Origin of the sequence: Pseudomonas sp. L13, from assembly GCF_009935965.1 — a bacterium.
GTDB classification, from domain to species: Bacteria; Pseudomonadota; Gammaproteobacteria; order Pseudomonadales; family Pseudomonadaceae; genus Aquipseudomonas; species Aquipseudomonas lactis.
Window position 1 is genome coordinate 1 of sequence record NZ_QODJ01000037.1, and the last position, 47,877, is coordinate 47,877.

The window sequence follows — 47,877 nt, forward strand, 5'->3', positions numbered from 1 at the left end:
AGTGGTGGGGCAAGAGCGTTTTGCTTACTTTTGACTGGGCCGGCATTCCGGCTTTTCAAAAGTGAGCCGCTGTCAGAACGGAACCCTAAGTGGCCGTTACCGCAGCAATGGATATGTACACAATCCAACTGTATTGACTGTCAGACCGCCATCGCAGGCAAGCCAGCTCCCACAGTTTGATCGCAGGGAATCAGGTAGATAGGTGTCGGCTGGCAGGCCGCCTTCGCGAGCAAGCCCGCTCCCACAGATTGAACGCGGGGCATCAGCCCGATAGGTGTCGGCTGGCAGGCCGTCATCGCAGGCAAGCCAGCTCCCACATTTGGATCCTAGGGCATCAGGTAGATAAGCGTCGGCCGTCCGGCCGTAGCGGGAGCAAGCTCCCTTGCCACAGGTTCAGCGTCGCTGCGCAGCCAGCCCCCTCATTTACTCCTTCAACACTCGTTGAGCCCTTCACGAAAGCGCAGCGCCATCTTTTTCAGCTCCTGGCGCCAGCCTTCCAACTCTTCGCGGCTCAAAGGCTTGGGCTCATCCTGTTCCAAGGCCACAGCGACAATCAGCGGCTGGGTGACATCCCCCTTGGGCACATGGGGAATACGCGGCGGCTGGAACATATCCGCATGGGCCTTGAGCAGCCGCGCCACCCAACTGTCAGGGCTTTGGGCCATTTCCACCAACTCGGCCAACTCGGGGATGGCCATGGAATCCAGCACTTCACGATTCATGATCATTTCCGCCCGCGGTGCGCCCGCCTGGGGCAAGCGGTAGAACCCGGCGATTTCATGGCACAGCCCCAGCAAGGCACCGTACAGGTGGAACAACGCCGCTTCGCGCCCCGCCTGTACCAGCGCGATGGCATTCATCTCTTTCCCTTCCTCGGCACGGCCAAGGGCCTCCAGGGATAAACCCGCGAAGTAAATTTTCTGATTGGTACGGGTATAGAGTTCGTTGGCCATGACGGCAATCTCCACAACGAATAGGCGTGATGCTGGCTGTGTAGGAGCGAGCTTGCTCGCGAAAAACTTCCAGGCACCGCAGGGTGCCAGGTTTCCCGCGTTTTCGTTAACGATCTTCGCGAGCAAGCTCGCTCCTACAGTAAGCAAAAGCCGTCTATACAGACGGCTTTTGGCGTTAACAGACTAGCGGATCAAGCGCCTTGGCGCTTGTCTTCGACCTTCCACTTGCCACCGTCGTAGAACGCTTTCCAGCCAGTCGGCTTGCCGTCCACTTCGGTCTGCACGTACTGCTCCTTGGTCTTGCGGCTGTAGCGGATCACGGCTGGGCGACCATCCGGGTCCTTCTTCGGCGCTTCACACAGGAAGTGGTACTTCGGATCGATCTCGTCCTTGTGCGGCACGATCTCCATCACCAACGGCGCACGGGTCTCGCGGTTCTTCGGGAACTGGCTCGCAGCCAGGAACAGCCCCGAAGCGCCGTCGCGCAGGATGTAGGTGTCGTTGACCTTCTCGCACTTGAGCTCAGGCATCTTCACCGGGTCCATTTTCGGCGGCGCCGCGTCACCGCTTTTCAGCAGTTTGCGGGTGTTCTTGCAGGTCGGGTTGGTGCACCCGAAGAACTTGCCGAAACGACCGGTCTTGAGCTGCATCTCGCTGCCGCACTTGTCGCATTCCAGGCTCGGGCCTTCATAGCCCTTGATGCGGTAGGTGCCCTCTTCGATCTCGTAGCCGTTGCAATCGGGGTTGTTACCGCAGATGTGCAGCTTGTGCTTCTCGTCCAGCAGGTAGGCGTCCATCGCCGTGCTGCAGATCGGGCAGCGGTGCTTGCCGCGCAACACCAGCGACTCGGACTCACCCTCATCATCAGCCGCAATTTCGTCGCCCGGCACCAGGTTGACGGTCGCCTTGCAGCGCTCTTTAGGCGGCAGGCTGTAGCCCGAGCAACCGAGGAACACGCCGGTGGAGGCGGTACGAATCTGCATCGGCCGACCGCAGGTGGTGCACGGGATATCCGTCATCACCGGCTGGTTGGCGCGCATCCCGTTCTCGGGGTTCTCGGCCACTTCGAGCTTTTTCTTGAAGTCGCCATAGAACTCGTCGAGCACGTTTTTCCAGTCGCGCTCGCCCTGGGCCACGTCATCGAGGTTCTCTTCCATGCCCGCGGTGAAGCCGTAGTCCATCAGGTTGGAGAAGCTCTCCGACAAACGCTCGGTCACGATGTCGCCCATCTTTTCCGAATAGAAACGACGGTTGTGCAGCGCAACGTAGCCACGGTCCTGGATGGTGGAGATGATCGCCGCGTAGGTCGAAGGACGACCGATACCGCGCTTCTCCATCTCTTTTACCAGGCTGGCTTCGGAATAACGCGCCGGTGGCTTGGTGAAGTGCTGGGACGGGTCGAGCTTGATCAGCTTCAACGTGTCGCCCTGGGCCATGTCCGGCAGCACGTCATCATCGCCAGGCTTGGCGATCTGCGGCATCACACGGGTATAGCCGTCGAACTTGAGAATACGGCCCTTGGCACGCAGCTCGAAATCGCCCGCGCCCACGCTGACGGTAGTAGACAGGTATTGCGCCGGCAGCATCTGGCAAGCCAGGAACTGGCGCCAGATCAGCTCGTAGAGGCGCTCAGCGTCGCGCTCCATGCCGCTCAGCTTGGCAGGCGTGGTGTTGGCGTCAGAAGGACGAATCGCTTCGTGAGCCTCTTGTGCGCCTTCCTTGCTGCTGTAGACGTTCGGCTTCTCCGGCAGGTAGGTCTTGCCGAATTCGCTTGCAATATAGGTACGCGCCATCGCCACCGCGTCTTGCGACAGGTTGGTGGAGTCCGTACGCATATACGTGATGTAGCCAGCCTCATACAGACGCTGGGCCATCATCATGGTCTTCTTCACCCCGAAGCCCAGGCGGTTGCTCGCGGCCTGTTGCAGGGTGGAGGTGATGAACGGCGCCGACGGCTTGCTGCTGGTCGGTTTGTCTTCACGCTTGACGATGCTGTAGCTGGAGGCCTTGAGCTTCTCCAGCGCGGCCATGGCCTGGGCTTCGTTCAGCGGCTTGAAGGCCTCGCCTTTCTCACGGGCCACTTCAAAGCGCACATTGGCGCCCTTTGCAGTGCCGAGGTCGGCGTGGACTTCCCAGTATTCTTCAGGGATGAACGCACGGATCTCGCGCTCACGCTCCACCACCAGCTTGACTGCCACCGATTGCACACGGCCGGCGGACAGGCCACGGGCAATCTTCGCCCACAGCAATGGCGAGACCATGTAGCCCACGACGCGGTCGAGGAAGCGACGGGCCTGCTGAGCGTTGACACGGTCGATGTCCAGCTCGCCCGGCTTGGAGAACGCTTCCTGAATGGCTTTCTTGGTGATTTCGTTGAACACCACGCGCTTGTAGCGGCTGTCATCACCGCCGATGGCTTCGCGCAGGTGCCAGGCAATGGCTTCCCCTTCGCGGTCCAAGTCCGTCGCGAGATAGATGGTGTCAGCATCTTTGGCGAGCCGGCGCAGCTCTTCGATGACCTTTTCCTTGCCCGGAAGGATTTCGTACTTGGCCTTCCAGCCATGGTCCGGGTCCACACCCATGCGCGAAACCAGTTGCTTGCGCGCTTTTTCTTTAGGCGTGAGTACCGGACCTTCGCCCGCGGCGGCCTTGCCGCGCTTGGCGGCAGGCTCCTTGCTGGCGCTAGCCGAACCGCTGGTGGGCAGGTCTCGGATATGGCCGATACTCGACTTCACCACGTACTCGTTGCCCAAGTACTTGTTGATGGTCTTGGCCTTAGCCGGGGATTCCACAATGACCAGCGATTTGCCCATGGATCGGAAAATTCCTGAATTCGAGAAGTGAAAGGCAGTTGGCGCCTGACGCGGCAACGCTATATATAGTGGCAACCGGATGAGGTCAAGCGCAGCATTCTGCGCGACCTGCCGTTATTGCCCTGTAAAAAGACTGGCTTCGGCCTGGACCAAAGCAAAGCGCGGGACCTGCTCGCCGTCAACTTCGACGGTCTCCAGGAACATGCTCAAAGGGCGCACCCAAAAGCCGTATTCGCCATACAGCGCTTGGTAAAACACCACTTCTTCTTCGGTTTCAGAGTGGCGCGCCACGCTGAAAACACGGTACTGCGGCCCCTTGTAATGCTGGTAGAGCCCGGGTTCGACTTTCATGCTCTGGCCCTCATGCAAAATTTGTTGAAAAAAAATATTTAAAAGTTCCAAAAAACAAAAACCGGGGCACTGGGCCCCGGCTTCCGTCAACCGAACGTTTAGACGCGTTCGAAGACGGTAGAGATGCCTTGGCCGAGACCAATGCACATGGTAGCAACCCCAAGGTTGCCGCCATTTTGCTTCATCACGTTAAGCAAAGTGCCGGAGATACGCGCACCGGAGCAACCGAATGGGTGGCCCAGGGCAATCGCACCGCCGTGCAGGTTAACCTTCTCGTTCATCTTGTCGAGTACTTTCAAATCTTTCAGCACGGGCAGGGCCTGTGCGGCGAAAGCTTCGTTGAGCTCGAAGAAGTCGATATCGGAGATGGAAAGGCCTGCGCGCTTCAAGGCTTTTTGTGTGGCCGGTACTGGACCATAGCCCATGATCGCCGGATCCACACCCGCCACCGCCATCGAACGAATCACCGCCAGCGGCTGGATACCCAGGTCCTGGGCACGCTGCGCCGACATCACGATCATGCACGAAGCACCGTCGGTGATTTGCGAGGAAGTACCGGCTGTCACGGTGCCGCCCTTTGGATTGAAGGCTGGCTTGAGGGCCGCCAGGCTTTCCAGGGTGGTGTCCGGACGAATGGTTTCGTCGTAGTCGAACAGTTTCAGGAAACCGTTTTCGTCGTAGCCGTTCATCGGGATGATTTCATCCTTGAACTTGCCTTCCACGGTCGCCTTGTGAGCAAGCTGGTGGGAGCGCAGGCCGAAGGCGTCCTGGGCTTCACGGGTGATGCCGTGCATTTTGCCGAGCATTTCCGCGGTCAGGCCCATCATGCCCGAGGCTTTCGCCGCGTAGAGGGACATATGCGGGTTAGGATCGACGCCGTGCATCATGCTGACGTGGCCCATGTGCTCCACGCCACCGACCACGAACACATCACCGTTGCCGGTCATGATCGCTTGCGCAGCGGTGTGCAGCGCGCTCATCGAGGAGCCACACAGGCGGCTGACGGTCTGGCCGGCCGCGGTGTGCGGGATCTGGGTCATCAACGACGCCATGCGCGCGATGTTCCAGCCCTGCTCCAGGGTCTGGTTGACGCAGCCCCAGATCACGTCCTCGACTTCGTTCGGGTCGACCTTGGTGTTGCGCTCCAGCACTTTGCTGATCAGGTGCGCCGACATGTCTTCGGCGCGGGTGTTGCGGTGCATGCCGCCCTTGGAGCGGCCCATCGGCGTACGACCGAAGTCGACGATCACGACGTCTCTTGGATTCAAGCTCATAAATATTCTCGCTCTAGTCGTCTGGGCACTTAACCGAAGAAGCTCTGGCCATTCTTGGCCATTTCACGCAGCTTCGCGGTCGGGTGGTACAGCGGGCCCAGATCAGCGTACTGATCAGCCAGGGCAACGAACTGGGCCACACCGATGGAGTCGATGTAACGCAGCGCACCACCACGGAATGGAGGGAAACCAATACCGTACACCAGGCCCATATCGGCTTCGGCGGCGGTTTCAACGATGCCGTCTTCCAGGCAACGCACGGTTTCCAGGCACAGGGCGATCATCATCCAGTTGATGATGTCCTCGTCAGACACCTCACGCTGTTCGTAGATGACCGGAGCGAGTACTTCGTGCACCGATGGGTCGGCCACTTTCTTCTGCTTGCCCTTCTTGTCGGTCTCGTAGGCGTAGAAACCCTTGCCGTTCTTCTGGCCCAGGCGCTTGGCTTCGTAGAGTGCGTCGACAGCCGAACGACGGTCGTCTTTCATGCGGTCCGGGAAGCCTTCAGCCATGACGTCGCGACCGTGGTGGCCGGTATCGATACCGACCACGTCCATCAGGTACGCCGGGCCCATTGGCCAGCCGAATTTTTCCATGACTTTGTCGATGCGCACAAAATCCACGCCGGCGCTGACCAACTTGGCGAAACCGCCGAAGTACGGGAACAGCACGCGGTTGACCAAGAAGCCCGGGCAGTCATTGACCACGATCGGGTTCTTGCCCATTTTCTTGGCGTAGGCAACGGTGGTGGCCACGGCCAGCTCGCTAGACTTCTCGCCACGGATCACTTCTACCAGCGGCATCATGTGCACCGGGTTGAAGAAGTGCATGCCGACGAAGTTTTCCGGACGCTTGAGGGCCTTGGCCAGCAGCGAGATGGAAATGGTTGAGGTGTTGGAGGCCAGGATGGTGTCATCTTTGACCTGGGCTTCCACTTCGGCCAGCACGGCTTGCTTGACCTTCGGGTTTTCGACAACCGCTTCGACCACCAGGTCGACGTGGCCGAAATCGCCGTAGGACAGCGTAGGACGAATGCCGTTAAGCACTTCAGCCATTTTTGCAGCGGTCATGCGACCTTTATCAACGCGGCCCACCAGCAGCTTGGCGGCTTCGGCCAGGCCCTGCTCGATCCCGTGTTCGTTGATGTCTTTCATCAGGATCGGCGTGCCTTTGGACGCCGACTGATAGGCGATACCGCCACCCATGATACCGGCGCCGAGTACGGCAGCCTGTTTCACGTCCTTGGCAATTTCGTCGTAGGCCTTGGCCTTTTTCTTCAGTTCCTGATCGTTCAGGAACAGGCCGATCAGGCTCTGGGCAGCCGAGGTTTTCGCCAGTTTGACGAAGCCTGCCGCTTCCACTTCCAGGGCTTTGTCGCGACCGAAGTTCGCGGCCTTCTGGATGGTCTTGATCGCTTCAACCGGCGCCGGGTAGTTCGGGCCGGCCTGGCCTGCCACGAAACCTTTGGCGGTTTCGAACGACATCATCTGTTCGATGGCGTTGAGCTTGAGTTTTTCCAGCTTCGGTTGACGCTTGGCCTTGTAGTCAAATTCGCCGCTGATGGCGCCCTTGATCAGGTTCAGCGCGGCTTCGGCCAGTTTGTCCGGAGCTACTACAGCGTCGACGGCACCGACTTTCAGTGCGTCTTCAGCCTTGTTTTCCTTACCGGCGGCGATCCATTCGATCGCGTTGTCAGCACCGATCAGGCGCGGCAGGCGCACGGTACCGCCAAAGCCTGGGTAGATGCCCAGCTTGACTTCCGGCAGGCCGATCTTGGCCGTCGCGGACATGACACGGAAATCTGCCGCCAGGCACATTTCCAGGCCGCCGCCCAACGCGATGCCATTGATGGCAGCAACGGTCGGCACGTTGAGGTCTTCGAAATCGCTGAAGATCTTGTTGGCTTCGAGGTTGCCAGCCACCAGCTCGGCATCGGGCAGCTTGAAGTTGTCGACGAATTCGGTGATGTCAGCGCCGACGATAAACACGTCCTTGCCGCTGGAGACGATCACGCCCTTGACCGAAGCATCTGCTTTGATGGTGTCTACTGCCTGACGCAGTTCGTTCAGGGTTAGACGGTTGAACTTGTTGACGGACTCACCCTTGAGGTCGAATTTGAGTTCGACGATGCCACTTTCAAGAGCCTTAACCGTGATGGCTTTACCTTCGTAAATCATCAACTGATCTCCACGATATGGAAGCTGAACAGTACACACTGGACGCTGGTCTCTGGTTTGACATTGACAGTTGAATCAATGCTCACGCCAATCCGCCAGGCACACCCGCCAGTGCGATAGTCGGGTTTTGTATGAGTCGTCTGACAGGCAAACGCTCAATTCATACGCCCGTTTGATTTGGGTACGCCACCTTCATCCAATTCCGAGCAATTGTCAATCGCTCCAAAGGCTAGTAAAAACGCGACTTTCCAGTCATTTCAGAACCCGGCCCACAGGCGCGCCACCCGTCAATATTCAAATATTCACAGGATCAATAATAGAAAAGATGTGGGAAAAGGCTGTACAGAAAGGAATACACGGCTAGGCTAGCGGCAACCTATAGATTTACCGGCCTGCCTGGCCACCTCCAGCCCGATGATGATGTCGGGCTTTTTATTGCCCGGCTTTCCTGGCTTTTTATTTGCTCGGCTTTTCTGTAGGAGCGAGCTTGCTCGCGAAAACCTGGAGAGCGCCGCGTATAGCCTGGTTTGCGCGTTATCGTTGGCGATTTTCGCGAGCAAGCTCGCTCCTGCAAGGGCGGGGTCAGGCCAGGGCCTTGAGCAGCGCGTCGATATCTTTCAGCACGCTCGCGTCGCCCTTCTCGCCCCAATACAAAGCAATCATCTGTTTGTCGGCCTCGACCTTGTAGACGTTCGCCGGCAGCGTTGCAAAATGCGGCAACAACTTCTCATCCACACAAGGCTCACGCCACTGATTGACCCACAGCCCCGGCTCCAGTTGCCAGTAACTCCAGGTCGCGGGCATGCTGCCACGCCGTGGTCGGCAGTACTGTGCGCAAGGGCTCGGCGGCTCCTGTTTGAGCCAGTGCGGCCACTCCTGAGGCGCCAACTGCATGGCCAACCCGATGCGGCGTGCCTCCATGCGCAGGGCCATGCGCCCGCTCTGTTGGCGCGAAGGACGCAGCCATACCAGGGGGCTCAAAACCACCGCAAGGATTGACACCACTATCCAGACCGTCATATGTGTACTCCCGAATTTCTAGATGAGCGGATTTGATCTGCGGCAACCCCATCCGCTTGAAAGCAGCCATACTGAATTTATTGCAGTCCCCTGGAGGAACGCCTCATGCCCTACGAACATATTCTGGTCGCTGTCGACCTGACCGAAGAGTGCGATCCGGTGATCAAGCGCGCACAGGAATCCGCGATTGCCAATGGCGCCAAACTGTCGTTGGTACACATCGTCGAGCCCATGGCCATGGCCTTTGGTGGCGACGTGCCGATGGACCTTTCCCAGCTGCAGCAGCAACAATTCGACCAGGCCAAGGAGCGCCTGGACCGCTTGATTCTCAAATACCCGCACCTGAAAAAGGAAGACTGCCACCTGACATACGGCCAACCGCGCCAGGAAATCCACCACTTGGCCAAGGAAAAGGGTTGTGACCTGATCGTAGTGGGTAGCCATGGGCGACACGGTTTGGCGTTGCTGCTGGGCTCGACCGCCAATGATGTATTGCACGGCGCGCCATGTGATGTACTGGCCGTCAAACTGGTAAAGAGTTCGTAAGACCAATGAAGGTCTAATGTGGGAGCTGGCTTGCCTGCGATAGCGGTGTATCAGCCACCCGATGCATCAACTGACAGACTGCTATCGCAGGCAAGCCAGCTCCCACAGTTGAATCGTATTTCATATTAAAAAGCCCGGCGCTCATAGAAGAGTGCCGGGCTTTTTTATTGCGGTGCGATCACTCAGGCATCCAACTCGGCCCAACGCTCAACCAACGCTTCCAGCTCCTGGTTCAGCGTCTCCAGGGAGGCGATGACCGTGGCGGTTTCTGCCGCAGGGCGCAGGTAGAAACCGGCGTCAGCCATTTGCGCTTCCACCGCAGCAATCTGCTGTTCCTTGGCGTCGATCTCACCCGGCAAAGCTTCCAGCTCGCGCTGCAACTTATAGCTCAGCTTTTTCTTGGCAGGCGCAGCGTCAGCAGCCGGTGCAGGCGCCTCGGCAGCAACGGGAGCAACTACCGCCGTGTTCAGGTCGGCCTTGCCCGACTTGCTTTCGGTTACGCCCAGCAGGCGCGGCGAGCCGCCTTGGCGCAGCCAGTCCTGATAACCGCCCACGTATTCACGCACCTTGCCTTCACCTTCGAAGACCAGGGTGCTGGTGACCACGTTGTCGAGGAATTCCCGATCGTGGCTGACCATCAGCACGGTGCCGTTGAAGGTCAGCAGGACCTCTTCCAGCAGTTCCAGGGTTTCCACGTCGAGGTCGTTGGTCGGTTCGTCGAGCACCAGCAGGTTGGCCGGCTTGCTGAACAGCTTGGCCAGCAGCAAACGCGCACGCTCACCACCAGAAAGGGCCTTGACCGGCGTGCGCGCACGTTGCGGGCTGAACAGGAAGTCGCCCAGGTAGCTGAGTACGTGGCGGCTCTGGCCGTCGATATCGATAAAGTCGCGACCTTCGGCGACGTTGTCGATCACGGTCTTTTCCAGGTCCAACTGGTGACGCAACTGGTCAAAGTAGGCCACGTCGATGCGGGTGCCCTCTTCGACCTTGCCGCTGGTCGGTTGCAGGCCGCTGAGCATCAGCTTGAGCAAGGTGGTCTTGCCGGTACCGTTGGCGCCCAGCAGGCCGATACGGTCGCCGCGCTGCAGGACCATGGAGAAGTCCTTGATCAGGAACGGGCCGTCCGGGTGATGGAAGCTGACGTTTTCCAGCACCATCACTTGCTTGCCCGACTTGTCGGCAGTATCGAGCTGGATATTGGCCTTGCCGGTACGCTCACGACGTTCGCTGCGCTCGACGCGCAAGGCTTTCAAGGCACGCACGCGGCCTTCGTTACGGGTGCGACGAGCCTTGATGCCCTGGCGGATCCAGACTTCTTCCTGGGCCAGTTTCTTGTCAAACAGCGCGTTGGCAGTTTCTTCGGCGGCCAGGGCGGCTTCCTTGTGTACCAGGAAGCTGGCGTAGTCGCCGTTCCAGTCGATCAGGCCGCCACGGTCCAGTTCGAGGATGCGCGTGGCCAGGCTCTGCAGGAAAGCACGGTCGTGCGTGATAAACAGCACGGCGCCCTGGAAGTCCTTGATGGCTTCTTCAAGCCAGGCAATGGCGCCGATGTCCAGGTGGTTGGTCGGTTCGTCGAGCAGCAGCAGGTCCGGCTCGGACACCAGGGCCTGGGCCAGCAACACACGACGACGCCAGCCGCCGGACAATTCGGCGAGGGTCTTGTCGGCCGGCAGTTGCAGGCGGCTCAGGGTGCTGTCCACCAGTTGCTGCAAGCGCCAGCCGTCACGGGCTTCGAGGTCTTGCTGGACGTGCATCAGCTTGTCGAGGTCTTCCTCGGTAACGCAGTTCTGCGCCAGGTGATGGTATTGCGCGAGCAACTCGCCAACGCCGTCCAGGCCTTCGGCAACCACGTCGAACACTGTCCGTCCGTCGGCCACCGGCAATTCTTGCGGCAATTCGCCGATCTTGAGGCCCGGGGCACGCCAGACAGAGCCGTCATCGGGCTTCTGGTCGCCTTTTACCAGCTTCATCATGCTGGACTTGCCGGTGCCGTTGCGGCCGATGATGCACACCCGCTCACCACGGGCGATCTGCCAGGACACCTTGTCCAACAACGGCATGGCGCCGAAAGCAAGGGACACATCGCTGAATTTGAGCAGGGTCATACGCTTCTCCAAAAACTGGGCGCGCATTCTACCTGATGTGAGGGTGGGATGCGGTCGGCATTTTCTCTATTGACACGTTCTGTAGGACATTTCCGGCGAACTTGAACGAACCAGCCGGCAAAGCTTTCGCGGGCCGCTGGCAAAAGGCTAAGCTAGGGGCAATCAGTGTCGGCAGTGCCGGTGCTAGTCGTGATTTCTCTGCACGGACGTCTCATGCGCAGTCGCCTTTTCAACTTTTTATCTTGTCTGCTTCTTTCCGCCACTGCCGTTCAATCCGCCCAGGCGGTGGACCTCACCACTCAACGCCAGTATTACGATCAAGCCAAACGTGCCCTGGCCAAGGGCGACAGCGGCCCCTACATGCAATACAGCCAAGCCCTGGCCGATTACCCGCTCACGCCCTACCTGGCCTACGACGAGCTGACCGCGCGCCTGAAAACCGCGAGCAACGAGGAAATCGAACAATTCCTCGCCAAACACGGCGACCTGCCTCAGGCCAACTGGATGAAACTGCGTTGGCTGCGCTGGCTGGCCGAACGTGGCGATTGGCAGACCTTTGAAAAGTACTACGACACCAAGCTCAATTTCGTCGAACTGGACTGCCTGCATGGCCAATACCAGCTCAGCCACAACCTGAAGGCCGAAGGCTACAAGACCGCCGAAAAGCTGTGGATGACCGGCAAATCCCAGCCAGCCGCCTGTGACGCCACGTTTGGCCAGTGGGCCGCTGCCGGCCAACTCACCGAGCAGAAGATCTGGGAGCGCACCAAGCTCGCCGCCGAAGCGCGTAACTACGCGCTGGCCAATAGCCTGGTGAAAACCCTGCCCACCCTCGGCGTCCAAGGCCGCTTGATGGTGGACGTAGCGCAAAAGCCCGACATGCTCAGCGACCCGTCACGCTTCCAGCCGGCCACCGAGGCCATGGCTGACGCGGTGGGCCTGGGCCTGCGTCGCCTGGCGCGCCAGGATCCGGACAAAGCCATGTCGCTGCTCGACGGTTACGCCAGCAGCATGCACTTCTCCCGTGACGAAAAAGTGTCGATTGCCCGCGAGATCGGCTTGACCCTGGCCAAGCGCTTCGACCCGCGCGCGCTGGAGGTCATGACCAAGTACGACCCCGAGCTGCGCGACAATACGGTCTCCGAGTGGCGCCTGCGCCTGCTGTTGCGCCTGGCACGCTGGGAAGACGCCTACCAGTTGACCCGCAAGCTCCCACAAGACCTGGCCACCACCAACCGCTGGCGCTACTGGCAGGCGCGCAGCCTGGAGTTGGCCGAGCCGAAAAACCCGCAGGCTTTGGTGCTGTACAAAAACGTGGCCAAGGAGCGCGATTTCTACGGTTTCCTCGCTGCTGACCGCTCCAAATCCCCTTACCAGTTGAACAACAAGCCGCTGGTGATGAGCCAGGCCCTGGTCAACAAGGTCCGCAACACCCCAGGCGTGCGCCGGGCCCTGGAGTTCTACGCCCGCGGCCAGATCGTCGACGGTCGCCGTGAGTGGTACCACGTCAGCCGTCATTTCAACCGTGACGAGATGGTCGCCCAGGCCAAATTGGCCTACGACATGAAGTGGTACTTCCCGGCGATCCGCACCATCAGCCAGGCCCAGTACTGGGACGACCTGGACATCCGCTTCCCGATGGCTCACCGCGACACCCTGGTGCGCGAAGCCAAGGTACGCGGCCTGCACTCCAGCTGGATCTTTGCCATCACGCGCCAGGAAAGCGCGTTTATGGATGACGCCCGCTCCGGCGTTGGCGCCAGCGGCCTGATGCAACTGATGCCCGGCACCGCCAAGGAAACCGCGCGCAAGTTCAGCATCCCGCTGGCCTCCCCGGCCCAGGTGCTGGACCCGGATAAAAACATCCAGCTCGGCGCTGCGTACCTGAGCCAGGTGCACAGCCAGTTCAACGGCAACCGCGTGCTCGCCTCCGCCGCCTACAACGCCGGCCCCGGCCGCGTGCGCCAATGGCTGCGCGGCGCAGACCACCTGAGTTTCGACGTGTGGGTGGAAAGCATCCCCTTCGACGAAACCCGCCAGTATGTGCAGAACGTGCTGTCTTATTCGGTGATCTACGGGCAGAAGCTCAACTCACCGCAGCCGTTGGTGGATTGGCATGAGCGCTACTTCGACGACCAGTAGGAGCGAGCTTGCTCGCGAAGACCGTCAACGCTAACGCGTGCTTCCTGGATAAACGCGGCGCCTGTGAGTTTTTCGCGAGCAAGCTCGCTCCTACAGAGGGTCCATTGCCCGCATCGAGAGATGCGGGCATTTTTTATTTCACCTGTTCAGCTCCATCACTGAACTGCAACGCCGCCAACCGCGCATACAGCGGGTTGCTCGCAATCAACTGCTGATGCGTGCCCACCGCCACCAGCTTGCCCTGGTCCATCACCGCAATGCGGTCGGCATTCTTCACCGTGGCCAAACGATGCGCGATCACCAGCGTGGTGCGCCCCTGCATGAGCTGCGGCAGGGCTTGTTGGATCAGGTGTTCGCTCTGAGCGTCGAGGGCGCTGGTGGCTTCGTCCAGCAGCAGGATCGGCGCGTCGACCAACAAGGCGCGGGCGATGGCCAGGCGTTGGCGTTGGCCGCCGGAGAGGCCCTGGCCACTTTCGCCGAGGTGGGTTTGGTAGCCGTCGGGCATTTGCAGGATGAAGTCGTGGGCGTGGGCAATACGCGCGGCGGCTTCCACCTGGACGGTGGTAGCGGACGGGTTGCCGTAGCGGATGTTGTCCTCGACGCTGCCGAAGAACAACGCCGGGCTCTGGGACACCAGGGCGAAATGGCGCCGCAGGTCCAGCGGGTCAAGCTCGGTCAGCGGCTGGCCTTCGAGCAGGATGCGGCCTTGCTGGGGGTCGTAGAAACGCAGCAGCAGGTCGAAGATCGTCGATTTGCCCGCGCCGGACGGCCCTACCAACGCCAGGGTTTCGCCCGGGTTGATGGTAAGGTTCAAGCCATCGATGGCGTAGCTGTCCGGCCGCGACGGGTAGGAAAAGCGCAGGTCCTGCAGTTCCATGCGGCCGCTGACCCGTTCCGGCAAACGTACGCCGCCTGTGGCCGGCGCCTGGATGTCGTTGCCTGACTGCAACAGCTCACCGATACGCTCGGCTGCCCCGGCGGCACGCTGCAACTCGCCAAGCACTTCGCTCAGGGTGCCGACGGCGCTGCCGACAATCAGGCTGTAGAACACGAACGCCGCCAGCTCACCGCCGGAAATGCGCCCACTGATCACGTCCATGCCGCCCACCCACAGCATCACGCCCACCGCGCCGAGCACCAGCATGATCACCAGGGTGATCAGCCAGGAGCGCTGCAAGATGCGCTTACGTGCGGTGATGAAGGCGTCCTCGACGGTGACGGCAAAGCGCTGTTCGTCCTGCACCTGATGGTTATAGGCCTGCACCGTCTTGATCTGGCCTAATGTCTCGGCGACATAGCTGCCGACGTCCGCAATGCGGTCCTGGCTTAAACGCGACAGGCCGCGCACCCGGCGCCCGAAGATCAGAATTGGCGCGAGCACCAGCGGCAGCGCCACCACCACGATGCTGGTGAGTTTGGGGTTAGTGATAAACAGCAACACGATGCCGCCGATGACCATAAGGGCATTGCGCAGAAACAGCGACAGCGATGAGCCGATCACCGATTGCAGCAAGGTGGTGTCGGTGGTCAGCCGCGACTGGATTTCCGAGCTGCGGTTGTTCTCGTAGAAGCCTGGGTGCAGGTAGATCAGGTGGTTGAACACTTGCCGGCGAATATCGGCCACCACCCGCTCGCCAATCCACGACACCAGGTAAAACCGCGTGAAGGTGCCCACGGCCAGGCCAAGCACCAACAGCATGAACAGGCCGATGGACTGGTTGAGCAGGTGCGGCGACTGGGTCATGAAGCCCTGGTCCACCAGCAGGCGTATGCCCTGCCCCATGGACAAGGTGATGCCAGCGGTGACGATCAGCGCCAACAGTGCGCCAAGCGCCTGCCAGCGGTAGGGCGCGATAAAGCGGCTGGCCAGGCGAATCGCACTGCGTTGACGGATGGAGAACATGGGAGGGTCACCAATGGAGAGTCTGTACCTCAACATTGGGGGAACTTGAGCAAATAGCAATGAGTCAGGTTAATTATGCCCGCCGATGCAAGCCGCTAGAGGCTATCGGTCTAAGCCTGATCTGGAAATATGTACCGGTTTCTGGTGGACTGGGTGTTCGAACCGATGAGCGTGTAAGGAGTTGTAACAGCGCGTTCATGCGGGGGAATTAAAGTAGGTACACAACCTGATGAGGAGACAGGCCATGACCTTGCAAAATAGCAGCGACGCCAAAATTGAAGTGATCCGCCAGCCGCAGCAGCTGCCTTGCTCGTATATCGATGCCAAAGGCCAGGAAGTGCAGATTACCGAAGAAATGATCCAGCAAGCCTGCAGCGAGCTGGAACAGCGACTGGCCAAGCCTGCCCCGCGAGGCTGAAGCGCCCACGCTCTTTCAAACCCGGCCCAGGTGGCCGGGTTTTTTATGCCCCCCTGTAGGAGCGAGCTTGCTCGCGAAAAACGTCAACGATAACGCAGCGTTTCTGATTTAACGCGGCGCCCTCAGGTTTTTCGCGAGCAAGCTCGCTCCTACAGTTATAGGTTATAGGTGTTCGGCGCCCAGAGCAGTGACGATCTGTGACAGCACCGCCGACTCCCCGTTGATGCGCACCTTCAAGCCATCGATCTCGCGACGCTCCGGATAGTGCTTGCGCAGCAGGTCAAAGGCCTGGCGCTGTTCCTGCACGGTACCTACCAGGCTGCGACGGAATTCCGCATCGTCACGGCGTGGGTCGTACACACTGCGGCACAAGGTCGCCAGCGCCCAGGCCGGGTCGGTCGTAGCGTTGAGGTGCATCTCGGCCAGCCAGGGCGCAGGAAGCAAATCACTCAGCTGGATACTCGGTTCCTGGCCCAGGTGCGCGCACAGCGCCTGGTAAATCTGCGCGGTGCCGCGCTGTTTGCCATCGAGGCTGTAGCCGGCGATATGGGGCGTGGCCAGCACGCACAGGTCAGCCAGGTCGACGTCCACCTCGGGTTCGCCTTCCCACACGTCCAGCACCGCTTGCAGGTCTTCGCGCGCCAGCAACACCTCGCGCAGGGCGGCGTTATCTACCACTGCGCCACGGCTGGCGTTGATCAGCCAGGTGCCCGGCTTTAGTTGTTCCAGGCGCTGGCGATCAAACAGATGCCAGGTTGAACCATTGCCGGACTTGATCAGCGGCGTATGCAAGCTGATCACATCACATTGCTCGATGATCTGCTGCAGGCTGACGTAATCACCGTCTTCGGTGACCTGGCGCGGTGGATCGCACACCAGCACATTCCAGCCCAGGCCCTTGAGCACCTTGACCAAGCGCCCGCCGACTTCACCGGCGCCGACGATGCCGTAAGTGCGTTGCTTGAGGTCGGCGCCTTCGATTTCAGCCAGGGTCTGCAAGCTGCCGAGCACGTAGTCCACCACCCCGCGCGCATTGCAGCCGGGTGCGCTGGACCACTGGATACCTGCTTGCTTGAAGTAGTCGAGGTCCAGGTGGTCGGTGCCGATGGTGCAAGTGCCGACAAAGCGCACCTTACTGCCCTCGAGCAGGGCGCGGTTGACGTTGGTCACCGAGCGCACCAGCAGTACATCGGCCTGCTCGACCGTGGCGCGGTCGATGGAACGGCCGGGCACGCGGCGAATCTCGCCAAACCCTTCGAAAAATGCATCGAGCAGCGGGATATTTTCGTCGGCAACAATCAGCATGGCAGGCTCCTTTGGCGGATTGGCAGTGTACAGAAGATCCTGTGTAGGAGCTGGCTTGCCTGCGATTGCATCGACCCGGTTTGCCTGATGTACCGAGGTGCCTGCATCGCAGGCAAGCCAGCTCCCACACAGGATCAGCGCAGGCCTTGGAGCATTGCTTACAAATCCCTAACACAGGTTTTTTCCTGACCACTGCGTCAACGCGTAGAATCCGCCGTCCTTGCGACTGCCTTTTTATTGGACACCTGTACGTGAACACTGCCACCGCTACCCTCTCCCGCCCCGCCCGCATCAGCCGGGAAGTGCGCGGCCTGCTGACGCTGGCCTTGCCGATCATGATTGGCCAACTGGCAACCACCGCGATGAGCTTCGTCGATGCGGTGATGGCCGGGCGCGTGAGCCCGCAGGACTTGGCGGCGGTGGGCCTGGGTAATTCGATCTGGATCCCGGTGTACCTGTTGATGACCGGTACTCTGCTGGCCACCACGCCGAAAGTTGCCGAGCGTTATGGCGCGGGCAAACTCACCGAGATCGGGCCTCTGGTGCGCCAATCGTTGTGGTTGGCCGTGGTGGTCGGCCTCTGCGGCGCGCTGCTGTTGCTTTGCGCCGAGCCGATCCTGCATGCCATGAAGGTCGAACCCGACCTGATCGAGCCGTCCATGGGCTACCTGCATGGCATCGCCGCCGGTATGCCGGCGGTTGCGTTGTATTACGTATTTCGCTGTTTCAGTGACGGCCTGGGCCGTACACGGCCGAGCATGGTCATGGGCTTGTGCGGGCTGGCGCTGAATATTCCGCTGAACTACATCTTCATCTACGGCCACTTTGGCGTACCGGCCATGGGTGGCGTGGGTTGTGGCTGGGCTACCGCCATTGCGATGTGGGTGATGATGATCGGCCTGGCCATCTGGACGCGCTGGGGCGCGGCCTATCAAAGCAGCGAATTGTTCAAGCGCTTCGACTGGCCGCAATGGACGGTGATCAAGCGCATATTGGGCATAGGCCTGCCAATTGGTGTGGCGATCTTCGCCGAGTCGAGCATTTTCGCGGTGATTGCCCTGTTGCTTGGCAGCCTGGGCGCTACCGTGGTGTCCGGCCATCAGATCGCCCTGAACGTCAGCTCCCTGGTGTTCATGATTCCCTATTCCCTGAGCATGGCCGTCACCGTGCGGGTCGGCCAGGCGTTGGGGCGCGGCGAACCCCGGGAAGCTCGCTTCGCCGCCGGCGTCGGCATGGGCACCGCCCTGGCGTACGCGTGCTTTTCCTGCAGCTTGATGCTGCTGTTTCGCGAGCAGATTGCAGCGATCTACACCCCCGACCCGGTGGTGATCCACTTGGCGTCGATGCTGATCGTGTTCTCGGCGTTGTTCCAGTTCTCCGACTCGATCCAGGTCACCGCCGCGGGCGCATTGCGCGGCTACCAGGACACCCGGGTGACCATGGTGCTGACCCTGTTCGCCTATTGGGGCGTGGGCCTGCCGGTGGGTTACGCCCTGGGCCTGACCAACTGGCTCGGTGAGCCCAGCGGCCCGAGCGGTTTATGGCAAGGGCTGATCGTGGGCTTGAGCTGTGCGGCGGGGATGTTACTGGTGCGCCTGGCGCGCAGTGCACGCCGACGCATTCGGGCCCTGTAGGAGCGAGCTTGCTCGCGAAAAACGTTAACGATAACGCAGCGTTCCTGATTTAACGCGGCGCTCTCTGGTTTTTCGCGAGCAAGCTCGCTCCTACAAGGGTTCCGGGTCACTCGGCTTTCTTGCGGATCCAGTACAGGTAGGTGCCGGCGGCTTCCTGCTGATCAACCAGTTCGTGGTCGAGAAACACGCAGAACTTGGGGATATCGCGACGGGTCGACGGGTCGGTCGCGATCACCTTGAGCAGGCCGCCCGCCGGCAGGTCACGGATGTGCTGGTGCAGCATCATCACGGGTTCCGGGCAGTTGAGGCCGGTGGCGTCGAGGGTGCCGTCAACCGGCAGTTCAAGACTCATACTTCACTCCTAAAACTAACCCGGACTCCTGTGGGAGCGGGCTTGCCCGCGATGACGGGGGCACATTCAACATAAATTTCGACTGTTATACCGCTTTCGCAGGCAAGCCAGCTCCCACATTTAATATCAGCGGCTTTTGGATTTCTTTACATCTACCAGGCGGCGCAGGTGACAGGTCACTTCTTCGCGGTCGTGGTACAGCTGTTTGCAGCCAATCTCCACACGAATGCCGCGCGCCTTGAAGCCCTCTTCGATGCGCTCAAGCAAACGCTTCACCTCGGCGTAACGCTGCTTCATCGGCAACTTCAGGTTCACCACCGCCTCGCGGCAATGCCCTTCGCCAATCCAGGTTTCCAAGAGTGCCGCGTTGCGCGCGGGCTTCTCGACGATGTCGCAGACCATCCAGTCTACCGGCTGCTTGGGCACGAAGGTGAAGCCGTCGGCCATCAGGTGCTGCACCAGGCCGGTGTCCATCAGGCTTTCGGCCATGGGGCCGTTGTCGATGGCGGTCACCAGCATGCCACGGTTGACCAGTTGCCAGGTCCAGCCGCCCGGCGCCGCACCGAGGTCGACGCCGGTCATGTCGCCGTGCAGGCGCTCGTCCCACTGGTCACGGGGGATAAAGTGGTGCCAGGCTTCCTCCAGCTTGAGGGTCGAACGGCTGGGCGCGTCACGCGGGAACTTGAGGCGCGGAATGCCCATGGGCCACATCGCCGAGTTGTTCGATTCGGCCAGGCCCATGAACACTTCCCGGCCGCTCTTGAAGGTCAGCAGCAGGCGCGGCTTGCTCGGGTCGTCCACCAGTTTGCCGGCGTTAAGCAGGGCTTTGCGCAGGTGCACTTCGAATTTCTTGCAGAAGTTGGACAGTTCCTTGCCGTCGTTGGTGTCGACCATCTCCAGCCACAAGCTGCCGCACACGGGGAATTCGCGCAGGTGGGCGAGGATCACGCTGATGCGGTCGGTTTCCGGCAGGTCGATAAACACCCCGCGCGCCCACTGCCGGGGGAAGATCAGCTCGGCAAAGCGCTGGCCGTGCATCAGGCGCTGGGCGCCATCTTCTTCGGTGCAGACAAATTCGGCGCAGGCGCTGCCGGTCTTGGCCTTGGCGTAGCCGGAAACGTTCAGGCGCGCGGCATGCTCCGCGATCTCGGAACAGACTTCGCCTTCAAAACCCGGGCGGCAGTGCATAAAAAGGGTGTTCATTGGATCTCCTGGTGAATCAACTGGCCTTGCGCTATCGCAATACCTGTCATGAAAACGCGCGCATGATAGCCGAGTTCGGAACCTTGGACTCAGCGATAGAGTCCAGTTATTAGCCTGCTAATGAAAACAGCGCTAACGTGTTAGCTCTGTTCGTCCCGTCAGGTCCGTAGCCGTGCGGACCATAAGGAGTCATGTAATGTCATCCCTTGATAGCCTGAGAACCCTTAAGACACTGCACATAGACAGCAAAACCTACCACTACTTCAGCCTGCCCGAAGCCGCCAAGAGCCTGGGTGACCTGGATAAGCTGCCGATGTCCCTCAAGGTGCTGCTGGAAAACCTGCTGCGCTGGGAAGACGCCAAGACCGTCACCGGCACCGACCTCAAGGCCATCGCCGCCTGGCTCAAGGCGCGCCAGTCTGACCGCGAGATCCAGTATCGCCCCGCCCGCGTGCTGATGCAGGACTTTACCGGCGTACCCGCCGTGGTCGACCTGGCCGCCATGCGCGCCGCCGTGGCCAAGGCCGGCGGCGACCCGCAGCGCATCAACCCGCTGTCACCGGTGGACCTGGTGATTGACCACTCGGTGATGGTCGACAAGTTCGGCAGCACCAGCGCTTTTGAGCAGAACGTCGATATCGAAATGCAGCGCAACGGCGAACGCTACGCCTTCCTGCGCTGGGGCCAGAGCGCCTTCGACAACTTCAGTGTGGTACCGCCGGGCACCGGCATCTGCCACCAGGTCAACCTCGAATACCTGGGCCGCACCGTGTGGACCAAAGAGGAGGACGGCCGCACCTACGCCTTCCCCGACACCCTGGTCGGCACCGACTCCCACACCACCATGATCAACGGCCTCGGCGTACTCGGCTGGGGCGTGGGCGGGATCGAAGCCGAGGCGGCGATGCTCGGCCAGCCGGTGTCGATGCTGATCCCGGAAGTGATCGGCTTCAAGCTCACCGGAAAGCTCAAGGAAGGCATCACCGCCACCGACCTGGTGCTGACCGTGACGCAAATGCTGCGCAAGAAAGGCGTGGTGGGCAAGTTCGTCGAGTTCTACGGCGACGGCCTGGCCGATTTGCCCCTGGCCGACCGCGCTACCATCGCCAACATGGCACCGGAATATGGCGCAACCTGTGGCTTTTTCCCGGTGGATGAGGTGACCCTGGACTACCTGCGCCTGTCCGGCCGCCCGGCTGAGACGGTCAAGCTGGTGGAAGCCTATACCAAGGCCCAGGGCCTGTGGCGCAATGCCGGCCAGGAGCCAATCTTCACCGACACCCTGGCCCTGGACATGGGCACTGTCGAGGCCAGCCTTGCCGGGCCAAAACGCCCACAGGACCGGGTCGCCCTGCCGAATGTAGGCCAAGCGTTCAGCGATTTTCTCGACCTGCAATTCAAGCCCACCAGCAAAGAAGAAGGCCGCCTGGAAAGCGAAGGCGGAGGCGGCGTTGCCGTGGGCAATGCGGACCTGGTCGGCGAGGCCGATTATGAATACGAAGGCAACACCTATCGCCTGAAAAACGGCGCGGTGGTGATCGCCGCGATTACCTCCTGCACCAACACCTCCAACCCCAGCGTGATGATGGCGGCCGGGCTGGTGGCGAAAAAAGCCGTGGAAAAAGGTTTGACCCGCAAGCCCTGGGTGAAAAGCTCCCTGGCGCCGGGCTCCAAAGTGGTCACCGACTACTACAAGGCTGCAGGCCTCACCCAATATCTGGACAAGCTCGGCTTCGACCTGGTGGGCTACGGCTGCACCACCTGCATCGGCAACTCCGGGCCTCTGCCCGAGCCGATCGAAAAAGCCATCCAGAAGGCCGACCTTACCGTGGCCTCGGTGCTGTCCGGTAACCGTAACTTCGAAGGCCGAGTGCACCCACTGGTGAAAACCAACTGGCTGGCCTCGCCGCCCCTGGTCGTCGCTTACGCGTTGGCCGGCACCGTGCGCATCGACATCAGCAGCGAGCCGCTGGGCAATGACCAGCAGGGCAATCCGGTCTACCTGAAGGACATCTGGCCCAGCAGCCAGGAAATCGCCGAGGCAGTGGCCCAGGTCAGCACCAGCATGTTCCACAAGGAATATGCCGAAGTGTTTGCCGGCGACGAGCAGTGGCAGGCCATTGAAGTGCCGCAGGCAGCCACCTATGTGTGGCAGCAGGATTCCACCTACATCCAGCACCCGCCGTTCTTCGACGACATTGCCGGCCCACTGCCGGTGATCGAGGACGTCAAGGGCGCCAACGTGCTGGCCCTGCTGGGGGATTCGGTAACCACCGACCACATCTCCCCTGCCGGCAATATCAAGGCCGACAGCCCGGCCGGGCGCTACCTGCGCGAACAGGGCGTGGAGCCGCGTGACTTCAACTCCTACGGCTCACGCCGGGGCAACCATGAAGTGATGATGCGCGGCACCTTCGCCAATATCCGTATCCGCAATGAAATGCTCGGCGGCGAAGAAGGCGGTAACACGCTGTATATCCCCACTGGCGAGAAAATGGCGATCTACGATGCCGCCATGCAGTACCAGGCCTCGGGCACACCGCTGGTGGTGATCGCCGGCCAGGAATACGGCACCGGCTCCAGCCGCGACTGGGCGGCCAAGGGCACCAACCTGCTGGGCGTCAAGGCGGTGATCGCCGAGAGCTTCGAGCGTATCCACCGCTCCAACCTGGTGGGCATGGGCGTGTTGCCGTTGCAGTTCAAGCTGGATCAGAACCGCAAGACACTCAAGCTCACCGGCAAGGAGAAGATCGATATCCTCGGGCTGACCGATGCGGAGATCGAGCCGCGGATGAACCTGACGTTGGTGATCACTCGGGAGGATGGCAGCAGCGAGAAGGTTGAGGTGCTGTGCCGGATTGATACCTTGAATGAAGTGGAGTACTTCAAGGCCGGTGGGATTCTGCACTATGTGCTGCGCCAGTTGATCGCGTCCTAAAGGACAGCCTCAAGCTACAAGCTTTGAGCTGCAAGTAAGTTGCCAGCTTGTAGCTTGTAGCTTGTAGCCTGTCTCTAGAAACTGCTTTTACCCGAACAGCCACTTCCACAGCAGTACCAAGACGACTACCGCCAGCACCGGCCGCGCAATGCGGTAGGCCTTGGGATGCTTGCGTTTCCACTGTTTGACCTGGCCGCTGAACTTGTCGCTGAAGGTCTTGCTCCAGGCGTACGCCTGGTTGATGCCGCCTACGCGCTCGTCATCGAGGTTCTGCGGTGCGGTCGCGCGGCCCAGTTGCTTGCTGACCCAGCGGTTGATGCGGGTCATCACGCGGTTGCTCAATGGGCGCTCAATGTCGCAGAACAGGATCACACGGGTCTGTTCGGTCTCGTTTTTCACCCAGTGCACGTAGGTCTCGTCGAACATCACGTCTTCACCGTCGCGCCAGGCGTAGACCTGGCCGTCGACGAAGATACGGCAGTCGTCGGAGTTCGGCGTGGCAAGCCCCAGGTGATAACGCAGGGAACCGGCGAACGGGTCGCGATGCGGGTTGAGGTGGCTGCCGCCCGGCAACAGCGCGAACATCGCGCCCTTGACGTTAGGGATGCTGCTCACCAACGCCACGGTCTTGGGGCACAGCGCCTCGGCCGATGGCAGCGGTTTGTCGTACCACTTGAGGTAGAAACGCTTCCAGCCCTTCTTGAAGAACGAACCGAAGCCGGCGTCGTTGTTCTTTTCGGCGGCGCGGATGTAGCCCTCGTCGAACAGGTGCATGGCCTCTTCGCGGATCACTTCCCAGTTGTCCTTGAGCACATCCAGCTCCGGGAACTTGCTGCGGTCCAGGTAGGGCTTGGACGGCACCGCGGAAAACAGGTACATCAGGGCGTTATATGGGGCGAACAGCGCCGAATGGTTGACGAACTGACGCAACATCGGCAAACGGGCCTTGCCACGCAGGTGCACATACAGCGTGCTGCCGATGAACAGCAGCAACACCGACAGTTTGGCGGCCAAAGAAAAGGTCATGCAGCAACTCCTGGAAATAAGCGCCTGGCCAGCAAATTTCCGTCAATGGGAAACCAGACGTAACAGCCGGCCATGATAAACACTTGAGCCATTATGCAGAAGGCCCAGGAAAACAGACTGACCTGTATCAACACCCCGCAACCTCTGTAAGAGCGAGCTTGCTCGCGAAGAACCTCAACGATAACGAGGGTTTACTGATACAACGTGGCGTTCTCAAGTTTTTCGCGGGCGAGCTCGCTCCTACAGTCGATTCAGGCCTGGTTTTCCTGTTCGGTAAACAAATCGCTGAACAACATGCTCGACAGGTAGCGCTCACCGGAGTCCGGCAAGATCACCACGATGGTCTTGCCCTGCATTTCCGGCTTCTCGGCCAGGCGCACGGCCACGGCCATGGCGGCGCCACAGGAGATCCCGCACAAAATACCCTCTTCCAGCATCAAACGCCGGGCCATGACCTTGGATTCTTCATCGGTCGCCAGCTCGACGCGGTCGACCATCGACAGGTCGAGGTTTTTCGGCACGAAACCGGCGCCGATCCCCTGGATCTTGTGCGGGCTGGGCTTGATCTCTTCACCCGCCAAGGCCAGGGTGATCACCGGGGAAACCATGGGCTCCACGGCCACCGACATAATCGGCTTGCCCGCCGTGTTCTTGATATAGCGCGACACCCCAGTGATGGTGCCGCCGGTACCCACGCCCGCCACCAGCACGTCCACGGCGCCATCGGTGTCGTTCCAGATTTCCGGGCCAGTGGTTTTCTCGTGAATCGCAGGGTTTGCCGGGTTGTCGAACTGGGCCGGCATAAAGTAGGTGGCCGGGTCGCTGGCGACGATCTCGGCGGCCTTGTCGATAGCGCCCTTCATGCCCCTGGCCGGCTCGGTCAGCACCAGTTCGGCGCCCAGAGCCTTGAGCACTTTACGGCGCTCAAGGCTCATGGACGACGGCATGGTCAGCAGCAGTTTGTAGCCACGGGCAGCGGCGACAAAGGCAAGGCCGATACCGGTGTTGCCCGAAGTGGGCTCGACAATGGTCATGCCCGGCTTGAGCTTGCCGCTGCTTTCCGCATCCCAGACCATGCTGGCGCCAATGCGGCACTTCACCGAATAACTCGGGTTGCGCCCTTCGATCTTGGCCAGGATCGTCACGCCACGCGGTGCGATGCGGTTGATCTGGACCAGAGGCGTGTTACCGATGGAGTGCGCGTTGTCTGCAAAGATGCGGCTCATGGCGGTTCCTATTGTCGAGGCGTTGGGAAAGGCCCCAAGGGTATGCCTCGTGCTCCCGAGCGTCCAGACGGAGGAACGTTGCGCCAATCAGAACAGTCAATCTCCTACAAGCAAGGAGAACTGCCCTATGAAACGTCGCTACAGTTGGCCGTTAGGGACAATCGCCGCTCTGGTGCTGGTCCTGATTGCCGTGCACATCGCGCTGCCCTACCTGGTGCGCAACTACCTGAACGATAAACTCGCCAACATGGGCGATTACCGCGGCGAGATTGCCGATGTGGACCTGGCGCTATGGCGCGGCGCCTACCGGATCAATGGCCTGCAAATCGTCAAGGTGGACGGCAAAGTTCCGGTACCGTTCGTCAAGGCGCCGCTGATCGAGTTCGCGGTGAGCTGGCATTCGCTGTGGTACGACCACGCCGTCGTGGCCGAGGGGCATTTTGTGCGCCCGCAGATCAACTTCGTCGACGGGGGCGCCAACAAGCAGGCGTCTCAGACCGGTAAAGGCACCGATTGGCAGGAACAACTGCGCAAACTGTTGCCGATCACTCTCAACGAAGTGCGCATCGAAGACGGCGAGATCGCCTTCCATAACTTCAGCTCCAAGCCCCAGGTGAATATCAACGCCACTGGCGTCAACGCCAGCTTCTATAACCTGACCAATGTGGTGGATGTCAAAGGCAAGCGCGACGCGCGTTTTGAAGGCAAGGCACTGCTGCAAGGCCAGGCGCCCCTGGAGGCCAACGCCACCTTTGATCCGCTGAGCGATTTCGAAGAGTTCGAATTCCGCTTCCGCGCCCGCGACCTGCAACTCAAGCGCATGAATGACTTTGCATCGGCCTATGGCAAGTTCGATTTCAAGGCCGGCACGGGTGACGTGGTGATCGAAGCCCAGGCTGAAAAGGGCCGGCTCACCGGCTACATCAAGCCGCTATTGCGGGATGTGGAGGTGTTCGACTGGCAACAAGACGTTGAAAACCAGGACAAGAATATCTTCCGCTCGATCTGGGAAGCCGTGGTGGGCGCCAGCGAAACCGTGCTGAAAAACCAGCGTAAAAACCAGTTCGCCACCCGTGTGGAGCTGAGCGGTAGCGTGCATCAGCAAAATGTCAGTGCGTTTGGGGCAGTGATCGCGATTCTGCGTAATGGGTTTATCCAGGCGTTTAATGCCCGTTATGAACAACCCAAACCCAGCGCTGATTAACCCTGTGGGAGCTGGCTTGCCTGCGATGGCGGTGGGTCAGCCAACTCATCTGTCACTGATACACCGCCATCGCAGGCAAGCCAGCTCACACAATTCCTGTATGGGCCAGGGTCGATGTGACCCGCCATTCAGAGACTGAATGCCCCGTCTGCGTTCACAGTCGCCGGGGCTGCGCGGTATAGTCAGGCCATTGATGAATTCGAGGAATGACCGATGAAGTTCGAAGGCACCCAGGCCTATGTGGCTACCGATGACCTGAAACTGGCCGTCAACGCCGCCATCACCCTGGAGCGGCCGCTGCTGGTCAAGGGCGAACCGGGCACCGGCAAGACCATGCTTGCCGAGCAACTGGCCGAATCCTTCGGTGCCAAGTTGATCACCTGGCACATCAAGTCCACCACCAAGGCGCACCAGGGCCTGTACGAGTACGACGCGGTCAGCCGCCTGCGTGACTCGCAACTGGGCGTGGACAAAGTGCACGACGTGCGCAATTACCTGAAGAAGGGCAAGCTGTGGGAAGCCTTCGAGTCCGAAGAGCGGGTGATCCTGCTGATCGATGAAATCGACAAGGCCGACATCGAGTTCCCCAACGACCTGCTGCAAGAACTCGACAAGATGGAGTTCTACGTCTACGAAATCGACGAGACCATCAAGGCCAAGAAACGCCCGATCATCATCATTACCTCCAACAACGAGAAAGAGCTGCCGGACGCGTTCCTGCGCCGCTGCTTCTTCCACTACATCGCCTTCCCCGACCGCACCACCCTGCAAAAGATCGTGGATGTGCACTACCCCGACATCAAGAAAGACCTGGTCAGCGAAGCGCTGGACGTGTTCTTCGATGTGCGCAAGGTGCCGGGCCTGAAGAAAAAACCTTCCACCTCCGAACTGGTCGACTGGCTCAAGCTGCTGATGGCCGACAATATTGGCGAAGCGGTGCTGCGCGAGCGCGACCCGACCAAGGCCATCCCTCCCCTGGCCGGCGCTTTGGTTAAGAACGAGCAAGACGTGCAGTTGCTGGAGCGTCTGGCGTTCATGAGCCGTCGCGGTAATCGCTGATGCTGCTCAACCTGTTCAACGAAATGCGTGCCGCCAAGGTACCGGTGTCGGTGCGCGAGCTGCTCGACCTGATCAACGCGCTGAAACAGCGCGTGACCTTCGCCGACATGGACGAGTTTTATTATTTGGCCCGGGCGATCCTGGTCAAGGACGAGCGGCATTTCGACAAGTTCGACCGGGCCTTCGGCGCCTATTTCAACGGCCTGGAAAAGCTCGACGACCACCTGCAGGCACTGATCCCCGAAGAATGGCTGCGCAAGGAGTTCGAACGTTCCTTGAGCGATGAAGAACGCGCGCAGATCCAGTCCCTGGGTGGCCTCGACAAGCTCATCGAGGAATTCAAGAAACGCCTGGAAGAACAGAAAGAACGCCACGCCGGTGGCAACAAGTGGATCGGCACCGGCGGCACCAGCCCGTTTGGTTCTGGCGGCTACAACCCCGAAGGCATTCGCGTGGGTGACGCTGGCAAACGCCAGGGCAAGGCGGTGAAAGTCTGGGACCAGCGCGAGTACAAGAACCTCGACGACCAGGTGGAACTGGGCACGCGCAACATCAAAATCGCCCTGCGCCGCCTGCGCAAGTTTGCCCGCCAAGGCGCGGCCGAAGAGCTGGATATCGACGGCACCATTGACCACACCGCCCGCGATGCCGGCTTGCTGAATATCCAGATGCGCCCCGAGCGGCGTAACACCATCAAGCTGTTGCTACTGTTCGATATCGGCGGCTCGATGGATGCCCACGTGAAGATCTGCGAAGAGCTGTTCTCCGCGTGCAAAACCGAGTTCAAGCACCTGGAGTATTTTTACTTCCACAACTTCGTGTACGAGTCAGTGTGGAAGAACAACCAGCGCCGCACTTCCGAACGCACCTCCACCCAAGACCTGCTGCACAAGTACGGCGCCGACTACAAAGTGATCTTCATCGGCGATGCGGCCATGGCGCCCTATGAAATCACCCAGGCCGGCGGCAGCGTCGAGCACTGGAACGAGGAGCCGGGGTATGTGTGGATGCAGCGCTTCATGGCCAAGTACAAGAAGCTGATCTGGATTAACCCCTACCCGAAAGATACTTGGGGCTATACGGCGTCGACGGGGATTGTGCAGGAGTTGGTGGAGGATCAGATGTATCCGCTGACGCTGCGCGGGTTGGAAGAGGGTATGCGCTTTCTCTCCAAATAACACCACCGCCTTACTGTAGGAGCGAGCTTGCTCGCGAAAAACCTGAGACCGCCGCGTACATCTGGATGCCCGCGTTATCGTTGACGTTTTTCGCGAGCAAGCTCGCTCCTACAAGGGTCGGCTAAAGCGCTGCAAAAACTTGATGTGCTGCCGATGCGCAGCCTCCTGCACCACCGGTGCCAACCGCACCTTCTCCCCCGGCAAACACTGCGCCAGCCGCGCCAAGGATAAAGGCGTCAACGCGCCCAACCGCGGATAACCGCCAATGGTCTGCCGGTCATTGAGCAACACAATCGGCTGCCCATCCGGTGGCACCTGGATCGCGCCCAATGGAATCCCTTCGGAAATCAACGACGGCCCCTGGTACTGCAACGGCGTGCCCAGCAAGCGCATGCCCATGCGGTCGGCACGGCTGTCCAGGGCCCATTCGCTGTTGAAGGCGTCGAACAGACTCTGCCCGCTGAACTGGCCTATCTGCGCGCCGATGATCACGTCCAGTGATGCACCGGATTGCACATTCGGCTCGGCCAGCACCTTCATTGCGCCGCCCGTACCGGAATAAGCCAACCGCCCGCCTTCGGCCAAGACCTTGCCGAAGCCGTCCACCCCGCCCAACGCCTCGCGCACCACCGTGGCACAACTGCCCAGTACAGCCTGCGCATCAAAGCCACCGGGCGCGGCCAGATAAGCGCGTGCCCCGTTGAACGGCTGGGTGAAGCGCAGGCGCTGGCCCTTTTGCAGAACAAAACTGCGACCGGGGCTTATCGCACGTTCATCGACATAGGCGCCCAGATCCGCACCGGCCAAGGCCAGCAGGCAATAATCCTCAGCCTGCAGGGTAAAGCCGCCGAGGGTGATTTCCACCACGGGCGCATCCAGGGCATTGTCCAGCAGCCAGTTGGCCCAGGACATCGACACCCAATCCAGCGCGCCGCCCTGGGTCACGCCCAGATGACGCACGCCGAATCGCCCGGCGTCCTGCAACAGGCACAGCGGCGTGCTGGCCTCGATGATCAAGCGGCTCATGCCTGCGCCTCCAGCGGCGTGTCATCGCCACCCAGGTTGATGAATTGCGCGTGGCTGACCGCTTCGAAGCGCACCGTGTCGCCGGGCTGCATCAGGCTGTAGCCGTCGCGCTCACGGTCGAACAGTTTGGCCGGGGTGCGGCCGATCAGGTTCCAGCCGCCTGGGGACACCACCGGGTACGCGGCGGTTTGCCGTTCGGCGATACCGACGCTGCCGGCGGCCACGCGTTTGCGCGGCGTGTTCAGGCGCGGCGTGGCAAGTATCTCGTCCACCAGCCCCATAAAGGCAAACCCCGGGGCAAAACCAAGAGCAAACACTTGATATTCGTGGGCGCTGTGGCGGCGGATCACCTCCTCCACGGCCAGCCCGCTACGCTGGGACAGCAAGGTCAGTTCCGGGCCGACACTCAGGTCGTACCACACCGGCAGCACATGGCACTGGCCACTGCCCTGCGCCTGGGGTTGCAGATCGGTGAGGGCCTGGTCGATCAGCGCCCGGGCCTGGGCCGGGGTCAGCGCCGTGAGATCGTAATGCACCATCAAGGTGGTGTAGGACGGCACCAGGTCCACCAAGGCCGGGCCAAAACCGTTGCGCAGGCGCTCGGTAGCCGCGAGCATCCACGGCATGTTGGCTTCGGCGATCACGTCAAACAGGCGCACCATCAGACAGTCGATCGCCACCACTTCAATGCGTGGGTTCATGCTGTTTTCAACGCTTCGCGGATACGTTGCACGGCGGCGACCGAACTGGCGTTGTCGCCATGCACACACAGGGTATTGGCCTGTAGCACCAATGGGATGCCGTCGCTGGCAATCAGCGATTCGCCACGGGAAAGGGTCAGGGCCTGCTGCACGATGGTGTCGGCATCGTGGTGCACCGCGCCAGGCAACTGGCGGGACACCAAGTGGCCGTTACTGTCATAGGCACGGTCGGCAAAGGCTTCGAACCACAGGGTCACGCCGTATTCGTCGCCCAAGGCTTGGGCCGCGCGGTTGTCGCGGGTGGCCAGCAGCATCAGCGGCAGGTCGCCGTAAGCGGCCACGGCCTGGATCACCGCACGCAATTGCGCCGGGTTGGCCATCATGTCGTTGTACATCGCGCCATGGGGTTTCACATAGCTGACGCGCCCGCCTTGGGCGCGGCAAATGCCGTCCAGCGCGCCGATCTGGTAGTGCAACAGGTCCTGGATTTCCTGCGGCGTGTAGTTCATGGAGCGCCGGCCGAAGCCTTGCAGGTCCTGGTAGGCCGGGTGGGCGCCCACTTGCACGCCGTGCTTGAACGCCAGGCTGACGGTCTTGCGCATGATGCTCGGGTCGCCGGCATGAAAACCGCACGCCACGTTGGCGCAATCAATGAACGGCATGACTTCCGCGTCCAGACCCATGGTCCAGTTGCCAAAGCTTTCGCCGATGTCGCAGTTCAGTAGCAGGCGGCTCACGGTGGTCGCTCCTGTAGGCTTTGTTTTCTTGTAGTGTGGGATTTTTTACGCAGAACTCGCAACTTGTCCTGACACCCCGACGACGCTTATCGTGGAATAGCTCGATTTTTGGCGCTTGCCCGGTGCGACGTCCAACTAATAAAAACCGATCCATGCATAAGAAAAAGTTGATCCCATGAATTTGAAGTTCCTCGAAACCTTCGTCTGGGTGGCCAAGCTCAAGAGCTTCCGGCTCACGGCCGAGAAGCTGTTCACCACCCAGGCCTCGATCTCCAGCCGCATCGCGGTGCTGGAAAGTGAGTTGGGGGTGAAGCTGTTCCTGCGTGATTCGCGTGGCGTGAGCCTGACCCCGGAAGGCTTGAAAGTGCTCGACTATGCCGAGCAGATGATGGTGACCATGCAGGGCCTGAAACAGTCCCTGGAGACCACCAGCAGCAAGGTCGGGCGCATTCGGATCGGCGCGATGGACACGGTGATCCACACCTGGCTCAGCCCGCTGGTTGCTGAGTTGATGAAGCTGTACCCGCTGGTAGAGATCGAGCTGATCGCCGATACGGCGCTGAACCTCAGCGATCAGCTGCAAAAAGGCTTCCTCGACCTGATCCTGCAAACCGACCTGCTGCGCCTGGAAACCGTGCGCAGCCTGGAACTGGCCAGCCACCCCATGGCCTGGATCGTGGCCAGCCAGTCGATCTACAACCGCGACTACGCGTCCCTCGCCGAACTGGCCCAGGAACGCATCATCACTTACTCGAAGAACTCCCACCCGCACCAGGACGTATTGAGTTTGATGCAGGCCAATGGTGTGGCCGCACCGCGCATGAACTGTGTGAACTCGGTGTCGGCGATCACCCGGTTGCTGCGCGATGGCTTCGGCATTGGCGCGCTGCCACCAGTGCTGGTCAGCGAAGAACTGGAGCGGGGAGAATTGGTGATGTTGCCCATGGCCCAGCGCCTGCCGAACTTGCAGGTGGTGGTGTCGTGGCGCGTGGGGGTGGAGTTGGTGGAGGAGATTGTCGGGTTATGCCAGAAGGTGGTGGCGCGCTATGCCGAGGAAGTCGGTGCAGAACGCATGCACCTGAATAAAACCGATTAACACTGTGGGAGCTGGCTTGCCTGCGATAGCGATGGGTCAGCCTGCACATCTGTGACTGAACCACCGCTATCGCAGGCAAGCCAGCTCCCACATTGGACCGAGTCGGCCCTGGGTTAGAGGCCCTTCAAGTCCCGCTCTTCGATGGGCCGGCTCTGGCGCAAGCGCCGGCCGCCCAATACCACCCAATCGATCAAGCGATACAGGCATTCAATGCCGAATGACAACAACATCGCCCCGCCCAGGCCCCAGCCCATGGCTTCGGGGGTCAGCAGAATCTGGTAGCTGTAGCCATTCCAGGTCTCCAGACGGATATCCGGGTCGGCGGCCACCGCCACTTGCAGGGCGCGGATGTACCACGGGCCTTGCATGGCCTGGAACTGCTTGTCCAACTCGAGTTGGCGATCGAGCATGGCGCCCAGGCTGCTGGCGTCGCTCTGGAATACCGGGTCATCGCTGGCGCGGTAATGCGCCACCAAGGCTTGCATATCACCGTTGAAGAACTGCTGCGCCGTGGACTCGAAACCGCGCAAGCCGGTCTGGGCCTCGATCAGGTGGGCCTCGACGCGCTTGGCGTAGTCATTGATAAACCCCGGCACCTGCACGCCGACCAACAAGCCAACGGCAAACAATACCAACCGCAGATAGCTCAGCAACATGCTCGATTCCTTACTCGGTAACGCCCTGGCTGACACATTCACCGCGTCGCCACAGGCTCCATTGGCCCGGTTCGTAGCGGGTCCAGTTTTCGTTGTCGGTCAAGGGTTCGGTGGCGATCACCGTTACCACATCATTGGGGGTGGTTTCGGCCTGAAAATCGACGATCACGTCGACATCTTTCAAGCGCGCCGGGCCAAAAGGCGCACGCCGGGTGATCTGTGCCAGCTTGGTCGAGCAATAGCAGAACAGCCAGTCGCCGTCGCTGAGCAGGCAGTTGAACACGCCTTTGCTGCGGTATTCGGCGCAGGCGGCGATCAGGTCGGGTAGCACTTGTTCGATGTCCACCGGCTCGGGGAAGGCTTCGCGCACGCGGTTGAGCAGGTCGCAGAACGCCGCTTCGCTGTCGGTATCGCCCACCGGGCGGTAGAAGGTGGCGCGGGGGTTGAAGTCCGCCAACTGGCCGTTGTGGGCAAAGCACCAGTTACGCCCCCACAGCTCGCGCACGAACGGATGGGTATTGGCCAGGCTGACCTTGCCCACATTGGCCTGGCGGATATGGCCGATCACCACTTCGCTCTTGATGGGGTAACGCTGCACCAGCAACGCGACTTCCGACTCGCTGCTGGCGGCCGGGTCCTGGAACAGGCGCAGGCCACGGCCTTCATAAAAGGCAATGCCCCAACCGTCGCGGTGCGGGCCAGTACGCCCACCGCGCTGCATCAGCCCGGTAAAGCTGAACACGATATCGGTGGGGACGTTGGCACTCATGCCCAATAATTCACACATGCCAGGGCTCTCGCTGCAGGGCAGACAACGTTAAAGGCGCGGTTCGACCCGCATACCACCGGCAGGCGCCGGGCGACGGAACGGTTCGTCGTCTTCCGGCTCGGCGGTCAAGGCCGCATCCGCAGCCGCCTTGCGCTCACGGCGAGCGTTGGCGGCGCGCTCGATGGGCCAGCGGATCAGCACGAACACGATGTACAGGGCAAACGCGATCATCGTGTACATGAACAGGTCGGAAATGGCGCGCCAGGCGTTGTTGCCGACCTTGAGCACCAGGTCCAGGGCGGTAATGGCCACGGCCGGCGCAAACTGGGTCTTGACCGGGTCGACAATGGTCGGGCTGAGCAGCAACACCGCCATCAGCAATTGCAGGGGCTCGCGCAGCCAGCGCCAGATCCAGCGGGTCATGCGCCACCACACCAACAGGCAGCCCAAAGCGGCGAAGGCGTAAAGGCCCCAAGCGGTCAGATAGTCGTTCTCGGTCATGGTGTCCATGGCAAGGTTGGCAAACAGGCGGCTATGATAACGGCTTTTGCGTGTCGCGGCTGCAATGCCTGCCACCGTCTGCCAGATAGGGAATTATTCATGCCTATTTCCACCGCACCGATTGCCCGCAAGGCCCCAGGCCCAGACCCGTACGCCTGGCTGCAAGAACGCGACAACCCTGAGGTGCTCGATTACCTCAAGGCCGAAAACGCCTGGCAGGAAGCGCAACTCGCCGACCAGCAAGCGTTACGCGAGACCCTGTTCGACGAGATCAAGGGCCGCATTCTGGAAACCGACCTGTCCCTCCCCTCCCCTTGGGGCCCGTATCTGTATTACACCCGCACCACCGCCGGCGACGAATACGCCCGCCATTACCGCTGCCGCCGCCCGGCCGATGACAGCAACCAGGTGGACACCAGCAGTGAAGAGCTGTTGCTGGACCCGAACGTGCTGGCCAATGGCGGCTTTTTCTCCCTGGGCGCGTTCAGCATCAGCCCCGATCACCAACGCCTGGCCTACAGCCTGGACACCAGCGGCGAAGAGATCTACACCCTGTTCGTGAAGGAATTGGCGACCGACAAGGTCAGCGAACTGGCGTTCGACAACTGCGATGGCAGCATGACCTGGGCCAATGACAGCCTGACGCTGTTTTTCGGTGAGCTGGATGACACCCATCGCCCGCACAAACTGTATCGCTATCGCCTGGACGGCACCGCAGCGCAGGAAGTCTTCCACGAGCCCGACGGCCGTTTCTTCCTGCATTGCTACCGCTCAAGCTCCGAACGCCAACTGTTGCTGGCCCTGGGCAGCAAGACCACCAGCGAAGTCTGGGCGCTGGACGCCGAGCAACCGCACCTGGCCTTCACCTGTCTGGCGCCACGGGTCGAAGACCACGAATACGACGTCGACCACGGCAAGCGCAATGGCGAGTGGACCTGGTTTATCCGCAGCAACCGCGACGGCATCAACCATGCGCTGTACGTGGCCGCCGACACCGGCACGCCGCCCACCGAAGCCGACTGGCAGAACCTGATCCCCCACAGCGACGAGGTCATGCTTGACGGCGTGAGCCTGAACGCCAACGCCATGACCTTGAGCCTGCGCATTGGTGGCCTGCCGGTCATCGAAGTGCACCCTGAGAACGTGCCGGCCTATCGGGTGCAATTGCCTGACGCCGCCTACAGCCTCTACGTGCAGAACAGCCTGGAGTTTCCCAGCGACAAGATCCGCCTGCGCTATGAAGCCTTGAACCGTCCGGCCCAAGTGCGCCAGCTCGACCTGGCGACAGGCACGCAGGTCGTGCTCAAGGAAACCCCAGTGCTGGGCGTCTTCAACGCCGATGATTACGTCAGCCAACGCCTGTGGGCCACGTCCGCCGACGGCACCCAGGTGCCCATCAGCCTGGTGGTCAAGCGTGACCAGCTCGGCAAGCCGACGCCGCTGTACCTGTATGGCTACGGGGCCTACGGCTCAAGCCTGGATCCGTGGTTCTCCCATGCGCGCCTGAGTTTGCTCGACCGTGGCGTGGCGTTTGCCATCGCCCATGTGCGCGGCGGCGGTGAGCTAGGTGAGGCCTGGTATCGCAACGGCAAGCAGGAACACAAGCAGAACACCTTCAGCGACTTTATCGCCTGCGCCGAGCATTTGATCACCCAGGGCCTGACCACCTCCCAGCAACTGGCGATCAGCGGCGGCAGTGCCGGCGGCCTGTTGATCGGCGCGGTGCTCAACCAGCGCCCGGAATTGTTCCAGGCGGCGATTGCCGAAGTGCCGTTCGTCGATGTGCTCAATACCATGCTCGACCCGGAACTGCCGCTGACCATCACCGAGTACGACGAATGGGGCAACCCCGAGGACCCCGAGGTGTATACGCGCATCAAGGCCTACGCCCCGTACGAGAACGTCAGCGCCCAGGCTTACCCGGCCACGCTGGTGATCGCCGGCTATAACGACAGCCGCGTGCAGTACTGGGAAGCCGCCAAGTGGGTGGCCAGGCTGCGCGATACCAAGACGGACGACAACCTGCTGCTGCTCAAGACCGAACTGGGCGCCGGCCATGGCGGCATGAGCGGGCGCTATCAGGGGCTACGTGACGTCGCCCTCGAATATGCCTTTGTGTTCAAGGCCCTCGGCCTGGTCTAGCCGCCTGGCGTCTTTGGCTTGCTGTCGTTTTGCTGCAGGCCAGGGACCGTCTGGTCCTTGGGCGGTGCCGGCAGCACGATGGGCGCCAGCGGTGGCGAGCCATTATGGGTCTTGGGCGCAACGGGCGGCGTGACTTGCGGGTACAACGTGGGCGTTGGCGTGCCCGGCGCGCCTGGGGTTGGCGTGGGCGCGACCGGTACGGTTTGTAACTCCTGAGCCTGCGCATTACCCAATGCGAGCGCGCTCAACACAATGACCGTTAGAATGCTGCACTTCATCGATGGCTCCATGGCCTGACCGGAATGCCCTAAGGCTACTCCCAACCGCGCAAGAATGCCCTTCCCAATGAGATTTCCATGAAACGTTTCGTTCTGCTGGACACCACCCCAATCCCCGACAACGGCGGTGCCTTGTGCCTGTTCGAATACGGCGAGGACTTCGTTATCAAGATCCAGGGCGGTGACGGTGGCCAACTAATGAACACGCGCATGCACGGTTCCGAAGACGCCTTGGCGGAGATTCCCTGCCGCAAAGTGGCCGGGCGCCCGGGTTCGCGGGTGTTGATCGGCGGCCTGGGCATGGGCTTTACCCTGGCCGCAGCGCTCAAGCATTTGGGCAAGACTGCCGAAGTGGTGGTGGCCGAGCTGGTGCCCGGCGTCGTGGAATGGAACCGTGGGCCGCTGGGAGAGAAATCCGGTCGCCCGCTGCTGGACCCGCGCACCGTGATCCGCCAGGAAGACGTGGCCAAGGTATTGCAGGCCGAACCCCAAGGCTTTGACGCGATCATGCTCGACGTCGACAACGGCCCCGAGGGGCTCACGCAAAAGGCCAACAGTTGGCTGTACTCGGCCAGCGGCCTGGCCGCTTGTGCCAAGGCTCTGCGGCCCAAAGGCGTACTGGCGGTGTGGTCGGCCAGCGCCGACAAGCTGTTCAGTGACAAACTGCGCAAGGCCGGTTTCAAGGCCGAGGAAGTGCAAGTGTTTGCCCATGGCAACAAGGGCACGCGGCATACCATCTGGATTGCAGAGAAGCTCAAGGGCTGATCACGGTTGATTCAATCGCGCCAATCCCCTGTGGGAGCGGCTAGAATCAACCCTATCCGTGAACCACCCAATAATAGCCAGGAGCCATGATGAGCTCGAACAACCCGCCCTCCCACACCGCCAAGCTGGACCGCATCCTCGCCGATGCCCAGCGCGACCGCGAAATGGGCTACCGCGATAAAGCCTTGAAGATGTACCCCCACGTGTGTGGCCGCTGCGCCCGTGAGTTTTCCGGCAAGCGCTTGAGTGAACTGACCGTCCACCACCGCAACCACAACCATGATGACAACCCCCAGGACGGTTCCAACTGGGAGTTGCTGTGCCTGTACTGCCACGACAACGAACACTCGCGCTACACCGACCAGCAGTACTTCGGCGAAGGCTCCACCAGCAGCCCGAGCATTGCCAAGGCGACGCACAACCCGTTTGCGGCGTTGGCGGGGTTGATGAAAAAAGGCAGCTGAATGCTCCAAGCTGCAAGCCTCAAGAAAAAGCCGCTCGGCTTTTAACTTGCAGCTTGTAGCTTGCAGCTATACTGCTGCCTTTTTCAAAGGCACTCCCGTGGGCAATAAACGCTACAGCTGCATCGGTCTGTACAACCCCAAATCCCCCGAAAACGTCGGCTCGGTGATGCGTGCCGCCGGCTGCTACGGCGTGGCCTCGGTGTTCTACACCGGCGTGCGTTACGAGCGCGCCCGGGATTTCATCACCGACACCAAGAAGGTGCACCACGACATCCCGCTGATCGGCATCGACGACCTGAAAAAGATCCTGCCCTTAGGCTGCATCCCGGTGGCCGTGGAACTGGTCGAAGGCGCCCGCCCGTTGCCTGAATACACCCACCCCGACCGCGCGCTGTATATCTTCGGCCCCGAAGACGGCTCCCTGGACAAAGAGATCCGCGACTGGTGCGAGGACGTGGTGTATATCCCCACCACCGGCTGCATGAACCTGGCGGCCACAGTCAACGTGGTGCTCTATGACCGCCTGGCCAAGGGCAACAACACCCGTTCGGGCCCCAAGTACTGAGATTGCGGGAACATCCGGCACATGCGCGCAGTCAGCTAGTAACACTTGCCCTTGTTGGAGACTGATCATGAGCGACAGCAAAACCTTGCGACCTATCATCGAAGCCACACCGTTGAAGCCTCAACCCACCCAGAACGTGCATGGCTGGGAGCGCATCGGCTCAGTGGCCGGTGGGGTGATGATGGTGGGCAAAGGTCTGCGCCGCGGCGGGATTTTCGGCTTGATCCAGGTGGCGATTGGTGGCGTGGCACTGGCCCGTGGTTTTACCGGGCACAGTTCGCTCAAGGACAAACTGGAACAGGGCCGCCAGGAAATGAACAGCGTGCGCACGAAAATCGAGCGCGCTGGGGAAGAGTTGAAGAACTTGAAGACCAAGGCCGAAGTGGCGGCTGAAAAGGCGGTGAAACCTAAAGCCTGAACCAAGACTTGGACATGGACATTCAAATGTGGGAGGGGGCTTGCCCCCGATAGCAGAGTGTCAGCAGCCTACTTTTTGCTGACCCACCGCCATCGGGGGCAAGCCCCCTCCCACATTTTGAATTGCACAGGGGTTGGGATCAGCGCAGCAGTTTGCTGTCCAGTACCACCGACGACTCACCGATCACACTCTCGGCCAACTGCACGAACTCTTTGGTATTGATGCTGTTCACCCGCATCACTGCCTGCGCCAGATCGTCCAGGGAGCGTTTGTTGTGGGTCTTCACGCGAATCTCTCGGTCCAGCTCCTGCAATACCACCACCGAACGCGCCAGCGTCGCGCCGTTGACGTGCTCGCCTTTGAGCGTGGTGACGTCTTTGCCTTCCTTGGTCAGCCGCGCCTGGATCGCCGCATAGCGTTCATCGGTGATGCCACCGGCACGCCGCATCAGTTCAATCGCGTAGTACTCGCCCAAGCCCTCGCTGATCCAGTCACTGCTGTCGTGGTCATTAAAGCGCCCGATGGCCTGCACCACTTCGCGCAGCAACGGGCTACTGCCATTTTCGCCAACGAGCGGCGTGCGGCTGTTGAGGTAGATCGAGTCGCGTAACGAATAAGCCCCTCGCCGCATCGGGTCACTGGCGCCAACGATCAGCAATTTGCCGGGATGACGCGGGAACGCGGCTTCCACCTGGGGCCAGACAAACGTCAGCAACGTCAGCACGTCCATGCGACGCATGCCCTGCCCCTTTGGCGAGGCCACTGTGACGTCGGTTTCACCCAGGCGCAGACGGCGGCTGCCGAGGTTGCCCGCCAGCATCCAGCCGGTGGGGCGGTCGAACAGGCGCGACACGTTGTCGATGCGAAATTTGTTCTGCCCGATGCGCGGCCAGGCGGTTTCGACGCTCTTCCACCCGGTAGGCAGTTCGAACATCAAGCGTGAGACCAGCTCGGTGCCGTCTTGCTGGTCGAGACGTGCGGCCGGCACCAGGTCTTCGCCGCGCAGTAACGCCCAGGCGGGCGTGATCCGTGTGTCATAAACGCCGGGCTTGCGCGCATGGGCCAGGCGTACCCGGTAGGTCAGGCTGGCCTTGTCGGCACTGGGTTGCCACAGGCCACGGTTGCCGGTGATCTGCCACCGGCCATCGGCCTTGAAGTCGCTGTAGTCACCGTCGCGGCCCAGGTCGAAGTTCAGGCTGCGCACCGCCGCGCCCTGGGACAGGCTGACGCGCACCTCGGCCTGCTGGCTTTGGGGCAACAGCTTGATGTGGTAATCCAGGTCGACTTTTTTCGCGCACCAGCCCGGCCCGCTCAGCGCCAGCACGACCAGGCCCGCTGCCCACTTGGCGGCCACCTTCATACACACTCCTCGTTCAGCCTGCGCGGAAAATCAGGTAATCCTCCCAGTCGTCCTCGGGCACGCTGCCTTCGCTGAGCATGCGCCCGGACTGGGAAATGCGTTCGTGGTGCACCGCGTCACGGTCACCGCAGACCAGGTGATGCCACAGCGGCAAGTCCTTGCGCTCGCTGACCAGGCGGTAACCGCAGGTCGGCGGCAACCATTTGAATTGGTCGGCCTGGCCCGGCGTGAGCTGGATGCAGTCGGGCACCGAGGCGCGGCGGTTGGGGTAATCGGTGCACTGGCAGGTTTTCAGGTCGAGCAGTTTGCAGGCGATACGCGTGTAATAGACGCTGTTGTCTTCCTCATCCTCAAGCTTTTGCAGGCAACACAGGCCACAGCCGTCGCACAATGACTCCCACTCCTCCTGATCGAGGTGCTCAAGGGTTTTGCGTATCCAGAAAGGTTCGACTTTGGCGGCCATGGCTCTGCATCAGTATCGGAAGGTGAAAAGGCCGCCAGTCTAGTGCCCAAGCCCGTTGGGGCCAAGCGCTTACGACTGACGGTGTTGCAAGACTTGTCAGGCCTGAGTGGGCGCAGTAGCTTTGAATCCCGGTTTTTTCATCAGGATCTGTCCATGAGCAATAACCCCCGCGTTGCCGATTATCCGATCCACACCCAATTCACCGAGCGCTGGTCGCCCCGCGCCTTCACCGGCGAGAGCATCCCGCAGGACACGCTGCTAAGTTTCTTCGAAGCCGCACGCTGGGCGCCTTCGGCCTACAACTCGCAGCCGTGGCGGTTTTTATATGCGCGCCGTGACACGCCGGACTGGGAGCGTTTCCTGGGCCTGCTCAATGAATTCAACCGCAATTGGGCGCAGCATGCGTCGGCCTTGGTGATCATCGCGTCGAAAACCGACTTCATCGCCCCCGGCGCCACCGAAGAAACCCCGGCGCTGTGGCACACCTTCGACACCGGCTCGGCCTGGGGCCACCTGGCGCTGCAAGCCAGCCTCAGTGGCTGGCACACCCACGGCATGGCCGGTTTCGATCAGGAACTGACCCGCAAGGAGCTGAAGATTCCCCAGGGTTATGCGCTACATGCGGCCGTGGCGGTGGGCAAGTTGGGGGACAAGTCGAGTTTGCCGGAGTACCTGCAAGGGCGCGAAATGCCGAGCCCGCGCAAGCCGTTGAGCGAGCTGGTGTCCGAGGGGGACTTCAGCCTCTAAGCATCGCCCTCTGACCTTCCGACCCTCTGTAGGAGAGAGCTTGCTCGCGAAGAACGTCAACGATGACGCGCACTTTCTGGATAAGCGCGGCGCCTGTGAGTTTTTCGCGAGCAAGCTCGCTCCTACAGGAGGCCATTGGGCAAGCTCTTCAGTAACCGCGCTCGAAATCCACTTCCCCGCGCAGTGCTTGCTTGGCCTGGTAGGCGCGTACGTTCTGCACAAACAACTCCACCATCATCGGCGGCGAGGTCGGGGCCGAGCTGTGCCCGGTCAACAGCAAACCCCACGCCGTCCAGAACGGGTGGCGTTGCGGCAAGGGCTCCTGGCGGCACACGTCGATCACCGCGCCGGCCAGGTGCCCTTCTTTGAGCGCCTCGACCAGGTCGGCGTCCACCACCGCCACGCCACGTCCCACGTTGATAAACAAACCGGTGGGTTTGAATTGCTTGAACAGCGCCGCATCGTACACGTCATGGGTATCAGGCGTGTTGGGCAGCAGGTTGATCACGTAATCCACCTCCCCCACCAGCCGGCCCAACTGGTCGAGCCCGGCCACTTCGATAAAGGGTGCCTGCTCGCGAGCCTGACTGGCGATGCCATACAGCTGCACGCCGAACGGCAGCAGAAACTCGGCCACGCTCTGGCCGATGTCACCGGTGCCGACGATCAGCGCCTTGCGCCCCGCCAGGCTCTGGCCCATGCGGTTATCCCACTTGCGCTCCACCTGGCTGACCAACCGCGCCAGCACTTCGCGCTCGTGGCCCAGCATGTAGGTGAGGACAAACTCGGCCATGACCTGGCCAAAAATGCCCACCGCGCGGGTCAGGCGATAGTCGCGGGGCAAGCCATCGGCCAGCAGCGGCGTGATGCCCGCCCAGGTCGATTGCAGCCATTGCGGGTGATGGCCCTGGCGCAGCAGAGTCGCCAACAGATCGGGCTGGCCCAGCCACACCGGGCAGTCGGCGGCCAGGCGCGAAAGTTCGGCCGAGTCGCCGCTGGTCAGCACTTCGAGGTCTGGGGCGGCGTCCCTGAGCAATTGGGCGTAGAGCGGATGATCCTGTTCAGCAATCAGAACACGCATGGTTCAAACCTTTGAAAAAACAGTGCAGACGGCCGCCCGCATTCTTACGGCCACCGTCCTCTAATACGATTCCATTGAAACTGTGCCCTGAGGCGGGCACTGGTCGATCACATCGGGTCGTTGCGGCGCAGCAACTCTTCGGGCAAGTGCTCGATGTATTCGTCCTCGGCCGGCGGCATTTGCAGGTGGTAGCCCTGCTTGTCGAGGTTTTCCAGGACTTGCACGATATCTTCCTGTTGCAGCTTGCGCTCGGGTGTCAGCACCAGATCGAAGGCATGCGCCGGTTTGCCGAATATCGTGATCAGGCCTTCCGGCACGCGTTCGAGGGCATCGCTCTTGAGCACATAGAGGTACATGCCGACGCGTTTGGAGCTGCGGTAGATGGAGCAAATACGTTTCAAGGCTGTTCTCCGGCATTGGCCAGGCTGTCGAGCAACGCCTGGCCCATCAACTCGCGGCGCCAGCCACGCAGCGAGTCTGGCAATTGGTAAGGCCCATCGGGGTAGCCACTTTTAACCAGGGCTTCGAGGGTTTTCTTGCGCAGCATCAGTTCCGGCGCCATCTCCAGGCGCTCGGCGAAGGTTTGGCCCAGGGCCCGCAGTTGCTTGATCAACGCGGCGGCGTCCACGGGTAATGGTTCTGCCACGGCAGGCGGCCATTGGTCCATGGGCACGCTGGCGGTGCGTTTGATCAGGTCCAGCAGGAACTGGCCGTCCTGGCGCACGGTGCGCGGGTGCATGTCTTCGATCTTGCCCAGGGCGGCGAGGTTATCCGGCTGGGATTTGGCCAAGGGCCACAACGCGTGTTCGCGAATGATGCGGTTGCGCGGCAAGTCGCGGGCACGGGCCTGCTGCTCGCGCCAGGCGCACAGTTCACGCAGCACTGCGAGTTGGGCACGGGACAATTTCCACGCCAGCTTGGCGTCGCGGTACAGCTCGTAGGGGTCGATCTCGCGGCGCAGGTTGGCCACCAGTTCGGCGCCGTCTTCCAATACCCAGGCGTATTTGTCGTCCGACAGTTGCGGGCGCAGGCGGGTGTAAACCTCGGCCAGGTGCACCGCGTCTTCGGCGGCGTAGCTGATCTGCGTCTCCGACAAGGGCCGCTGCAGCCAGTCGGAGCGGGTTTCACCCTTGGGCAGCTCGATATCCAACACCGCTTGCACCAGGCGCGAGTAGCCCATGGAGAAACCGAGGTTGAGGTACGCCGCCGCCAATTGGGTGTCGAACAACGGCACCGGCAAGCTGCCGGTCAGGCGCAACAGCACTTCCAGGTCTTCGCTGCAGGCGTGCACCACCTTGATCACCGCTGGGTTTTCCAGCAAGGCGGCCAAAGGTTGCCAATTGTCGATGGTCAGGGGGTCGATCAGGTAAGCGCGTACGCCATCACCGATCTGGATCAGCCCGGCAATAGGGTAAAAGGTGTCGACCCGCATGAATTCGGTGTCGAGGGCGACGAATGGCAACTGCTGCCATTCGGCGCAATGCTGGCCGAGGCTATCGTTGTCGCAGATCCAGTGAATATCGATGGCCACACGGCTCTCCCTTGAAGAATGGCGCGCAGTATATATCGCGAAAGGGGCTTGCGAGCATCCGCAGTGCACACGCCATCATGAAAACTCCGACAGGAGATGAAGAATAGTCCGACAAAGGGGAGTTATCCCTTCTTACGCAAAACGTAGACGCACCATAGTCGCGAGCCCGGCAGGAACTCTTGGTAGTTGAGGATTTTGAAGCCGGCTTGGCGAAACTCGCTCTCTACCGGCGTGCCCACGTTCACGGCCACAATCACGGTGTCGCGGCTGACGCGGTGAAACTCGTGCAACAACATGAGTCGTGCATCGCTGTCGGGCACATGGCGAAACAAATCCAGGCAGAAAATGCAGTCCACCGCATTCGCCGAAAGGCCAATGGAAAACGCTGAGCCCTGGAATGTTTTGACACGCTTGAGCAACGCGCCCGGGTGATGGGTACGCGCGTGATCGAGCATCGCCTGGGAGTTGTCCGAGGCCAGGATCACGCGGTTGACGTGTTCGGCCAGCACCGGCCAGAAGCGCCCGGAACCGCACGCCAGGTCGAGGATAAGCCCAGGCTCGCCCGCCACCTTCAGGGCTTGGCGCACCAGCCGCGCATCGCGCCACGCCGACAGGCGCTGCAACAGCCTGGGCGGGCGCGGGTCGCCACAGCCCCTGGCATGCTCACGGTCATAGCGCTCGGTGAATTCGGTCTCGATGGAGGATGGAGGTTGTGGCGACATCGCGGGCTCATGTGAATGAAACGGTAGTAAACGACCTTGATTCGCAGCTTAACCGCCGCAACGTGAAAAAAAGGTCGAAAGCCCCTACCCGCCAAAATCGATCATGCCTGGTGCAAATACCAGCGCCAATCCTGCTCCCCCACCTCGCCCATGAATTGGCGGTATTCGGCACGTTTGACCGCCAGGTAAACGCCGAGGAATTCACGCCCGAACGCGTCCGGTGCCCAGCGGGACGTTTCCAGCGCGCGCAAGGTGGTCAGCCAGTCGGTGGGCAGCAGCTCCTTGGCCTGGGCGTAGCCGTTGCCCTCCACCGGGGCGCCAGGGTCGAGCTGTTCGCGGATGCCTCGATGAATGCCGGCCAGAATGGCGGCGGCCGCCAGGTAGGGGTTGGCGTCGGCGCCGCAGATACGGTGTTCGATATGCCGCGATTGTGCCGGGCCGCCGGGCACACGCAGGCTGACGGTGCGGTTGTCCACGCCCCAGGTGGCGGCGAGCGGCGCATAGCTGTTGGTTTGGAAGCGTCGATAAGAGTTGGCGTTGGGGCAGAACATCAACAGTGAATCGAGCAAGGTACTGAGCATGCCGCCCACGGCCTGGCGCAGCAGCGGCGTGCCGTCTGCCGCTTCACTGGCAAACAGGTTACTGCCCTGGGCATCGGCCAGGCTGACATGCATGTGCATACCGGTGCCGGCCAGGTCGTCGAACGGCTTGGCCATGAAACAGGCGGTCATTCCATGCTTGTGCGCCACGCCCTTGACCAGGCGTTTGTAGCGCACGGCTTCGTCCATCGCCTGCAGCGCGTCGGTGCGGTGTTCGAGGGTGATTTCCACTTGGCCCGGCGCGTACTCGGAGATGGCCGTGCGCGCCGGAATCCCTTGCAGCTTGCAGGCGCTGTAGAGGTCGGCAAGAAACGGCTCGATCTGCTCCAGTTCGCGCAGGCCGTAGACCTGAGTCGAGCGCGGGCGATTGCCATCCACATCCCGCGCCGGTTGCGGGCGGCCGTTGCTGTCGGGCTTCTGGTCGAGCAGGTAGAACTCAAGCTCCGCCGCCATTACCGGGTAATAACCGTCGGCCTTGAGCGCCTCGATAACCTTGGCCAGCAGGTGCCTGGGGTCGGCCACGGTGGCGGGCAGGCCTTCGCTGGGGTGCATGCTGACTTGCACCGCCGCGGTGGGGATCAAGCGCCACGGCATGCGCTGCAAGCTGCCGCTGATCGGGTAGGCGCGGCAATCGATATCCCCCACCTCCCACACCAGCCCGGAGTTTTCTACGTCATCGCCATTGATAGTCAGGCCGAGGATGGTGCTGGGCAGGGGCCGGCCACTTTCGTACACCGCCAGCAGTTCGTCGCGGTGCAGCAGCTTGCCGCGCGGTACGCCGTTATTGTCGAGGATAAACAGCTCGAACATCTCAATGTCGGGGTTCTGTTCAAGGAACGCCTGGGCTTCGTGCAGGCTGGCAAAAACACTCATGGGAATTCTCATACGTTTGCGTCAGGCAAGCGCGCAGGCGCCGCCAGGCAGATGCGCACAGGTGCGCGTCATCCATGGGGGTAGATCAACGTAGGAGAGAGGTATCTGGCGGGCGCGCGTGCCGGCAATGGAACAAGGCCCAGAACGCAAGCGCAGACGGCAATGTCGCGGTGTGAGTGTCGGGGCAAGCGTGCATGCGCAAGTCACAGTGATAGAGATACCTGAGCGTCACACGCCGGGTTACGCAGGTCAATTCAGGCTTGACGGAGTTTAGTTGCAGTTTGGCTAAACATTCTGTCTGTAGGAGCGAGCTCGCTCGCGAAGATCGTCAACAATAACGCGGGGCGCCTGATTCACAGCGGCGCACTCAGGTTTTTCGCGAGCAAGCTCGCTCCTACAAAAAACGGGCATTATGGCGGCTTCGACCGTGCCCTAAGGATTCGACTCCATGAAAGCGCCTCTGGCCCTCTGTGTACTGGCAAGCCTGGCCAATGTCGCCCAGGCCGACACCGCTGCATCTCGCCTTGATGAAGTGATTGCGCGCGGCACCCTCACCGTGTGTACCACCGGCGACTACAAGCCTTACACCTCGCTGCGCAGCGACGGCGGCTACGAAGGCATCGACATTGCCATGGCCGAGTCCCTGGCCAAGAGCCTCAACGCTAAAATCAACTGGGTGCCCACCACCTGGAAAACCCTGATGCCGGACTTTCTGGCCCAACGCTGCGACATCGCGGTGGGCGGTATTTCCGTGTCGTTGGAACGTCAGAAAAAAGCCTTCTTCAGCCAGTCTCTCGGGGTCGATGGCAAGATCCCACTGGTGCGCTGCGCCGATGTGCAGCGCTACCAGACGGTGGAACAGATCAACCAGCCCCAGGTGCGAGTGATCGAACCCGCCGGTGGCACCAATGAAGTGTTTGCCCGTGCGCACCTGGGCCAGACGCAGATTCGCCTGCATGACAACGTGACGATTTTTGATGAACTGCTGGCGGGCAAAGCCGATGTGATGATTACCGACGCCAGCGAGGCGCGTTATCAGCAGAAGCTCAAGCCTGGGTTGTGCGCGGTCAACCCGGAGCAACCGATGCAGTACAGTGAAAAAGCGTTTTTGTTGCCGCGCGATGATGTGGCCTGGAAGAGTTATGTGGATCAGTGGTTGCATTTGAGTGTGGCGACGGGGGCGTATGCGGGGATTGTGGGGCAGTGGTTGGCTGCGCCATGAATGTGGCCGGCGCGATCTAAATGTGGGAGCTGGCTTGCCTGCGATTGGGCCATAAGTACCTACACAAAAAGCCGCTGCTGCCCAAGCTAACCACGATGCGAAGCGAGTCGCTCTTGATCTGCTTTTGATCTTGATCTTAGGCGCCCCGTCAAACCACGCTGGCCGGAATTCGACAGGGATTTGGGGGGTAAACCGGCAGGGATGCCGGTTTAGCCGCCCCGCGCCATGGATGGCGCGTGGCGGCGGCCCCCCAAATTACTGGCGGATTACGGGCACACCGAGCCTAAGCGAGGTGCCGAGTGGTGGGGCAAGAGCGTTTTGCTTACTTTTGCGC

General features: G+C 61.1%; 43 protein-coding genes. 16 read left to right on the plus strand and 27 right to left on the minus strand.

The window, feature by feature from the left end; all coding sequences use genetic code 11:
- Positions 1-431: 431 nt before the first annotated feature.
- The 6 genes from DK871_RS18255 to DK871_RS18280 all read right to left on the minus strand — a co-directional run bounded on the left by DK871_RS18255 (position 432) and on the right by DK871_RS18280 (position 8,588).
- Positions 432-953 (minus strand): DUF6586 family protein, encoded by a 522-nt coding sequence (locus DK871_RS18255; protein WP_003189653.1) that lies wholly within the window; start codon positions 951-953, stop codon positions 432-434.
- A gap of 191 nt (positions 954-1,144) precedes the next feature.
- A complete protein-coding gene (gene topA / locus DK871_RS18260) occupies positions 1,145-3,766 on the minus strand; it encodes a type I DNA topoisomerase (protein WP_161906184.1) in 2,622 nt (873 codons plus the stop codon).
- 114 nt (positions 3,767-3,880) lie between these two features.
- Positions 3,881-4,117 (minus strand): DUF1653 domain-containing protein, encoded by a 237-nt coding sequence (locus DK871_RS18265; protein WP_161906185.1) that lies wholly within the window; start codon positions 4,115-4,117, stop codon positions 3,881-3,883.
- A 98-nt stretch (positions 4,118-4,215) separates the two neighbouring features.
- Positions 4,216-5,391, minus strand: coding sequence for an acetyl-CoA C-acyltransferase FadA (gene fadA, locus DK871_RS18270; RefSeq protein ID WP_003189650.1), 1,176 nt, complete (start codon positions 5,389-5,391; stop codon positions 4,216-4,218).
- 29 nt (positions 5,392-5,420) lie between these two features.
- A complete protein-coding gene (gene fadB, locus DK871_RS18275; RefSeq protein WP_003189649.1) occupies positions 5,421-7,568 on the minus strand; it encodes a fatty acid oxidation complex subunit alpha FadB in 2,148 nt (715 codons plus the stop codon).
- Positions 7,569-8,150: 582 nt separating this feature from the next.
- Positions 8,151-8,588 carry a hypothetical protein gene (locus DK871_RS18280; protein ID WP_161906186.1) on the minus strand — a complete coding sequence of 146 codons (438 nt, stop codon included), beginning with the start codon at positions 8,586-8,588 and terminating at the stop codon, positions 8,151-8,153.
- 105 nt (positions 8,589-8,693) lie between these two features.
- Between DK871_RS18280 and DK871_RS18285 the strand changes: the two genes are divergently transcribed.
- Positions 8,694-9,134 carry a universal stress protein gene (locus DK871_RS18285; RefSeq protein WP_161906187.1) on the plus strand — a complete coding sequence of 147 codons (441 nt, stop codon included), beginning with the start codon at positions 8,694-8,696 and terminating at the stop codon, positions 9,132-9,134.
- A gap of 182 nt (positions 9,135-9,316) precedes the next feature.
- Here the strand turns inward: DK871_RS18285 and DK871_RS18290 are convergent, their stop codons facing one another.
- Entirely contained in the window at positions 9,317-11,239 is a 1,923-nt protein-coding gene (locus tag DK871_RS18290; RefSeq protein WP_161906188.1) for an ATP-binding cassette domain-containing protein, read from the minus strand.
- A gap of 213 nt (positions 11,240-11,452) precedes the next feature.
- On the opposite strand from DK871_RS18290, the gene DK871_RS18295 reads away from it, so the two are divergent.
- On the plus strand, positions 11,453-13,381 hold the full coding sequence (locus DK871_RS18295) for a transglycosylase SLT domain-containing protein (protein ID WP_069558102.1): 1,929 nt from the start codon (positions 11,453-11,455) through the stop codon (positions 13,379-13,381).
- Positions 13,382-13,514: 133 nt separating this feature from the next.
- On the opposite strand, the gene DK871_RS18300 is transcribed toward DK871_RS18295, so the two are convergent.
- Entirely contained in the window at positions 13,515-15,320 is a 1,806-nt protein-coding gene (locus DK871_RS18300; protein ID WP_375139746.1) for an ABC transporter ATP-binding protein/permease, read from the minus strand.
- Between the two features lie 208 nt (positions 15,321-15,528).
- Here DK871_RS18300 and DK871_RS28660 point away from each other — a divergent pair, with 208 nt between their 5' ends.
- The gene (locus tag DK871_RS28660; RefSeq protein WP_178116064.1) at positions 15,529-15,702 is read left to right on the plus strand and encodes a PA1571 family protein; all 174 of its coding nucleotides are present in this window, start codon (positions 15,529-15,531) and stop codon (positions 15,700-15,702) included.
- A gap of 162 nt (positions 15,703-15,864) precedes the next feature.
- Here DK871_RS28660 and pdxB read toward each other — a convergent pair whose 3' ends face one another.
- Positions 15,865-17,007, minus strand: coding sequence for a 4-phosphoerythronate dehydrogenase PdxB (pdxB, locus tag DK871_RS18305; RefSeq protein WP_161906190.1), 1,143 nt, complete (start codon positions 17,005-17,007; stop codon positions 15,865-15,867).
- Positions 17,008-17,258: 251 nt separating this feature from the next.
- Between pdxB and DK871_RS18310 the strand changes: the two genes are divergently transcribed.
- Positions 17,259-18,641 (plus strand): MATE family efflux transporter, encoded by a 1,383-nt coding sequence (locus DK871_RS18310; protein ID WP_161906191.1) that lies wholly within the window; start codon positions 17,259-17,261, stop codon positions 18,639-18,641.
- A gap of 106 nt (positions 18,642-18,747) precedes the next feature.
- On the opposite strand, the gene tusA is transcribed toward DK871_RS18310, so the two are convergent.
- Both tusA and rlmM read right to left on the minus strand, forming a co-directional pair.
- Positions 18,748-18,993 (minus strand): sulfurtransferase TusA, encoded by a 246-nt coding sequence (gene tusA / locus DK871_RS18315; RefSeq protein ID WP_161906192.1) that lies wholly within the window; start codon positions 18,991-18,993, stop codon positions 18,748-18,750.
- 126 nt (positions 18,994-19,119) lie between these two features.
- Positions 19,120-20,196: a 23S rRNA (cytidine(2498)-2'-O)-methyltransferase RlmM gene (gene rlmM / locus DK871_RS18320; protein ID WP_032892859.1), complete on the minus strand. Its 1,077-nt coding sequence runs from the start codon at positions 20,194-20,196 to the stop codon at positions 19,120-19,122.
- A 196-nt stretch (positions 20,197-20,392) separates the two neighbouring features.
- Between rlmM and acnA the strand changes: the two genes are divergently transcribed.
- Complete coding sequence (acnA, locus tag DK871_RS18325) at positions 20,393-23,134, plus strand: aconitate hydratase AcnA (protein ID WP_161906193.1); 2,742 nt, start codon at positions 20,393-20,395, stop codon at positions 23,132-23,134.
- Positions 23,135-23,221: 87 nt separating this feature from the next.
- Here acnA and DK871_RS18330 read toward each other — a convergent pair whose 3' ends face one another.
- Entirely contained in the window at positions 23,222-24,160 is a 939-nt protein-coding gene (locus DK871_RS18330; protein WP_003189633.1) for an aspartyl/asparaginyl beta-hydroxylase domain-containing protein, read from the minus strand.
- A gap of 251 nt (positions 24,161-24,411) precedes the next feature.
- Positions 24,412-25,386, minus strand: coding sequence for a cysteine synthase A (gene cysK, locus DK871_RS18335; RefSeq protein WP_161906194.1), 975 nt, complete (start codon positions 25,384-25,386; stop codon positions 24,412-24,414).
- A 127-nt stretch (positions 25,387-25,513) separates the two neighbouring features.
- Here cysK and DK871_RS18340 point away from each other — a divergent pair, with 127 nt between their 5' ends.
- From DK871_RS18340 to DK871_RS18350, 3 genes are all read left to right on the plus strand, one after another.
- Positions 25,514-26,590, plus strand: coding sequence for a DUF748 domain-containing protein (locus tag DK871_RS18340; protein ID WP_161906195.1), 1,077 nt, complete (start codon positions 25,514-25,516; stop codon positions 26,588-26,590).
- Positions 26,591-26,803: 213 nt separating this feature from the next.
- Positions 26,804-27,649 carry a MoxR family ATPase gene (locus DK871_RS18345; RefSeq protein WP_003210690.1) on the plus strand — a complete coding sequence of 282 codons (846 nt, stop codon included), beginning with the start codon at positions 26,804-26,806 and terminating at the stop codon, positions 27,647-27,649.
- Positions 27,649-28,827, plus strand: a complete 1,179-nt coding sequence (locus tag DK871_RS18350; protein ID WP_161906196.1) for a VWA domain-containing protein — start codon at positions 27,649-27,651, stop codon at positions 28,825-28,827. The genes DK871_RS18345 and DK871_RS18350 overlap by 1 nt, the downstream gene beginning before the upstream one ends.
- Positions 28,828-28,935: 108 nt before the next feature.
- Here DK871_RS18350 and DK871_RS18355 read toward each other — a convergent pair whose 3' ends face one another.
- From DK871_RS18355 to DK871_RS18365, 3 genes are read right to left on the minus strand one after another with little or no spacing between them, the layout of a single operon-like run.
- Positions 28,936-29,853 (minus strand): biotin-dependent carboxyltransferase family protein, encoded by a 918-nt coding sequence (locus DK871_RS18355; RefSeq protein ID WP_161906197.1) that lies wholly within the window; start codon positions 29,851-29,853, stop codon positions 28,936-28,938.
- Positions 29,850-30,554 (minus strand): 5-oxoprolinase subunit PxpB, encoded by a 705-nt coding sequence (gene pxpB / locus DK871_RS18360; RefSeq protein ID WP_161906198.1) that lies wholly within the window; start codon positions 30,552-30,554, stop codon positions 29,850-29,852. The genes DK871_RS18355 and pxpB overlap by 4 nt, the downstream gene beginning before the upstream one ends.
- The gene (locus DK871_RS18365) at positions 30,551-31,291 is read right to left on the minus strand and encodes a 5-oxoprolinase subunit PxpA (RefSeq protein WP_161906199.1); all 741 of its coding nucleotides are present in this window, start codon (positions 31,289-31,291) and stop codon (positions 30,551-30,553) included. The genes pxpB and DK871_RS18365 overlap by 4 nt, the downstream gene beginning before the upstream one ends.
- A 175-nt stretch (positions 31,292-31,466) precedes the next feature.
- Here DK871_RS18365 and DK871_RS18370 point away from each other — a divergent pair, with 175 nt between their 5' ends.
- Positions 31,467-32,387, plus strand: a complete 921-nt coding sequence (locus DK871_RS18370) for a LysR family transcriptional regulator (RefSeq protein WP_161906200.1) — start codon at positions 31,467-31,469, stop codon at positions 32,385-32,387.
- A 113-nt stretch (positions 32,388-32,500) separates the two neighbouring features.
- Here the strand turns inward: DK871_RS18370 and DK871_RS18375 are convergent, their stop codons facing one another.
- Genes DK871_RS18375 through DK871_RS18385 form a run of 3 tightly spaced genes read right to left on the minus strand, consistent with a single transcriptional unit; the run spans position 32,501 to position 34,388 of the window.
- Positions 32,501-33,043: a DUF2937 family protein gene (locus DK871_RS18375; RefSeq protein ID WP_003189617.1), complete on the minus strand. Its 543-nt coding sequence runs from the start codon at positions 33,041-33,043 to the stop codon at positions 32,501-32,503.
- Positions 33,044-33,053: 10 nt separating this feature from the next.
- Entirely contained in the window at positions 33,054-33,830 is a 777-nt protein-coding gene (locus DK871_RS18380) for a class II glutamine amidotransferase (RefSeq protein ID WP_003189615.1), read from the minus strand.
- Between the two features lie 30 nt (positions 33,831-33,860).
- Complete coding sequence (locus DK871_RS18385) at positions 33,861-34,388, minus strand: MFS transporter (protein WP_161906201.1); 528 nt, start codon at positions 34,386-34,388, stop codon at positions 33,861-33,863.
- Between the two features lie 24 nt (positions 34,389-34,412).
- On the opposite strand from DK871_RS18385, the gene DK871_RS18390 reads away from it, so the two are divergent.
- A complete protein-coding gene (locus DK871_RS18390) occupies positions 34,413-36,455 on the plus strand; it encodes a S9 family peptidase (protein ID WP_161906202.1) in 2,043 nt (680 codons plus the stop codon).
- Here DK871_RS18390 and DK871_RS18395 read toward each other — a convergent pair.
- Positions 36,452-36,733 (minus strand): hypothetical protein, encoded by a 282-nt coding sequence (locus tag DK871_RS18395; protein WP_161906203.1) that lies wholly within the window; start codon positions 36,731-36,733, stop codon positions 36,452-36,454. The two genes, DK871_RS18390 and DK871_RS18395, sit on opposite strands and share 4 nt — an antisense overlap.
- A gap of 78 nt (positions 36,734-36,811) precedes the next feature.
- On the opposite strand from DK871_RS18395, the gene DK871_RS18400 reads away from it, so the two are divergent.
- The 4 genes from DK871_RS18400 (at position 36,812) to DK871_RS18415 (ending at position 38,945) form a co-directional block, all read left to right on the plus strand.
- Positions 36,812-37,498: a spermidine synthase gene (locus tag DK871_RS18400; RefSeq protein ID WP_161906204.1), complete on the plus strand. Its 687-nt coding sequence runs from the start codon at positions 36,812-36,814 to the stop codon at positions 37,496-37,498.
- 89 nt (positions 37,499-37,587) lie between these two features.
- A complete protein-coding gene (locus DK871_RS18405; protein ID WP_034126623.1) occupies positions 37,588-37,962 on the plus strand; it encodes a YajD family HNH nuclease in 375 nt (124 codons plus the stop codon).
- Positions 37,963-38,059: 97 nt separating this feature from the next.
- Entirely contained in the window at positions 38,060-38,527 is a 468-nt protein-coding gene (locus DK871_RS18410) for an RNA methyltransferase (RefSeq protein ID WP_003189607.1), read from the plus strand.
- Positions 38,528-38,594: 67 nt separating this feature from the next.
- On the plus strand, positions 38,595-38,945 hold the full coding sequence (locus DK871_RS18415; protein WP_019818260.1) for a DUF2892 domain-containing protein: 351 nt from the start codon (positions 38,595-38,597) through the stop codon (positions 38,943-38,945).
- A 139-nt stretch (positions 38,946-39,084) separates the two neighbouring features.
- Here DK871_RS18415 and DK871_RS18420 read toward each other — a convergent pair whose 3' ends face one another.
- The gene (locus tag DK871_RS18420) at positions 39,085-40,305 is read right to left on the minus strand and encodes a hypothetical protein (protein ID WP_161906205.1); all 1,221 of its coding nucleotides are present in this window, start codon (positions 40,303-40,305) and stop codon (positions 39,085-39,087) included.
- Positions 40,306-40,318: 13 nt separating this feature from the next.
- Positions 40,319-40,768 (minus strand): YcgN family cysteine cluster protein, encoded by a 450-nt coding sequence (locus DK871_RS18425; protein ID WP_016971382.1) that lies wholly within the window; start codon positions 40,766-40,768, stop codon positions 40,319-40,321.
- Between the two features lie 153 nt (positions 40,769-40,921).
- On the opposite strand from DK871_RS18425, the gene DK871_RS18430 reads away from it, so the two are divergent.
- A complete protein-coding gene (locus tag DK871_RS18430; protein ID WP_094774398.1) occupies positions 40,922-41,515 on the plus strand; it encodes a nitroreductase family protein in 594 nt (197 codons plus the stop codon).
- A 148-nt stretch (positions 41,516-41,663) separates the two neighbouring features.
- Here the strand turns inward: DK871_RS18430 and DK871_RS18435 are convergent, their stop codons facing one another.
- The 5 genes from DK871_RS18435 to DK871_RS18455 all read right to left on the minus strand — a co-directional run bounded on the left by DK871_RS18435 (position 41,664) and on the right by DK871_RS18455 (position 46,321).
- The gene (locus DK871_RS18435; RefSeq protein ID WP_161906206.1) at positions 41,664-42,596 is read right to left on the minus strand and encodes a D-2-hydroxyacid dehydrogenase; all 933 of its coding nucleotides are present in this window, start codon (positions 42,594-42,596) and stop codon (positions 41,664-41,666) included.
- 107 nt (positions 42,597-42,703) lie between these two features.
- Complete coding sequence (locus DK871_RS18440) at positions 42,704-42,997, minus strand: YcgL domain-containing protein (protein ID WP_161906207.1); 294 nt, start codon at positions 42,995-42,997, stop codon at positions 42,704-42,706.
- Positions 42,994-44,127: a ribonuclease D gene (gene rnd / locus DK871_RS18445; protein WP_161906208.1), complete on the minus strand. Its 1,134-nt coding sequence runs from the start codon at positions 44,125-44,127 to the stop codon at positions 42,994-42,996. The genes DK871_RS18440 and rnd overlap by 4 nt, the downstream gene beginning before the upstream one ends.
- A gap of 122 nt (positions 44,128-44,249) precedes the next feature.
- Positions 44,250-44,849 carry a class I SAM-dependent methyltransferase gene (locus DK871_RS18450; protein ID WP_032892876.1) on the minus strand — a complete coding sequence of 200 codons (600 nt, stop codon included), beginning with the start codon at positions 44,847-44,849 and terminating at the stop codon, positions 44,250-44,252.
- A 101-nt stretch (positions 44,850-44,950) separates the two neighbouring features.
- Positions 44,951-46,321, minus strand: coding sequence for a glutamine synthetase family protein (locus DK871_RS18455; RefSeq protein WP_161906209.1), 1,371 nt, complete (start codon positions 46,319-46,321; stop codon positions 44,951-44,953).
- 448 nt (positions 46,322-46,769) lie between these two features.
- Between DK871_RS18455 and DK871_RS18460 the strand changes: the two genes are divergently transcribed.
- Positions 46,770-47,543, plus strand: coding sequence for a transporter substrate-binding domain-containing protein (locus tag DK871_RS18460; protein ID WP_161906210.1), 774 nt, complete (start codon positions 46,770-46,772; stop codon positions 47,541-47,543).
- Positions 47,544-47,877 lie beyond the last annotated feature (334 nt).

What these genes read in the sequence shown, in the direction of transcription:
- DK871_RS18425 (WP_016971382.1), bottom strand. Translation starts at nt 40,768, where the DNA reads ATGGCCGCCAAAGTCGAACCTTTCTGGATACGCAAAACCCTTGAGCAC.
- DK871_RS18450 (WP_032892876.1), bottom strand. Translation starts at nt 44,849, where the DNA reads ATGTCGCCACAACCTCCATCCTCCATCGAGACCGAATTCACCGAGCGC.
- DK871_RS18355 (WP_161906197.1), bottom strand. Translation starts at nt 29,853, where the DNA reads ATGAGCCGCTTGATCATCGAGGCCAGCACGCCGCTGTGCCTGTTGCAG.
- fadA (WP_003189650.1), bottom strand. Translation starts at nt 5,391, where the DNA reads ATGAGCTTGAATCCAAGAGACGTCGTGATCGTCGACTTCGGTCGTACG.
- DK871_RS18255 (WP_003189653.1), bottom strand. Translation starts at nt 953, where the DNA reads ATGGCCAACGAACTCTATACCCGTACCAATCAGAAAATTTACTTCGCG.
- DK871_RS18295 (WP_069558102.1), top strand. Translation starts at nt 11,453, where the DNA reads ATGCGCAGTCGCCTTTTCAACTTTTTATCTTGTCTGCTTCTTTCCGCC.
- DK871_RS18435 (WP_161906206.1), bottom strand. Translation starts at nt 42,596, where the DNA reads ATGCGTGTTCTGATTGCTGAACAGGATCATCCGCTCTACGCCCAATTG.
- DK871_RS18415 (WP_019818260.1), top strand. Translation starts at nt 38,595, where the DNA reads ATGAGCGACAGCAAAACCTTGCGACCTATCATCGAAGCCACACCGTTG.
- DK871_RS18350 (WP_161906196.1), top strand. Translation starts at nt 27,649, where the DNA reads ATGCTGCTCAACCTGTTCAACGAAATGCGTGCCGCCAAGGTACCGGTG.
- DK871_RS18290 (WP_161906188.1), bottom strand. Translation starts at nt 11,239, where the DNA reads ATGACCCTGCTCAAATTCAGCGATGTGTCCCTTGCTTTCGGCGCCATG.
- acnA (WP_161906193.1), top strand. Translation starts at nt 20,393, where the DNA reads ATGTCATCCCTTGATAGCCTGAGAACCCTTAAGACACTGCACATAGAC.
- pxpB (WP_161906198.1), bottom strand. Translation starts at nt 30,554, where the DNA reads ATGAACCCACGCATTGAAGTGGTGGCGATCGACTGTCTGATGGTGCGC.
- DK871_RS18405 (WP_034126623.1), top strand. Translation starts at nt 37,588, where the DNA reads ATGAGCTCGAACAACCCGCCCTCCCACACCGCCAAGCTGGACCGCATC.
- tusA (WP_161906192.1), bottom strand. Translation starts at nt 18,993, where the DNA reads ATGAGTCTTGAACTGCCGGTTGACGGCACCCTCGACGCCACCGGCCTC.
- DK871_RS18280 (WP_161906186.1), bottom strand. Translation starts at nt 8,588, where the DNA reads ATGACGGTCTGGATAGTGGTGTCAATCCTTGCGGTGGTTTTGAGCCCC.
- DK871_RS18420 (WP_161906205.1), bottom strand. Translation starts at nt 40,305, where the DNA reads ATGAAGGTGGCCGCCAAGTGGGCAGCGGGCCTGGTCGTGCTGGCGCTG.
- cysK (WP_161906194.1), bottom strand. Translation starts at nt 25,386, where the DNA reads ATGAGCCGCATCTTTGCAGACAACGCGCACTCCATCGGTAACACGCCT.
- fadB (WP_003189649.1), bottom strand. Translation starts at nt 7,568, where the DNA reads ATGATTTACGAAGGTAAAGCCATCACGGTTAAGGCTCTTGAAAGTGGC.
- DK871_RS18330 (WP_003189633.1), bottom strand. Translation starts at nt 24,160, where the DNA reads ATGACCTTTTCTTTGGCCGCCAAACTGTCGGTGTTGCTGCTGTTCATC.
- DK871_RS18345 (WP_003210690.1), top strand. Translation starts at nt 26,804, where the DNA reads ATGAAGTTCGAAGGCACCCAGGCCTATGTGGCTACCGATGACCTGAAA.
- DK871_RS18285 (WP_161906187.1), top strand. Translation starts at nt 8,694, where the DNA reads ATGCCCTACGAACATATTCTGGTCGCTGTCGACCTGACCGAAGAGTGC.
- DK871_RS18460 (WP_161906210.1), top strand. Translation starts at nt 46,770, where the DNA reads ATGAAAGCGCCTCTGGCCCTCTGTGTACTGGCAAGCCTGGCCAATGTC.
- DK871_RS18395 (WP_161906203.1), bottom strand. Translation starts at nt 36,733, where the DNA reads ATGAAGTGCAGCATTCTAACGGTCATTGTGTTGAGCGCGCTCGCATTG.
- rlmM (WP_032892859.1), bottom strand. Translation starts at nt 20,196, where the DNA reads ATGAACACCCTTTTTATGCACTGCCGCCCGGGTTTTGAAGGCGAAGTC.
- DK871_RS18430 (WP_094774398.1), top strand. Translation starts at nt 40,922, where the DNA reads ATGAGCAATAACCCCCGCGTTGCCGATTATCCGATCCACACCCAATTC.
- DK871_RS18380 (WP_003189615.1), bottom strand. Translation starts at nt 33,830, where the DNA reads ATGTGTGAATTATTGGGCATGAGTGCCAACGTCCCCACCGATATCGTG.
- DK871_RS18375 (WP_003189617.1), bottom strand. Translation starts at nt 33,043, where the DNA reads ATGTTGCTGAGCTATCTGCGGTTGGTATTGTTTGCCGTTGGCTTGTTG.
- DK871_RS18300 (WP_375139746.1), bottom strand. Translation starts at nt 15,320, where the DNA reads ATGTTGAGGTACAGACTCTCCATTGGTGACCCTCCCATGTTCTCCATC.
- DK871_RS18400 (WP_161906204.1), top strand. Translation starts at nt 36,812, where the DNA reads ATGAAACGTTTCGTTCTGCTGGACACCACCCCAATCCCCGACAACGGC.
- DK871_RS18455 (WP_161906209.1), bottom strand. Translation starts at nt 46,321, where the DNA reads ATGAGTGTTTTTGCCAGCCTGCACGAAGCCCAGGCGTTCCTTGAACAG.
- DK871_RS18340 (WP_161906195.1), top strand. Translation starts at nt 25,514, where the DNA reads ATGAAACGTCGCTACAGTTGGCCGTTAGGGACAATCGCCGCTCTGGTG.
- DK871_RS28660 (WP_178116064.1), top strand. Translation starts at nt 15,529, where the DNA reads ATGACCTTGCAAAATAGCAGCGACGCCAAAATTGAAGTGATCCGCCAG.
- topA (WP_161906184.1), bottom strand. Translation starts at nt 3,766, where the DNA reads ATGGGCAAATCGCTGGTCATTGTGGAATCCCCGGCTAAGGCCAAGACC.
- DK871_RS18390 (WP_161906202.1), top strand. Translation starts at nt 34,413, where the DNA reads ATGCCTATTTCCACCGCACCGATTGCCCGCAAGGCCCCAGGCCCAGAC.
- DK871_RS18265 (WP_161906185.1), bottom strand. Translation starts at nt 4,117, where the DNA reads ATGAAAGTCGAACCCGGGCTCTACCAGCATTACAAGGGGCCGCAGTAC.
- DK871_RS18370 (WP_161906200.1), top strand. Translation starts at nt 31,467, where the DNA reads ATGAATTTGAAGTTCCTCGAAACCTTCGTCTGGGTGGCCAAGCTCAAG.
- pdxB (WP_161906190.1), bottom strand. Translation starts at nt 17,007, where the DNA reads ATGCTGATTGTTGCCGACGAAAATATCCCGCTGCTCGATGCATTTTTC.